The sequence below is a fragment of the Streptomyces sp. TRM68416 genome, from assembly GCF_014596915.1.
Taxonomy (GTDB): Bacteria; Actinomycetota; Actinomycetes; order Streptomycetales; family Streptomycetaceae; genus Streptomyces.
Window position 1 is genome coordinate 166,802 of sequence record NZ_JACVWU010000004.1, and the last position, 56,049, is coordinate 222,850.

A 56,049-nucleotide genomic window follows, 5' to 3' on the forward strand; every position below is an offset into this window, starting at 1 on the left:
TTCGGGATCGCACGGGCGTTGGAGACCGTGACCGACGGCGGACTCACCCACACCGGCGCGCTCGTCGGCTCGCCCGGCTTCATGGCACCCGAGCAGGTGCGCGGCGACCGCATCACGCCCGCCTGCGACGTCTTCTGCCTCGGCTCCGTCCTCGCCTACGCCGCGACCGGCCGCCTGCCCTTCGGTACCGAGAGCAGCGGCGTCCACGCCCTGATGTTCCGCATCGCCCAGGAGGAGCCCGACCTGACCGGGGTCCCCGAGGGCATCGCCGACCTGGTACGCGACTGCCTGCGCAAGGACCCGGCGGCCCGTCCCGGCCTCGACCGCATCCTCGCCCGCACCGGCGCCGACGACACCGTCTCCGGCGGCCGCTCCCGCGACCCGTGGCTCCCGAGCGCCCTGGTCGCCCAACTCGGGCGGCACGCGGTGCGGTTGCTGGACACGGAGGGGCCGGGTGGGACGGAGACGGGGGCGGGGGCGGGCAGGGCGACGGGGGGTCCGGCTGCCGCTTCGGCGGGGACGCCGGGTGCGGCTTCGGCGGGAGGCCCGGTCGGTGGGGCGGCTGCGAATCCGGCGGGAGGCGTGGTCGGGGGTCCGGCTGCGTCCCCGGCAGGGAGGCCGGAGGGGAGCCCGGCAGGAAGTCCGCCTGCGTCTCCGGCGGGAAGCCCGGCGGGGCGTTCGGCTGCCGGTTCGGTCGGGGGACCGGCTGTGGGTGCGGCGGGGCGTTCGGGTGCCGGTTCGGCAGAGAGTCCGGGTGCCGGTTCGGCCGGGCGTCCGGCCGGGACTCCGGAGCATGCGGCGGTCGGTGACGCGGTGCCGGGGGAGGGGCCGCCCGCGCCGGGGGAGCCAGGGGTGGGCGGGGGGTTGGACCATCTGCCGACGATGGTGACCGGGCAGGGGGCGCCCCCGCCGACGGCTCCGCCGGGCAGGGGGTTCGGCGCCGCGCCCACGCATCCGGCGTACGGCTATCCGCAGCCACCGCAGTCGCCACCGCCGCCGCAGTCGCCGTACGGGTCGACCCCGCCCTACGGTCCGCCCACGATGCCGTACTACGGCCCGGTCGCTCCGCCCGAGGAGCCGCACCGCCGCAGTGGTCGTTCGACGGCGCTGCTTGTCGTGGTCGCCCTGGTCGTGGCCCTCGGGGCCGGTGGATCGGTGTACGCCCTGATGAGCGGCGGTGAGCAGGAGGAGGCGGGCGGCGGAGCCACGGCGTCCCCGACGGTGAGCGCCCCCGTGGCCCCGGCCCCGGACCCGACCTCGGAGCCACCGGCTCCCACGGAATCCGCCTCAGCCTCCGCCGCGGACGTGGGAACCGTTCCGTCCGCCTTCCTGGGCACCTGGTTCACCACCATCGACAACGCCGCCGGTCACCACACCCGCGAACTCACCCTCCAACAGGGCGAGGTGGGCGACACCGTCCTCTCCCTCGTCGCCGACGGTCCGGCATACCACTGCGTGTTCACGGCGCGGCTGGACGACGTGCTCTCGGCAGGCGGCCCGTTGGAGATCGGCCCGTCCAGCGTCACCGTCGGCGAACCGGCCACCTCCTGCACACCGGGCGAGGCCACGCGGCTCACGCTCCTCGGAGACGGCACCCTGAAGCGAGTGAACATCAGCAGCGGAGAGAGCCTGACGTACACCAGAGGGTGAGTAACTCATCTGTGCCGCAAGCTAGTTGAACGCTGGGCGAACATCCGCGGACGCGACCGGAATATCCCGCCCGCCGACCGTAAGGTGACCGCACACTTGTCCGGCTGGGGAGTGGCGGGGGCACCCAGTGGAGTTGCTGAGCGCAGAGAACGTCATAGCCGTGGCCACGGCACTGGCCGGCATCGTGGCCTCGGCCGTCATGGTCTGGTACGAGCGCCGCGTGCCACGCCGCAAACGCATCGGATACCGCGTCCAGATGGACAACCCGATCGGCGACGGCGTCACCTCCGGCCGGGCCAACGTCCGCCTCGGCCTCTTCGACGAGGCCCCCGGCATGCACCAGGCCACCCTCGTACTCCTGCGCATCGAGAACGACGGCTCGCAGAGCATCGGCCACGACGACTACACGAGCCGTGAACTCCACGGCCTCACCGCGGAGTTCACCGACCGCAACATCCACGGCGTCTCGGTCACCCAGCCGACCGGCACCGACCACCTGATGAGCCACTTCACCCCGCACGCGGGCTTCGGCTACGACCCCGGCGGCAACACCCTGCGCATCCCCCGCGTCCCGCTCAACCGCGGTGAGCACTTCAAGCTGCTCGTGCTGCTGTCCGGCGGGGACGTGGGCTGCGACATCCGGATCGTGGGCGGTATCCGCGACGGCGAGGTGCACCCCAACCGCAGTGCGACCCCGGACGACACGCCGCCGCTGTTCAGCCGGGCGGCCCGGTGGATCACGCTCATGCTCACGGTGTCCGTGCTCACCCTCTCGACCATCGTCGTCGTACGGGACGACACGCCGCCGCCGCTCGGGTGCGAGCAGGGTTCGTTGACGATCACCGGCTCGACCGCGTTCGCGCCCGTCGTCGAGGAACTGGCGGAACAGTACGAGAAGGACTGCGAGGGCGCCGACATCGAGGTGGAGGCGCGGGGCAGTGCGGCGGGGGTGGGCGAACTCGCCGCGCTGGAGGGCGAGTCGAAGTCCGTACGGTCGTCGATGATCGCCTTCCACGACGGCCGCAGCAAACGCGTCAACGGCGATCTGCGCCCGCTGCCCGTCGCCCTGTCCGTCTTCACCCTCGTCGTCAACGACGGCCTCACCCTCCCGCGCGGCGGCCTGTCCCTGACCGACGTGCGGCGCGTCTACGCAGGTGAGGTCGCCTACTGGGACGAGCTGGACCCGTCCCTTCCGCACTGGCGGGTCGTGCTGGTCAGCCGTGACGCCGACTCCGGCACGCGGCAGGTCTTCCAGGACCGGGTGCTCGGCGGTGCGTGGGAGGGGGTGCCCAGCACCTCACTGGACTGCGCCACCGACACGGACCGCTCGGCGCCGGACCGCTGCGAACTGGACTCCACGGAGGACGTCCTGCGGACGGTCGCGGAGACGCGGGGTGCGATCGGGTACAGCGAGCTCAACCTCGCGACGGACCGGACCGGCGTCAAGCGCGTCGCGCTCGACGGCCACGAGGCCTCGCTGAACGCGATCGAACACGACGCGAGTCCCTACCCCTACCGCGGCGTGGAGTACGCCTACACCCACGGCACCCCACCCACCGGCTCCCTCGCCTCCAGCTTCCTCACCTACATCACCAACAACGGCGAACCCACCATCCGCAACCACACCCACGTCCCCTGCTCCACCCCAGAGGGCCAACCCCTCTGCCACGACTAGCCTCCGGCTCTACGGCTCAGCCTGCGGGCATGCGTGCCGCCTGGGGCGGCACGGGTGGGCGCAGGCGGCACCCCGATAGCGCCGGGATGCGCGACCCACCCCCCCGCACACACCCACGGCGCCGTGTTCACCTCGGCTCCGGCGGCCGCTGCCGGGGCATGTTGGGCCGGGCAGGCCCACCGCCCCCGGGCGGCATCGGAAAGCGGCCCTGGACGACGTTCCCGTCGGGACGCCCGCCCCCGACGACCGCCCCCTGAATCCCCATCGGCGCGGACCCGGTCCGGAACTCGACCATCCAGTCCGCCGTCTCCGTCCGCACCAACTCCGTCACGTCCTCCGAAAACCTCCGCAGCACACCGAGACACCGATCGGCCGCCTCACTCGCGGTCCCCTCCGTCGGCCCCAGAACCTCCCGCACACTCTCCGACGCCCAGTCGAACTGCAGCACCTGAAGCCGCCGCTGCACCGCCTGCGCCGTAGCCACGTCCCTTATCCACCCGGACGTCACCCCGAAGAACCGGTCGACCCCCACACACGCCACGGCGAGCAGCAGCGCCAGATACCCCCAAGGCGCCACCCCGCCGACCACCCCGGTCAGATCCAGCAACGGCAGTGCGGCCCCGCACACCGCCCCCACCGCCGCCCCGCCCCGCAGCACCCGCGCCCCCCGCCGCTTCCACACCCGGTCCGCGAGATACCAGGCCGCCGTGTCCAGCGCCCCGCGCTCCACCCACCGGTACAGCTCGTCCAGCCGTTCCGCGGGCTCGCCCCAGTCGCCGTTGGGGAACGCCCGCCCCGTCAGATCGCCCGGCCGCAGCCCGGCGGCGCCCTCACGGCCCTCGCCGCCCCGCCCGTCGTGAGGCGGCCCCTCGGGCTGCATCTCCGGCTGACCCACCCGGCACTCCCTACCTGCTGTCTGCTACCTGACCCGATACCGATACCGAAACCGAACCGACCGACCGACCACGTTGCGTGACGCATGGTGCTGATGCGCCGGACCCTTCCTACCGCCCAATGGGTGGCGAAGGGAGGCCTTTCGCCGCTTTTCCGCTCGGAAGTGGCCCTTGATCAGGTATAGGCCTGACATTCGACTCACTCGAAAGAGTGCCGGGGCGATGCCCGACCGGACCACGTAGGCTCGTGCCAGACGGAAAAAGATCCCCAGAGCACCCCCCAGAACACCCCCCGCAGACACAGGAGCTGATCGTGATCCCCGGTGGTGGCCAGCCCAACATGCAGCAGCTGCTCCAGCAGGCCCAGAAGATGCAGCAGGACCTGGCGAACGCCCAGGAAGAACTGGCGCGCACGGAGGTCGACGGCCAGGCCGGCGGCGGCCTGGTCAAGGCGACCGTCACCGGCGCCGGCGAGCTGCGCGCCCTCAAGATCGACCCGAAGGCGGTGGACCCCGAGGACACCGAGACCCTCGCCGACCTGATCGTCGCGGCCGTCCACGCGGCCAACGAGAACGCCCAGACGCTCCAGCAGCAGAAGCTGGGCCCGCTGGCCCAGGGCCTGGGCGGCGGCACCGGTATCCCCGGTCTGCCTTTCTAAGACAGGCGTCCGCCGTCTACCGTACGTAGTGAAGGAATCTCAGGAAGGACGGCAGTCCGTTGTACGAAGGCGTGGTCCAGGACCTGATCGACGAGCTGGGTCGGCTGCCCGGCGTCGGTCCCAAGAGCGCGCAGCGGATCGCCTTCCACATCCTCCAGGCGGAACCGACGGACGTACGGCGCCTCGCGCAGGCCCTCATGGAGGTCAAGGCGAAGGTCCGCTTCTGCGCGACCTGCGGAAACGTCGCGCAGGAGGAGCTGTGCAACATCTGCCGCGACACCCGCCGCGACCCCGCGGTCATCTGCGTGGTGGAGGAGCCCAAGGACGTGGTGGCGATCGAGCGCACCCGTGAGTTCCGCGGCCGCTACCACGTCCTGGGCGGAGCGATCAGCCCCATCGAGGGCGTCGGACCCGACGACCTGCGTATACGAGAACTTCTCGCGCGGTTGGCCGACGGGACCGTCACGGAACTGATCCTGGCCACGGACCCGAATCTGGAAGGCGAGGCCACGGCCACGTACCTCGCCCGCATGATCAAGCCCATGGGCCTCAAGGTCACCCGCCTGGCCAGCGGCCTCCCGGTGGGTGGCGACCTGGAATACGCGGACGAGGTGACCCTCGGCCGCGCCTTCGAGGGGAGACGACTCCTAGATGTCTGACGCCACGCTGCACGCGACCACGCAGGACCCGGACGACTTCGCGGTCCAGATCGCGGACCAGGTAGAGAGCTTTCTCGTAGCGGTCACCGAGGTGGCCAAGGGCGACGAGCCGGAATCGGCCATCCCCTTCCTCCTCCTGGAGGTCTCCCAGCTGCTGCTGGCCGGCGGCCGCCTGGGCGCCCACGAGGACATCGTCCCCGAGGAGCGCTACGAGCCCGATCTGGGCCCCGAGCCGGACGTGGACGAACTCCGCGAGAACCTGGCCCGCCTCCTGGAGCCGGTGGACGTCTACTCGGAGGTCTTCGACCCCTACGAGCCCCGCAAGGCCCCGGTCCCGGCCCGTATCTCCGACGACCTCGCCGACGTCATCACCGACCTGCGCCACGGCATGGCCCACTACCGCTCCGGGCGCACCACCGAAGCCCTGTGGTGGTGGCAGTTCTCCTACTTCTCCAACTGGGGCTCCACCGCCTCGGCCACCCTCCGCGCCCTCCAGTCCGTCCTCGCCCACGTCCGCCTCAACCAGCCCCTGGAGGAACTGGACGGCCTCGACACCGACCAGTCCATGGGCGACGAAACCCTGGAATTCGAGGCCGGCAAGGTCATGGCCGAGGAAATCGCGGGCCCACTGGGGCTGCGCCAGCTGAAGTAGCGGGTCTGCCACTGTACGGTCTCTCGGTCCTTCCCCCGACGCACGGCTTCCCGCCCGGCCACAACGCCGTGATGCTCGCAACCGACGACAGTCACCTGGCGACGGACGCACTCGTGGACCTGACGCCGATCCCCTCCGACCTGACCGCGCTCTACTGGGTGATCAGCGAGGCGTCGTCCAGGTTCACCTGGTAGGAGCCGCCGTAGCCGTCGGCCCCCTCGGGGCAGGAGCGGCGCAGCAGCGGGACCAGGCCCAGGGGCGTCCCGAGGCCTACTTCGAGGCTGAATCCCTGCCGCCGCATCCCGTCCTGGTCGGCGGGACACCGGCTCAGCGCTGGCCACTCGAACCGCGCATACGCATGCGGCCAGCGTGGCAGCGAAGGCCGTTGCCCAGCTGACGGGTACCAATCCCAGTGCCAACCAGCACTATCGGAGATGGTTCGGCTTCAACAGCGCTCTGTTCGACTTCATGGGAGGGCTGCCGCTGTACAACGCAGTCACGATGCACTCCGATGGGATCAGGACGACCCTGGCGGCCCCTTGTTTCATTCCTCTGCCATTGACCTACGACCTCACTGGGACGGGCTGCCGTCCGGGGTGGTTTGCATACACCTATCCCAACGCCCGGACGGTCTGGCTGTGCAGCAGGTTCTGGATTGCTCCGCTGTTTGCCGTGCCCGACCGGCACCGCTGCCTGCCTCACCCTGGCCATAAATGACCCCAGGAAAGCAGTCTTCAACGCCGACAGTCACGAATACTTCGCGGAACTCCTCGGTTGAGCGCCAGGACGTTGGTGATGGTCTGCCGGTTGACGCCGGAGCCGGCGGCGAGGCGGCTGTCGCTGAGGCCACGTCCGCGCATGGCGTCGGCGGGGCCTGGGCTACGCGGGCGGCCGTGTTTAGCCCGCAGGAGTGTGCTTGGTGTAGGGCGCCCGCCCCCGTGGCCCGGCGGAGGCTGACCAGCGGGCCACGGGGCGCAGGCACGGGTTACCCGCGCGGGAAACGTGTCAGCTCAGGAGTCAAGGAACTTGCCGCACTTGCTCTCCTCCACCCACCGGTGGGAGCTGATGCCGTTGCTCACGGACGCGCCGCTGGTGAAGGTGAACCCGTCCAGGTCGCTCATGTACTTCTCAGACTTCTTGATGCAGGTGTGGCCGCCGCCCCAGTCCTGCCCCGTCCCGTTGAACACCTGGACGGCCAGGCCGCTGGTCCCCTTGTGCAGGATCGACCGCGCGTCGTTGGTGTCACCGCCCTGGAAGGGGCCGGTGCTGTTGCCCCAGTCCGAGTCCCAGCTGGCCGTATGGCCGAGGATGTAGACGCAGTTGGCACCGTCGTAGGCGTAGAAGTGGCCCGACATGGCGCCGTGCCATTCAAGGTTGCAGTTCTCGGAGGCCTGGGCGCTGGTGGTCGGAACGAGTACTCCGAGACCCGCGAGGCCCAGAACGGCGGCTGTCGCCAAGGTTTTGCGCATGACGCATCACTCCTTGTTCGGTTCACTGAAGGGGGGAGGTTCCGCAGTGGGGACACCGCGGAAGTCGGGAATGCCCGGGGAGTCCGGCGATGCTGCTCCGCGGGGTCAGGCTGTCGGGCCGATGATGTCCTCGGCCCGGTCCAGCGCGGAGCGGCTCATACGCTGATAGGCGGCGATGTCCGCGCTGTACGGCTTGAGCTTCTCGGTGCGGTATTCGGTCTGCAGCGTGCGTGCTGTGTCGGCCAGCGGTGTTTCGGTGGCACAGGCGGCTTCGGCGGTCGCGAGTTCCACCTCGATGGCATACGCCTTCTCGGTGCTCAGGCCCTTCTTGAGTTTCGGAAGCTTCGCGCGGATCTTCGGCGGGTCGGCGTAGTCGTGACCCGCCTCGCGCATGCACGCCGACCATGCCGTGACCGCGCTTGCGAAGCGCTTGTCCTTGAGGAGGTCCGGCACGTACAAAGCGGTGAGGTTGGTGGCCACCTTTTCAACCTTGAACCAGGTCTCGAAGTCGCCGTAGAGCCGGCCCTTGGCCTCGGCCTGGCAACTGTCACGGGGGGTCTGCACGGCACCGCCGCCGGGCAGCTCGGCCGTCAGCATGCCGTGCGACGCGTCGCCTTCCAGCGCCTTGCTGTAGCGGATGCGGTCCTTGCGCGGCATCGCGTTGACGTAGGCGTGGTTCGGGTCGTCGCGCTGCGCGGTCAGCAACTTCCTCTCGAAGCGGCTGCCGTAACCGTGCTTCTTCGCCCAGTTGACGTCGGTCAGGACGTAACCGCCGCCCTTGAGGGCGTCCACGGTTGGAATGTGCCACACCCAGTACTTGAAGCCCTTTGACTCCATGCACTTCTTGACGAGCGTCTCCTCCGCGCGCCGGAGCAGGACCCGTTCGGCGTCGGTCGGCTCCCGTTCCTGACTCCGGCCGCGGGCATCACCCGTGGTGCCTGCCGTGCCCGCGGTGTCCGCAGTGCAGCCGACCGCAGTGAACACGGCGATCCCCGTGACCAGACCCGCAACAGCGCAGGCCAGTGCGCGCCTCATGGTGTGACAGCTCCCTCGATAGCCGCGCCGTCCCCCGTGGCAGCGCACTCAACACTCTGACGGGAAGAGGGCAGGAGCACTACCTAGAACGTTTCAGGGTTGCCCCCGTCGTGACCTCGGAGTCTCCCGGTGCGGCGAGCCCGCACCCCGCCCTCCGATGCAGGAGCGTGCGGCATCCTTCCGCGATGAATGCCGACTTCGAGCCCTGGTACAACACCACGCTCAATGTGTGGACCCTGGCGGGCGTGCTCGTCGCGACCCTCGGTCTGGCCAAATCGTCCCTGGAGGGGGGCGCCGCACCGTTGGCCGCCGGCGCTACGTCACCACTCGCCTTCGCAAGATCGCCCCCGGCGTCCGGCACGACTACGTCGCGTCCCTTCTTCGTGACCGGAGGTGGCAGTCGACGATGCACTGCACACGGGTCGCCCCGAGCGAGCCCGATGAGGCCCATGAGGCGGAGCGGAAGGTCGAGCCGAAGTGATACCTCGGCGTTGCCGTTCAGCGCCGTGACGCCCCGTACGGTGATCGGATCAGGACGACCGGAACCAGGGGACGACGTGCGGCACGGACGACGGGGAGCGGCGGCGACGCTGGCCGTGGGCGGCATGCTGCTGATGGGCTGCGGTCCGGAGGACACGGCAGCCAGGATCGAGGCATCACCCACGGCGACAGGGTCTACGGCGACGGCGTCCACCTCCGCTCCTGCGACACCGACCGAGGCCGCCTCGGAGAGCCCGTCGCCTACGGCGTCCCCGTCGCCGCCCGCTCCCCGCCGCACCTCGCCGACACCGTCCTCGCCGCCCCCGGCCCGGACGACCCGCCCCGTCACCCCGACCGCCCTCGGCATGTACGCCTCCACCCCGGGCGGCCGGATCACCCTCCAACGAGGCGGCGCGGCACAGGAGTTCACGGTCACCGTCCGCAACGGCAACACCCGGGCCTACGACCAGCTCCACATCGCCCTCCAGATGGAGATGCTGATCGGCGAAGGTGCCGGGGCGGACGCGGGCGGCCTCGTCCTGGAACGCCGCAACCCGGCCACCGGCGCCTGGCAACGAGCCGACCTCCGCGTCGCGAACGACGTCTACCCGCACTACCTCTACCCGGACGGCACCCCCTTGCCCGTCGATGCCGCCCGCACCGACCGCTACCGCCTGCGCGCCCTCCCCGAAGGCCCCCGCGGCTCGACCCCGCTCATGATCCGCCTCGTCGACACGACGGCTCCGCAGACCGCGCCCGACAGTGTGGCCGTACTCCGCCGTGCGTCGTTGACGGTTGACGTGACCTGACCACGCGCCGTCGCACCTCCGGCTACTCTGGGTAGTTAGCCGGAAGGGGTGCACGAAGGGGTGCGCCCGGTCGGAGGTGGCGATCGTGTCGGACACCCACAGCAACAACCAGCTGCCCGCCGCCTGGCGTTACAGCGGCGACCAGTTGAAGCGCTGGCGCGCGAAGGCGGACATCACCCGCGAGCAGCTCGCCGCGGCCTCCAACTACTCCCCGGACACCATCGCGTCCATGGAACGCGGAGCACGCCGGCCCATGCCACGCGTCCTCGACGTGGCCGACGAAATGTGCGGCGCGGAGGGGTTGCTGAGCGCGGGCAAGCCGTTCGTGAACCTGGAGCGGTTCCCCGCGCGAGCGCAGAATTTCATGGAACGGGAGAAGGAGGCGACCAGCCTCTGGACGTACGAAGTCTCCCTGATGCCGGGCCTCTTGCAGACCCGGGGGTACGCCCGTGCCCTCATCGACAATCGCACCCCGCCCCTGGACGAGGACGTGGTCGAGGAACGGATCGCCGCCCGCATCGAGCGGCAGTCCCTCCTCACCCAGCAGAAGCCGACCGTGGGGCTGAGCTTCGTCCTCTACGAGGCCGTCCTGCGTGCCCCGCAGGTAGACGCCGAACAGCTACGCCGACTGCTGGAGGTCGGCCGGATGCGCAACGTGGTCGTACAGGTGCTGCCCTTCGAACGGGCCATCCCCGCCGCGCTGGAGGGACCCATGGTGCTCCTGGAGACCAATGACAACGAGCGATTCGCTTTTGCGGAAGGCCCGTTGGTCAGCGAGATGTCGGCCGACCCGGGGGTTGTCAGCCGTGTGACCGAGCGGCTTAGCATGATCCGCACGCAGGCTCTCAGCCCGGACGAGTCGGCCCGTTTCATCGAGCGGATGGTGAACAGTGGTGAGTGATCAGCGGAACTGGTTCAGGTCCAGCTACAGCGACAGCGAGGGCGGCAACTGTGTCGAAGTCGCGTTCGCCACTCGCATCCACGTCCGCGACTCCAAGCTCCCCTCCGGCCCCGAACTCCACCTCACCGCCCCCGCCTGGGAGGCCTTCGTTTCCGCAGTTCAGCCCGGGGCTTGAGCCTCGGGCTTCGAGCCCTTCCATGGGTTTGTGGGAATGGGTGAAAGCAACCCAACCAACCAAGCCAGTAGGTGAGTTGAAGCCGCCTACCTCGAAAGGGTGACGTTCCGTGATTGACTTGCGCCGGAACGTGAGGCCGCTCTAGGTTCGCGGCAAACGACCAAATAGTTCGGCCCCGGTCGGTGCGCCAACACCGGCTCCGGGGCCTGACCTACAGATCGAGGAACCTTCGATCGTGGCTTCCCCACACCTTAGCCCCGCCCTGCCGTCCCCGTCCCACCCCGTGGCCAAAACGGGTTACGGCAAACGCCCCGCCGGTGACGAAGACCCGCACGCCGACGCGGACTTCGCACACCTGAGCCCCCGTGACCGCGAGATCGCCGTCTTCATCGACCATCTCGAAGAGGGCCACGCGATGGGCTACAAGGCGATCGCGGCCGTACACCCCCGTTACGGCCAGCAGGCCGTCCGCAGTTCGCTGAGCCGCATCACCTTCGCCGGCCACCTGCGCTGGATCAAGGAGCACATCACCGTCGAGGACAACTCGATGCGGTGGGTGACGCGCACGTACTGGTCGTGTACGTGCAGGTCGGCCGAGTGGTGGGCGGAGTTCGCGGAGGAGCGCCACGGCAAGGACGTGACCGCGGACTACATGCCGGGCCTGGCGAGGGTCGAGAACGCGGAGGAACCGCCTGCCGAGGCCGAGGAGTCGGAGCCGGACGAGCAGCCCAGCGAGAGCGCCGCCTACCGGACCCTCACCGAAGTCCGCACCGCCGACGCCCGTATGCCGCTGTCCGACCGCGACTGCCGCGCCCTCGAACCCCTCGCCGCCGAGTGGCTGTCCCGTGGTGCGACACCCCACGACATCACCAAGGCCCTGACCGACGGGCTGCCGCCCGCCGTCACCAACCCGGGCGGACTCGCCCGCAACCGACTGGAGAGCAAGATGCCCCCGAAGAAGGCGAAGATCCGGCAGAAAGCGGCACAGCGGGCCCGAGTCACCCGCGTGATCATGTGCTGTCCGGTGTGCGAGAGGGACGAGCGGACGACGGAGATCGTGAACGGCCTGTGCCGCGAATGCCTGGCGGAGGCCGAGGCGGAGGGGCCGGTGGTCATGTACGGGCACGTCCCCGACACGTTCCTGCCCGGCCAGCGCGACGGCGGTGGCGGCCTGCCCGGTGCGGACGAGGTCATCGACGTCACCGACCGCGTCAACGAACTCCGCCGCGCTGCGGGTCTGCGGTGAGCGTGCGGGAGGCACCGGTCGGGGCACCATGGTGTCGAGGAGGCGACACCATGACCCCCAGGACCGAAGACCGGCCGCAGATGACCGTCGAGGAGTTCGAGGAACTGGAACGCCATGCCCCGGAAACCGTGCGGTTGGAGTTCATCAGGGGGAAGGTCCAGGTCAAGGACGTGACCGACGGCAACCATGACCAGATCATCGCCTGGTTGCAGAGGCTGTGTATGCAGCACCGCCCCGAGCTGTGGCTCTACGCCGAGCGCGGGATGAAGGTCGAGAGCTATCGGAAGGGACGCGCCCGCCCGGACGGCGTGCTCGCGCCGTTCGGATTTCCCGAGGGGCATGGGGACTGGTCCGAAGCGGAGGGCGTGCTCATGGCCGTGGAAGTCACGTCGCACGACTCCGACACACACCAGCGTGACCGAGTCGACAAGCCCGATGCCTACGCAGCCGCAGGCATCCCCGTCTGCCTCCTCATCGACCGCGACGACCGTTCGATCGTCGTCTTCAACCAGCCCGAGGACGGCCGGTACCGCCACGAGGAGAAGCTCCCTCTCGGCGCCACTGTCCAGCTCCCCGAACCGGTAAGCATTACCTTCGACACCACCCCCCTCAAAAGGCTCGCTGACTAGTCCCACCCCCCCTACATCCGCCGCCAACTCCCCCGAAAACCTCGCCTCCGGGTCATCGGCGGCGGGATGATGACCGTATGGCGAGCGGGGCGAAGGCGTTGATGTGGGCGGGGATCGGGCTCTGTGCCGCGGGGGCGGCGGGGCTGGTCGTCGGGGCTGTGCTGGATGTCGAGGGGGCCGATCCCTGGGCGAGTGCGGCCGGGGGAGTGGCGGGGCTGCTCGGGCTGGCGGTGACGGTCTACGCCCTGCTCAGACCGGCGCCGAGCCCGGCACCGGTACCGGGGCCCGCTCCGACCTGCGGTGCTGTGAACGCGGGCGGTACGCGTTCGATCGCCGCGGGCGGGAACATCGGCAGCGCGTCGACCGGGGACGGGGCCATCGCCGGGCCGCCGCCCACCCTGCCCGCACCGCCGTCGCGGCCGGCGAACGGACCGGTCACCGCCTCCGGCGACCGCTCCATCGCCGCCGGGGGTGACATCGGCTCGGCGTCGACGGGCGACGCCTGATGGGCGCGTCGGCGGAGGCGTCGGGGGAACGGTCGATCGCCGCCGGGCAGTCGATCAGGCAGGCGGTCAGCGGGGACGCCTCGGTCGCGATGTACACCGAGAAGTCGCTGGCGTTGCCCGCGGAGGCCTTCGTGATGCCCGATCGGGCGCCGGACGCGCTGGTCAACCTGCCTGACAAAGCTGCCCTGTTCGTCGGGCGTGATCGCGAACTCGGGCTGCTGGACACGGCGTTCAGGGACGTGGGCGGAGTCGTCGTGCAGGCCGTGCACGGGCTGGGCGGCATCGGCAAGTCGACGCTCGCGGCGCGGTGGGCGGCGGGGCGGACGGGGTCGTACAACCCGGTGTGGTGGATCAACGCCGAGACCCCGACCGATCTCGACGCCGGTCTCGCGGACCTCGCGGTCGCGCTGCAGCCCGCACTGCGGGACGTCATGTCCCGGGAGCCGGGCGCCGGCTCGTCCGGCGAGTGCGAGCCCGACGCGCTCCAGGACATGGCCGAGTCGCGTGGTGAAGCGTGCATACGGGGCGGTCAGCTGCGTGAACGGCTCGGCGAACGTGCGGCGCGGACAGGTGGTCGTGCTGCAGATGAAGCGTCGGACCGTCAGATGGATCACGACGCTCTGCCCGGCGAGCGGCAAATCCTTCAGCCTGCGCTGGTAGGAGTCGTGCACCCGGGCCGAGAAGCCGCCGCAGTCCGGACATGCGGCACCGGCCCCCCTGCCTCTCGCCGTCACGTCGACCGTGCCGAAAGCGGCGGACACCGCCTCGACGTCCACGTCGTCGATCCCGTCGAACACGAGAGAGTCCCAGAACGATGCGTCGGCCCGCATGACCAGCACCGTCATTGGCCGCGGACGAGCGTGACAGAGATGAGCCTGTACCTGACGGAGCGTCACTCTCGGCTGTCTGGCAGGAGGCGTACGCGGTCTCACGCGAACCCAGGCCCTCACAATCGAACACGGTGTCCTATCTCACTGACGTTTGGTCACGTCTCATTGAGGTCTGAGCGCGTACTCCCCTGCATGTGAGTACGCGTACTCACGTGCTGGGGGTGGCTTGATCGGAGACTTGGCGCATGAGACGAACCTCTGCCCTGACCAGCATGGTTGCCAGCTCCCCGCGCCGCCCGCGGCTCACGCTCGCGATAGCAGCTCTCGCCGCTCTGGCGCTCGCCGCCTGCGGCACCGAGAAGACAAGCGCCGGACCGCAAAGCAAGCCTGCTGACACTGCTGAGGTCCGGCCCAGCGCGGCCTTCACGGCGATGCTGGACAAGGTCGCGCAGTCGTGTCCCCCCAGTGCACCGCCAGAGGCACCACCGACCGGTCCGGCGCAGACCCTGCCGACTGGTGCGGCCGAGATACCGCCGGACGTGGAACCCATCGCCCCCACGGCGGGTCCTGATGTGGAGTTGAACGCTCGCGACTGGTGTGCGAGCGCCCTCCATGAAGAGCGCATTGCCCAGGCACTCTGGGATCTGGTGGATCCCACACCAACCAAGGTCAGGACGATTCTGAACGACCTCGGCTACGTCGACGAACGCATACACGACCTCAAGCAGTCCGGTGCGGCCACGCGGTTCGTCCTCGATCTGCGCGACCAAGGCGGACGGCTCTGTTTGGAGGGCACGGCGGCCGGCGAGAACACCGTCGTCGACACATGCGTAGCCCCCACAACCGGACCGTTCACGACCGAAGAGCGGACGCAGTAAACGCCAGCTTGGCATGATCGGAATCCCGGCTCACGTGACCTTCCGCGACCGCTCCCCAAGATCTGTGCCAGAACCTCAAAATGAGCAACGGAGTGCGGGACATCGCCGCCGTGTTGCAGTGGCTGTCGCATTTCGACTCCCTGGCCTCGCACGTCCCCCCGGAGACCGACACCGAAGTCGAGATCTGGTTGTACAACTTGGCCGGGCTCAGATACGTCCATCTCGACCTCGCCCGCGCCCTCCAACTGCACGAGCGAGCCCTGGCGGCGGCGGAACGGGTGTGCGGGCCACGTCACGAACTCACACTGAACGTCCGTGACAGCCTGGCCGGGTCCTACGGCTACGCCGGTGAGCACGACCGTGCGATCAGGCTCTTCGAACAGAACCTCGCGGATCACGTGCACACATTCGGACGCCGACACCCGGAGACCTTTGCCGCGAGGGCGCAACTGGCCGGCGCGATGCGGCGGGCGGGACGACTGAAGGATGCCTTGAGGCTGGCGGGCAGGAACGCGAAGAACGCCGAACGGGTATGGGGCGCCGACGACGCGACGTCGGTGAAAGCCTGGTCGCTCCAGGCCGAGGTGCTGGCCGACCTGGCCCAGCAGGATCCCGGCCGCTATGCGGTGCAGGCGCGCGACGACATTGAGAAGCTGCTGGTCAGGGCGGTGGCAGCAACGGGCAGGGACAGCGACGTCAGTCTGGGCCTGCGACAGATGCTGGCACTCGTCAGGGATGGGGCAGGCGACCACGCGGGGGCCGTGGCCATGTACGAGGAGTATGTCGAGAGCCTGACAAGAGGAAGCGGCGCCACGGACAGGTTCACGCTGGGCGCTCGCGAGTCCTTCGCTGCCTTGCTCTGGAAGTCCGCGGACGACCCGGACCGTGCCCGCGAAGTCCTCCTCCCCCTCCTCGCCGACTGGGAGCACCTGCTCGGCCCCACCGCCCCCCAAGTCCAAAAGCTCCGCCAGGACTTCGCCCCCCTGCTGGAGCCGCCCCCCGAAGACGGAAAGTAGCCACCCAAGAACCCTGCGCAAGTTGGCCCCGTCTTGGATCACCCCTGTACATCGCCTGCACCACCCCTAACCACCCCCTCGCGACTCTGGAGTCACTGATTCCGGTAACCCCAGACCCGCAAGGGAGTTGCGATGACCCGTCGTTCCACAGGCAAGCGCATAGCCATCGGTGCTGCCGCAGTCATTGCTTGCGTCGGTACGTTCGCCGCCGGTGTCGGTGTGGCCGGGGCGGCGGACGAGAAGAAGGTGGGCAAGGACGAGATCGCCGCGCTCTTCGACGGGTGGAACGACGCCCTGCAGACCGGTGACCCCGAGAAGGTGGCCGACCGGTACGCCAAGGACGCCGTACTGCTGCCCACCGTGTCGAACAAGGTCCGTAGCGACCGTGCCGGGATCGTCGACTACTTCGAGCACTTCCTGGAGAACAAGCCGGTCGGGAAGAAGATCGAGACGCACGTCAACGTCCTGGACGGCAACTCCGCGATCGACGCGGGGGTGTACGAGTTCACGCTCACCGACCACGACACCGGTGAGAAGAGGACCGTCACCGCGCGCTACACCTACGAGTACGAGAAGCGGGGCGGCGAGTGGCTCATCGTCAACCACCACTCCTCTGCGATGCCCGAAGGCTGATCACGACCTGCAGCCCGCCGCCGGGCGCGTCCTGAAGGGTCACGGTCCCGCCGTCGTCGGTCACGAGCTGCTTGACGACGGCGAGGCCGAGTCCGGAGCCGGAGCGTCCGGTCAGGCCCTGGCCGCGCCAGAAGCGGTCGAAGGCGCGGGACTTCTCCGCGTCGGACATGCCCGGCCCCTGGTCGAGGACCGACAGCACCACCGTGTCCGCGCGGGACTCGGCGCGGACCGTGATCCGGCCGCCGTCCGGTGAGACCTCCAGGGCGTTGGAGAGCACGTTGTCCAGGACCTGGTCGAGATGGCCGGGGCCGGTCAGCACCAGCAGCCGGTCGTCGACGCTCCCTCCGAGCGCGATGGTCACACCGCGTTCGTCGGCGGCCGGCCGCCACGCCGCCAGCCGCTCGGCCACGATGTCCCGCAGGGACAGCGGCTCGGCGACCGTCACCTTCGCCTCCGCGCGGGCGAGCACCAGCAGGCCGTTGACCAGGCGGCTCATCCGGACCACCTCCGCGGTCGCCTGCTCCACGTCCTCCCTGACGAACTCGTCGTCCACGCCGTCCGCGATGTTGTCCAGGGACAGCCGCAGCGCGGTCAGCGGGGTACGGAGCTGGTGCGAGGCGTCCGCCACGAAGATCCGCTGCGACGCGATCAGCGTGTCCAGGCGTTCCGCGCCCTGGTTGAGGGTGCGGGCGAGGGTCTGCGTCTCGGACGGGCCGGTCACCGGGGAACGCGCGGTCAGGTCGCCGTCGCTGAACTTGCTCGCCATGGAGTTCAGTTCGCGCAGCGGGCGGGTGATACGGCGGGCGACGACCGCGCCGATCGCCGCGGCCGCCCCGAGGACCAGTACGGCAAGCCCGGCCCGGAAGCCCCAGATCTGCCAGAGCCGGTCGGTCATGCCGGAGGTCGAGTAGACGATCCGTACGGCCGAGGGCCCCTCGGCGGGGACGGTGACCGTCAGCTGCTTGCCCCAGATGAAGTCCGAGCCCCAGTCGGTCGTGGACGAGCCGCGCTCCAGGGCCCGGGTCAGCGCGGCGTCCGCCACCGGCTCGGGCAGGTCGGGGGTGCACGTGTCGGTCGGGGTGACCTGGACGTCGCCGTAGGCCTTGGCGACCTTGGTCAGGGCCTGGCACGAGGCGGTGTCGCCGTTGCTGAGGAGCAGGGCCATCGTCTTGGCCTCGCGCTGGATGGACGCCTCGGTGTCGTCCCGTAGCTGCTTGGTGAGGGTGAAGGCGACGGGGACGGTGAAGAGGAGGATGGCGACCGCGACGAGCAGGATGTAGCTGCGGATGAGTTGGCGGTTCATGAGGCCTCGTCGGCCACCTCAAGGCGGAACCCGACCCCCCGTACCGCCTCGATCGTCACCGCGCCCTTCAGCTTCCGCCGCAGCGCGGCCACGTGCACGTCGAGTGTCTTGGTCGGCCCGAACCAGTTGGCGTCCCAGACGGCCTCCATGATCTGCTCGCGCGACATCAGCGCGCCGGGCTCCTCGGTGAGGAAGGCCAGCAGGTCGTACTCCTTGGGGGCGAGGGAGATCTCCTCGCCGTCGAGGCGGACGCGGGCCGCCTTGCGGTCGACGGTCAGGCGGGGGCCGTAGCGGTCGGGTCCGGCCGCGGCGGCGGTACGGGGCTGGACGCGCCGCATCACCGCTCGTATCCGCGCGATGACCTCGCGCACCCCGAACGGCTTGGAGACGTAGTCGTCGGCGCCCAGCTCCAGGCCGACCACCCGGTCCGTCTCGTCGCTGCGCGCGCTGATCACGATGATCGGCACCTCGCCGCGCTCCCGCAGCGCCTTGCAGACGTCGAGGCCGTCGGTGTCGGGCAGGCCGAGATCGAGGAGGACGACGTCGTAGGGGCCCTCGTGGGCGAGTGCCGCCCCTCCGGTGGTGACCCACTCGACCTCGAAGCCGTAGCGGGACAGGCCCCGTCGGAGGGACTGGGCGACCGGCTCGTCGTCTTCCACCAGTAGTACGCGCACAGCCGCACTGTAGTACTTGAAACTTAATTCACAGTGATGCCAGGGGTGTGGGCTGTGATGCTTGGCACTTTTCGGAAGCAAGCGGCTGGGCAGGTGCTGACCTGGGCGACCGAATCTCAGGATGCGATACCGCGGAGGTGAAATTCGGGCGCTCGTTAAACTGAGCCGACACAACGGGACTGAGCGAGGAGCGCACGTGGGCCTTGTCGTGCAGAAGTACGGAGGCTCCTCCGTAGCCGATGCCGAAGGCATCAAGCGCGTCGCCAAGCGAATCGTCGAAGCGAAGAAGAACGGCCACCAGGTGGTCGTCGTCGTTTCCGCGATGGGCGACACGACGGACGAGCTGATCGATCTCGCCGAGCAGGTATCGCCGATGCCTGCCGGGCGTGAGTTCGACATGCTGCTGACCGCCGGAGAGCGGATCTCCATGGCACTGCTGGCCATGGCGATCAAAAACCTGGGCCACGAGGCCCAGTCCTTCACCGGCAGCCAGGCAGGTGTCATCACCGACTCGGTCCACAACAAAGCCCGGATCATCGATGTCACGCCGGGCCGGATCCGGGAGTCCATCGACCAGGGCAACATCGCCATCGTCGCCGGCTTCCAGGGCGTGAGCCAGGACAAGAAGGACATCACCACGCTGGGCCGCGGCGGTTCCGACACGACCGCGGTGGCGCTGGCGGCCGCGCTCGACGCCGAGGTCTGCGAGATCTACACCGACGTCGACGGCGTGTTCACCGCCGACCCGCGTGTGGTGAAGAAGGCGAAGAAGATCGACTGGATCTCCTTCGAGGACATGCTGGAGCTGGCTGCGTCCGGCTCGAAGGTGCTGCTTCACCGGTGTGTGGAGTACGCCCGCCGTTACAACATCCCGATCCACGTGCGGTCCAGCTTCAGCGGGCTCCAGGGCACGTGGGTCAGCAGCCAGCCGATTCAGCGAGGGGACAAGAAGGTGGAGCAGGCCATCATCTCCGGTGTCGCGCACGACACCTCCGAGGCCAAGGTCACGGTCGTCGGTGTGCCGGACAAGCCGGGCGAGGCCGCCGCGATCTTCCGCACGATCTCGGACGCCGAGATCAACATCGACATGATCGTGCAGAACGTCTCCGCCGCCTCCACCGGTCTGACGGACATCTCCTTCACCCTCCCCAAGGCCGAGGGCCGCAAGGCCATCGACGCCCTGGAGAAGAACAAGGCCGGAATCGGCTTCGACTCCCTGCGCTACGACGACCAGATCGGCAAGATCTCCCTGGTCGGCGCGGGCATGAAGACCAACCCCGGCGTCACGGCCGACTTCTTCACCGCCCTGTCCGACGCCGGTGTGAACATCGAGCTGATCTCGACCTCCGAGATCCGCATCTCGGTCGTCACCCGCGCCGACGACGTCCAGGAAGCCGTCCGCGCCGTCCACACGGCCTTCGGCCTCGACTCCGACAGCGACGAGGCCGTGGTCTACGGGGGCACCGGGCGATGACCCGACGACCGACGCTCGCGGTCGTGGGAGCGACCGGGGCCGTCGGCACGGTCATGCTCCAGATCCTGTCCCATCACGCGGACGTCTGGGGCGAGATCCGTCTGGTCGCCTCGCCGCGCTCGGCCGGCCGCAAGCTGGCCGTGCGCGGTGAGGAGGTCGAGGTGGTGGCCCTGTCGGAGGAGGCCTTCGACGGGGTCGACGTCGCCATGTTCGACGTACCCGACGAGGTCTCCGCGCAGTGGGCGCCGATCGCCGCCGCACGCGGTGCGGTGGTCGTCGACAACTCCGGCACCTTCCGGATGGACCCGGACGTGCCGCTGGTCGTCCCCGAGGTCAACGCGCACGCGGCCCGGATGCGGCCGCGCGGCATCATCGCCAACCCCAACTGCACGACGCTCTCCATGATCGTGGCGCTGGGCGCGCTGCACGCCGAGTTCGGCCTGCGCGAACTGGTCGTCTCCAGCTACCAGGCGGTGAGCGGGGCCGGACGGGACGGGGTGGAGACGCTGCGGCGGCAGCTGTCCCTGGTCGCGGGGACGGATCTGGGGACCAGTCCCGGTGACGTACGGCGGGCGGTCGGGGACGACACCGGGCCGTTCCCGGAGCCGGTCGCCCTGAACGTGGTGCCCTGGGCCGGATCGCTGCGCGAGGACGGCTGGTCGTCGGAGGAGATGAAGGTGCGGGACGAGTCCCGCAAGATCCTCGGGCTGCCCCAGCTGCCGGTGGCGGTCACCTGCGTCCGCGTTCCGGTGGTCACCACCCACTCGCTGACCGTGCACGCCCGCTTCGAGGACGAGGTCACGGTCGCCCGCGCGCGCGAGATCCTCGCCACGGCCCCCGGGGTGGTGCTGTTCGACAACCCGGAGGCGGGCGAGTTCCCGACACCGGCCGACGTGGTGGGCACCGATCCGACCTGGGTCGGGCGGGTGCGCCGGGCGCTGGACGACCCGACGGCGCTCGAACTCTTCGTGTGCGGGGACAATCTGCGCAAGGGGGCCGCGCTGAACACCGCGCAGATCGCCGAGCTGGTGGCGGCGGAGTTCTCGTGACGGCCGTCGGCCGCAGGAAAAGCCGAGGCCGTGCCGGGAAACGTTTGTAGGATCTGCGTGAGAGATGTGAGCGGGGCAATGGTCCGGACCACTTGAACCGGACCTGCCCGGCATTCGAAGATTTCCTCCCCGCTCTCCGCAACCGCGCGGAGGGCGGGGAGCGTCTTTGCGGTCGCCCTGCGGCGGGTGCGGGGGCGCGCTTTTCTGGCGTGGGGACGCCATGAGCAGGGCGTGGGGACGCCCGTTCATATGGGATATAGGGGAAGAGCGGGACGCATGAGTGCATGTGAGGCACCGTCGGCCGTGCTGCCTGACGCAAAAGTGACGTCCGGCACGTACAACCCTCACGGGGGGAAGCGTGTCCAACTGGCGTGGCAGAGGTACTCGACTTCCGTGCGGCGACGCGCGGTGCGACCGCACTACGGCCGTACCGCCCGGTTCGCCCCTCCCGTATGCCCGGGGCGCCCGGCGGCATGCCGGTGATCGCGCCCATGCCCGCAGCGCGGCCCACCCGCATACCCAGTCAGCGTGACGGCGCCGAGTACGCCGAGGACATCGCGGCGGCCGGCACGACGGTCGACCACCTCACCGAGACCTACCGCACCCACTACCGCTCGCTGCTGGGGCTTGCCGCGCTCCTCCTCGACGACACCGCCTCCTGCGAGGACGTCGTCCAGGAGGCGTTCATCCGGGTCCACTCGGCACGCAAACGCGTCCGCGACCCGGAGAAGACGCTCGCCTACCTGCGCCAGACGGTCGTCAACCTGTCCCGCTCCGCACTGCGCCGCCGCATCCTCGGCCTGAAGCTCCTGTCGAAGCCGATGCCCGACATGGCGAGCGCGGAGGAGGGCGCCTACGACCAGTTGGAGCGGGACTCGCTGATCAAGGCGATGAAGGGCCTGCAGCGCCGCCAGCGCGAGGTCCTCGTCCTCCGCTACTTTGCGGACATGACGGAGGCCCAGGTCGCCGAGACGCTCGGCATATCCCTGGGCTCGGTCAAGGCATACGGCTCGCGCGGCATCGCGGCGCTGCGGGTCGCCATGGAGGCTCCGGCATGAGCGGGGAGCGCGACGGCTCCGGCATGAGCGGGGACCACGACGAACGGCGGCGTCACCTGAGCGTCCCCGAGGACGACCAGACGCCGAAGCACACGCACGCTGGGAACGGAACTGTGAACGACGGCCCCGACGGCAAGGGCCCCGAGGGTCTCGACGGTCTCGACGCGGACGAGCTGGACCTGCGGAGGCTGCTGCACGACGCGGTGCAGGAGATCGAGCCGCGCGACGGCACCCTGGAGCATCTGCGCCGGGCGGTACCCGCACGGCGGGCCCGCAAGCGGCAGGCCCTGGTCGGCATGGCCGCCGCGGCGCTCTTCGTGGGCACCGCCGTCCCGGCCCTCGTGCACGTCTCCAACTCCACCGGCTCCAGCGCGAATCCCTCCGTCGCCGGCCACGGCACCCAGGCGCAGGGCGGCGCCAGCCAGGGCGCCGACCCCGAGAAGGACAAGGGCTCGTCCAACGGCTCCTCCGACAAGTCCGAGGACAAGGGCGAGAAGGGGGAGAAGGGGGACGAGAAGGACAAGGAGACCGGCAGCGGCACCGGCGGCTCCGGCTCCGCCGACCCCAAGGAGACCGCCGCCGCGGGCGCCTCGGTGTGCACGGCCGGGCAACTCGTCGTCGCCTCGGCCGGTGTCGGCACCCCCGACTCCGTCGGAGCCTCCTACGGCACCTTCCGCTTCACCAACTCCTCCGGCACCGCCTGTACGGTGACCAGCCCCGGCTCGGTCGGCGCGGCGCCGCAGGGAGCGGCGGACGCCACCAAGATCACCACGGCTCGGCACATGTCCGGTGACCCGGCGACGGGCCTGCCCGATCCGTCCCTGGAGCTGACCTCGCTGCTGCTCCAGCCGGGCGCCTCGTACGAGGTGAAGTTCGCCTGGGTGCCCTCCGAGACCTGCCCCACCGTCCCCGACCCCGACCCCACCCCCACGCCCGACCCCACCCCCACCGGTGGCGACACCACCGCGGGCGGCGGCACCGGCGCGACCTCCACCGGCACGGACGGCACCTCCACGCAGCTCTTCGCCACCGAGGGCACGGCCGACGGCAGCGTCGCGGTCTCCAACACGGCGGAATCGGGCGGGCCGACGGCATCGACGGTCGTTACCAACGCGTGCGCGGGCACGGTGTACTGGACGGGAGTCCTGGCGGGCTAGCGGGCGCCTATCCTCCGGCCGTCTTTCGCCTGCGGCCCGGCGGGGGCAGATCGCGCAGTTCCCCGCGCCCCTATCGGGGCGCTCAGCCTGCGGGCAGTCGTGCCGCTGGGGCGGCACGGGTGGGCGCAGGCGGCACCCCGACAGCGCCGGGCAGCGCGACCCACCCCGCCGGCCAGTGCAACCGGCGGCACCCCGCAAACGCCGGGCCGCGTGCCCCACCCGCCGGTCACCCCCCCAGGTGCCGCTCCGCGAAGTCCAGCTCCAGCCGAACCTGCTTGATGCGCTCGTCGACCACCAGAGACCCATGCCCCGCGTCGTACCGGTACACCTCGTGGACAGCCCCCCGAGCCTCCAGCCGCTTGACGTAGTTGTCGATCTGCCGAATGGGACAGCGCGGATCATTGACGCCCGCCGAGATGTAGACCGGAGCCGTCACCCGGTCGACATACGTGAGCGGCGACGAGGCCTCGTACCGCTCGGGAACCTCCTCCGGCGTACCCCCCAGCAGCGTGCGGTCCATCGCCTTCAGGGCCTCCATCTCGTCGTGATAGGCCGTGACGTAGTCGGCGACCGGCACCGCCGCGATCCCCAGGGCCCACGCATCGGGCTGCGTACCGAGCCCGAGAAGCGTCAGATAACCACCCCAGGAACCACCGGTGAGGATCAGCCGGGAGGGATCGGCCAGACCGGAGCCGACCGCCCACTCCCGCACGGCTGCGATGTCCTCCAGCTCGATCAGCCCGACCCGGTGCTTCAGCGCATCCGTCCAGGCCCGCCCGTACCCCGTAGAACCGCGGTAGTTGACCCGCACCACCGCGTACCCGTGATCGACCCAGGCCGCCGGACCCGCCGCGAAGGAGTCGCTGTCGTGCCAGGTCGGACCCCCGTGAATGTCGAAGACCGTGGGCAGCGGCCCGCTCGCACCCGCGGGCTTCTGCACCAGCGCGTGGATACGCCCTCCGGGCCCCTCCACCCACACGTCCTCCACCGGCACCGACCCCGGCGACTTCATACCGGGCGGATCCAGCACGACCCGGCCCGTCGTCGAGCGCACCGCCGACGGCTCGGCGGCCGAGGACCACAGGTACTCCACCGTGCCGTCGGGCCGGGCCGTCGCCCCCGACACCGTGCCCGGCGGGGTCGCGACCTTCGTCAGCTCCCCGGCCGTCAGGTCGTAGCGGAACAGCTCGCTGCGCGCCTCGTGGCTGTGCGCGATGAGCAGACCGGTGCCGTCCGGATACCACTCGGCGCTCACGTCGCCGGGCAGGTCCAGCGCCAGGTCCGTCTGCTCGCCCGTCGCCACGTCCCACACCAGCGGCTCCCAGCGGCCGCGGCGCTGGTGGCCGACGAGCAGCCGGGTGTCCCCGTCGACCGGAGCGAAGCCCAGCACCTCGAGGCCCAGCTCGACCGTGCCGCCCTCGGTGTCGTCCAGCTCGGCCACCGCGGAGCCGTCGGGGCGCAGGACGCGCAGCGCGGAGTGCATCGCGTCGCCGTGCTCGGTGTGCTCCACGGCGATCAGCGAACCGTCGTGGGAGAGATCGCCGACGCCCGCCGACTCGCGGTGCCGGTAGATCTCCGCCGGGGGCTCGCCGATGCGCGCGAGGTGGATCGTCGTACCCTCCTCGTCCGTCGAGCGGCCCACGACCGCCGTGCGGCCGTCCCGTCCGAGGGCCAGGCCCGCCGGATAGGAGGGGTCCAGACCCGGAGCCGCGAGCTCGTCCTCGCCGCCGGTGAACGGCTGGCGGCGCCACACCCCGAACTCGTCGCCGTCCTTGTCGTCGAACCACCAGATCCACGCGCCGTCCGGGGAGAGCACGCCGTCCGTCGTGCCGTTCGGCCGGTGCGTCACCTGGCGCTGCTCGCCGGTCGAACGGTCCCAGGCGTACAGCTCGTACGTCCCCGTCGCGTTCGACACGAACAGGGCGTGGTCCGGGGCGTCCTCCGCCCAGTCCGGCAGTGACACCCGTGGCGCCCGGAAGCGCTTCTCCCAGTCCGGCATCTCCCGGCCCGGCGCGTTGCTCTCAGTCATGACCCCATAGTGCCTGCCAGGACCGACAATTCGCTGGCGAGGCCCCCAGCCTGTGGATAACTTCGGGATCATGTACGACAGCACCCCCGCCGACTGGCTGGACGCCAACTGCGCCCACTGGGACGAAAGGGTCCCCCTGCACGCCGCCGGCGCCTACTACGACCTCGACGGCTTCCGCGCCGGAGCAGACCCCCTGCGCGACTTCGAGCTCGCGGAAATCGGGGACGTGACCGGCCGGACGCTGCTGCACCTCCAGTGCCACATGGGCCTCGACACCCTGTCCTGGGCCCGGCGCGGCGCCGCCCGCGTCGTCGGCCTCGACTTCTCCGCACCGGCCGTCGACACCGCCCGCGCCCTCGCCGCCGACCTCGGACTCGGCCAGGACCGGGCGGCCTTCGTCACGGCCGACGTCCACGACGCGGCCGAGGCCGTGCCCGATGCCTCGTACGACATCGTCTACACCGGCACCGGGGCGCTGTGCTGGCTGCCGGACATCCGGCGCTGGGCGGAGACCGCCGCCTCGCTCGTGGCCCCCGGCGGCTTCCTCTACCTCGCCGAGTTCCATCCGTTCACCGACATCCTGGACGACGAGACCGGCTCCCGTGTCGTGCACGACTACTTCGCCCGCGAGGCCTGGATCGACGAGACGCCCGGCACGTACGCCGACATGGCTGCCGAGACCGTCCACAACCGCAGCGTCGAGTGGCAGCATCCGATCGGGGAGGTGGTCACCGCGCTGGCCGCCGCCGGGCTGCGCATCGAGTTCCTGCACGAGCACGACGTGTCGCTGTTCCCGCGCTTCAAGTCCTTCGAGGTACGGGACGGCTACCACCGCTTCCCGGCCGACCGGCCGCGGATCCCGCTGATGTACTCGCTGAAGGCGAGCAAGGCGAGTAAGGCGAGCAAGGGCTGACGGTCCGGTGCGGGCCGGGTGTCAGTGGCGGGGTGCAGACTCGTGGCATGACCGATCTGCGCAAGACCGTCGAGAGCTTCTGGGCCGCCGCCGAGGCCCGTGACTGGACCGCGTTCGCGGACACGCTGACCGAGGACGTGCTCTACACCCTGCCGCAGACCCGCGAGCGCATCCGCGGACGGGAGCGGTACGTGCGGTTCAACCGGGAGTACCCGGGCGACTGGCACCTGCGCATCGAGCGGATCGTGGCCGAGGCGGGCCAGGTGGTCACCTGGGTGCACTTCACGGTGGGGCTGGAGGAGATGTACGGCATCTCCTTCTTCACCGGGGACGACAGCGGCCGCATATCCGCCGTCGTGGACTTCTGGCCGGAGCCGTACGAGCCCCCGGCGGGCCGGGAGCACCTCGTCGAGCGGTACTGACCCCGCGGGCGGGCCCCTTGCGTCGGCCCCGTACCTTTGAAGGCGTGTACCGGTTTCTGCTGACGCCCCGGTGGTGGGGGATCAACGTCTTCGTACTGCTCGCCATCCCCTTCTGCGTGTTCATGGGGTCATGGCAGCTGGGCCGGTTCGAGGACCGGATGCAGGACCACGACCGGGCGAACGCGCAGGCGACGTCGGCGAAGCAGGAGGCGGCCCGCCCGCTGACGGAGCTTCTCCCCGTGGACAAGGCCACGTCCGGCAGGCAGGTGACGGCCGGCGGCCGGTACGGCGAGCAGCTCCTCGTGCCCGACCGGAAGCTCGACGGCAAGCGCGGCTACTACGTCCTGACCCTGCTGCGCACCGACGAGGGCAAGGCGCTGCCGGTCGTACGCGGCTGGCTCCCCGGGGACGCGGACCCGGCCGCGGCCCCCGCCGCGCCACGCGGCGAGGTCACCGTCACGGGGGCCCTGCAGGCGTCCGAGCAGCCGGGCGAGAACGGCGTACCCGGACAGGGCGGCCTGCCGGCCGGCCAGACCGGCGCCATCAGCGCCGCGTCGCTGATCAACCTCGTGCCGTACCAGGTCTACGACGCCTGGATCACCCTCAACACGGCCGACTCCGGCATGAAGCCCGTCCCCGCCACGGCCCCCCAGAACACCGGCCTCGACCTCAAGGCCTTCCAGAACCTCGGCTACACCGGCGAGTGGTTCGTCTTCGCCGGCTTCGTCGTCTTCATGTGGTTCCGCCTCCTGCGCCGTGAGGTCGAACTGGCCCGCGACGCGGAACTGGGCCTGGCCGACCAGGAGACCGAGCGGGTCGCGGTGTGACGGGGGCCGCTCGTCCCGCGGGTGCGCGGGCGATTCCTCCAGTCGGCGCCTGAACGAAGGGGACCTGCTCGCCGTATGCAGGGGGAGGCGCACAGGAAGGACGAACCATCCGTGGCGAGCACGACCAAGGCACCCTCGCGCGAGCCCGAGCCCGAGCCCGAGCGGGAGCCCAAGCCCGAGCGGGAGCCCGAGCGCGAGCCCGAGCGGGAGGGCGGCCGCCACCTCGACTCCCCCCTCGCCCTCACCATGCTGCTGCTCCTGGCGGTCCTGCTGCAGAACCCCCTGCGCGGCGCCCTGTCCTCCCCGGTCATGCAGAACTGGACGACGGTGTTCGTCGCGGTGATGGTCCAGGCGCTGCCCTTCCTCGTGCTCGGCGTCCTGCTCTCCGCGGCCATCGCGGTGTTCGTCCCGCCGTCGTTCTTCGCCCGCGCCCTGCCCGCCCGCCCCGCCCTCGCGGTCCCGGTGGCCGGCGCGGCGGGCGTGGTACTGCCGGGCTGCGAGTGCGCGTCGGTGCCCGTCGCGGGCGCGCTGGTGCGCCGCGGGGTCACCCCGGCCGCGGCGCTGACCTTCCTGCTGTCGGCCCCGGCGGTCAACCCGATCGTCCTGACGGCGACGGCGGTCGCCTTCCCCGGCAACCCGGAGATGGTCCTCGCCCGCCTGGTGGCGAGCCTGCTGGTGGCGTGCGCGATGGGCTGGCTGTGGCTGCGCCTGGGCCGCGCCGACTGGCTGCGCCCACCGGCCCGCTCGTCCTACGACGGCCAGGGCCGCGGCGCCGCCTTCTGGGGCTCGGTCCGGCACGACGTGATGCACGCCGGCGGCTTCCTGGTGGTCGGCGCGATGGCGGCGGCGACACTGAAGGCGGTGGCGCCGGAGAGCTGGCTGCGCGAGCTGGCGGGCAATCCGGTGCTGGCCGTGCTCGCCCTGGCCGTACTCGCCGTACTGCTGTCGCTCTGCTCGGAGGCGGACGCGTTCGTGGCCGCTTCGCTGACGCACTTCTCCCTCACGGCCCGGCTCACCTTCCTGGTGGTCGGACCGATGATCGACCTGAAGCTGTTCGCGATGCAGGCGGGCACGTTCGGCCGTTCCTTCGCCCTGCGCTTCGCGCCGGTCACCTTCGTGGTCGCCGTCGCGGTCTCGGCCGCCACCGGGGCGGTGCTGCTGTGAACCGCCACGCCCAGGCCGCGATCCTCTTCCTCCTCGGCGCGTCCCTGCTGCACGCGGGCACGACCGACCTGTACCTGCGCTACGTCAAGTCCGGCCTGCGCCCGCTGCTGCTGGCCTCGGCGGCGGTGCTGGTCGTGGCGGCGCTGGCGACGCTCTGGTACGAACGCCGGCGCCCCGACCCCGCCCACTCCCACCCCGAGCCCCGCGTCAGCTGGCTCCTGGTGCTGCCCCTCCTCGCCCTGATCCTGGTGGCCCCGCCGGCCCTCGGCTCCTACAGCGCCCTGCGCGCCGGAACGGCCCTGCAACAGCCGTACGCCTACGAGGACCTGCCCTCCGGCGACCCGGTCCGGATCGGCCTCGTCGACTACGCGGGCCGCGCGGTCTACGACCGGGGCCGTTCCCTGGAGGGCCGCCGGGTCGAGATCACCGGGTTCGTGGCGGTGGACCGCGCGGGCACCCCGTACCTGGTCCGGATGACCCTCAACTGCTGTGCCGCGGACGCCCAGCCGGTCAAGGTCGCCCTGACCGGCGAGGTCCCGCCGGTCCTCCGCCCCGACACCTGGCTGCGCGTCACCGGCACCTACACCCCCCGCCGCGTCAAGGACCCGGTCAACGGCGCCCCCATCCCGTTCCTGAAGGTCACGGAGGCCGCCCCGGCACCGGCGCCGCAGGATCCGTACGAGGAGAACTGACGTTCTTCCGGGCGGACTTATCTGCCGGCGGACTTATTTGTCGGCGGCCTCGGCGAGGGTGTGCGCGACGAGCGCGTTCGCGTGGCCGTGCCCCAGTCCGTGCTCGGTCTTGAGCCAGGTGACGAGCTCCATGTGCTTGGTCAGCGGTGAGGAGCGGATGAGGTCCTTCCATTCGGCGATCGGACGGCCGTACTTCTTCTCGATCGACGGGAAGTAGCTCGCGGGGCCCTTCACGGTGGCGCTCATGCCAATGATCTCCTGCCTGCGTCGGCGACGGTGTCGTACTCGCTACTCGTAACTCGTAACTCGTAACTCGTAGAAGAGACCGACGGGCCGCGCGGAAATCATCGGCCGACGGCCCGGGAATCGCGCGAACGCGGAACCCGGGCCGCCCACCGACTGCCGTCAGCCCTTGCCGAGGAGCTTGTTCATCTCCTCGATCTCGGCGTTCTGCACGGTGATGATGTCGCCCGCCAGCTTCTTGGCGGGCCCGTACTGGCCCTTCTCCTGCTCGGTCGTGGCCATCTCCACGGCGCCTTCGTGGTGCTCGACCATCATGGTCAGGAACATGGTGTCGAAGCCCTTGCCGGACGCCGCCATGAGCTTGTCCATGTCCTTGGCGTCCATCATCCCGGGCATGCCGGAGGAGTCGCCGCCGTGCCCGCCGGAGTGGTCCATGCCGGGCATGCCGGACGGCACGTCCTCACCCCAGGACTCCAGCCACCCGGACATGGTCTCGATCTCCGGGTCCTGGGCCTTCTCGATCCGCGAGGCGAGGTCCTCGACCTCCGCGGAGGACGCCCGGCCCTTGGCCATCTTCGCCATCTGAACGGCCTGCTGGTGGTGCGGGATCATGTCCTGCGCGAAGGACACGTCCTGATCGTTGTGGGCACCGGCGGTTGCTTCGCTGTCGGCCTTGTCGGCCTTGTCGGTCGCCGAGGCCGACGTACCGGAGCCGGTGCCGGAGCCGCCGTCCTCACTGCCGCACGCGGCGAGGAGGAAGGCGGCGGCGAGCGCCGTCGCGCCGAGCGCGGCACGGCGGACGAGGGAACGGGTGCTGGTCATGCTGGTACTCCTGCGGTGTACGAGGGATGTGCTGAGACATGACTGAGGGCCGTACGACGACGGCTCGGCCTTGTCCTAGATCCGCAGGAGTTGCAGTTCGGCGAGGGTGGGCGGCGCGCGCCCCTCCCCGGAGGCGCCGCGGGCAGCGAGCCCGCGCTCGGCACGCGAGACCGGGCCGACCGGGTCGGCCACCAGCGCGGGAAGCACCGGCCCCGCGCCCACGGCACCGGAGACGCAGGTCGCGTCGGCGTGCTGGGTGTGGCCGCCGGTGCCGGTGTCGCTGTGACAGACGTACTCGTCGTGCGCGGCGGGGGCACCGTGGTCGCCGTGCCCGCTGCCGTCGGCGTGTGCCATCGGCGCGGCCGTGTGCGCCGAAGCGGCGGAGTGGTGACCGCCGGCCGCCACGGCGTTCCCCGGCGCGAGCGCGTGCATGCCGAAAAGCCCGGCGAGCAGCCCGAGCACCAGCAACGCACGCCACCACCCGAGGGGCGAGGGCGCACGGCGGAGCTGTGCGGGGGCTGTCACGGTCCTCATGCTACGGAAGACACGCGGCGGGGGTGGCGCGGACCCGCACTTCGGGTGGACACGGGGGCGGGGGGGCCGGGGCCGGGGGGACGTACGTCGGGGTGGGACGTATGTCGGGGTGCGCTGTCCCCTCCGGGGGCCGCTGCGGCCGGGTGCGTTCCGGCCGGGACTCCGTCACGCCCGGCTGGCCAGGACTCAGTCGCGCCCGCCTGGCCAGGACTCCGTCCCCCCGGCGCCGCCGCCCGCTTTGTCGAGCGCGGCCTGGAACCACTGGCGCCGGAGGCCGGTCCCGCCGCCACGGCCCTACGCGCCTGGTCGCACGTCCGCCTGTTCTCCCCCTGGGCCGAGCACTACCTCCAGTTTCCGCCGACGCCGACCGCGAGGAAGCGCCGAGCGGTGACCGGTTGCCCATGTCGCTGAGGTGAGTCCGGCGGCTTCGGTACGCGAGCACCGGTGACCGTCAGGAGACGGCGGCAGGTCGTCCGGGCGACTTCACTACGATGGCACCTCCGGAGGACGGGGGGACTCGTGGAGGACGAGCGCGTTGGTGAGCTGGCCGCTCGGGTGGCGGAGTTCAGCAACGGCGGGGACCCGCGGAGTGTGCTTGAGGACGACGCCGCGGCCGTCGCGGCAGACCTCTTCGCAACAGTGGGCGGGCGGGGCCCGGAAGCGGCCGACCCCGACGTGCTGCACACCGTCGCGGCGTTCTACTGGGCCCGCTCCCTGGCGCGGCGGAGCGAGGACCTCGGCGCTCGGGACCTGGAGACGGCGATCGGTGTGTTCGGCCTGCTCTACCTGGTCGACCACCGACGAGTGCCGCGTGCGCTGTGGCCCCGGCTCACGGCCGAGACCGGGTACGACCCGTGGAGCGATCCGCTGGACCATGCCGCGGATCTGCTCGTCGACTACGAGGAGAAGGGCGACTCTGCCGCCCTCGGCCGGGCCCTCGGCCTGATCGGTACCGTCACCGACAGCGCCGACAGCGCCGACAACGCGTACCGGGACACACTGCACGGGCTGGCGCTCACCCACCGCGCGGCGGTACCCGATCGACCCGCGGTGGAACGAAGAGCCGACGCGGACGCCGCGGTGGAGCTGCTGGGCCACGTCGCCGCTCTCCAGGAGCCGTCCGCCGAACGGCGTGCGAGCCGTCTGTCGTCCCTCGGCGACGCGCTCGTACGGCGCTTCGAGATCGGGGGGAACGCCGAGGACCTCACCCTTGCCGAGGGCGCCTACCGGAACGCGGTCGCCGACGCCGCCGTAGGCACTGCCGCGTATGCGCGAGCGGCGGCCGGTCTCGGTGCGACGCTCGGCCGTCGCGCCGCATCGGCGTCGTCGTCGACGGCGGGCGACGACGGCAGTGTCGTAGCGGTGCTGCGGGAGGCGGTCGAGTGGCTGCGCTGCGCGGTCGACCTGGCGCGGGGTGCGGGGCGCCGGGCGCGCCTGGCCGATCTGAGCAGGGTCATGGGACTCCTCCTTGAGCGGATGCCCCGCGCCGACAGGACCGATGGGCTTCCGTCGGCCGGTCAGCCGCCCTCCGTGGCCGACGGAGACGGGGCGTGCCGTCCGGACGCGGCCGCGGTGAGGCGCCAGGCCGCCGCTTTGACCGATCTCGCGCGGCAGGTGTCGTCGCGGATCGTGACCGAGAGCGAGGCCGTACGCAGAGTGAGGGAGCGGTCCTTCGAACTTTCGGAGGCCGCCGTGGACTCTGTGGTGTTCGGAGCACTGCGCCTGGTGCGCGAGGGCATGCCGGGCGACGCGGTGCCGGCGCTCACCCTCGCGCTGGAGGCCGCGAGGTCCCGATGGGGTACGGGACAGGGGACGCCGTGGTGGTGGGCGGCCGACGCCTATGTCGAAGCGGGGCGGCTTGCGTTGATCGAGGCGGCCGACGGCCGACTCTTTCGCCGTGCCTGTGCCGTGGCCGACGAGCAGATCTCCGTTCTGCGCCACCATGACCGGGCCGAAGACGTGGCCGAACTCGCGGAGACGCTGTTCGCGGCGGGACTGCTGCGTCTCAGCCCCTACGTGGGGCAGATGTCGGGCCTCACCTTCGAGTCGGCCCACGACCTGTGGCGTGACCGCCAGGCCCGCCACCGCTCGGTCCACCCCGACGACTCCCTTCCCTCCGATCCCCCCGACACCGCCGAGATGCCTTCCCCGCAGGCCGCGGCCGAGGAGGCGCTGACCTATCTGCGCGAGGCCGCTGACCTGTCGCGCGGTCACAACCGGGGGCGGGTCCTCAAAGCGCTCGCCGAGACGCTGTCCCTGGCCGCCGGCCTCGCGCAGGAGTCGCGCGACGAGGAGATCCGGATTGTCGTCCGTGAGGCGTTCGACCTGTTGGACCCGACCCGCGATCCCCTCGCTCACTTGTACCTGCTGAGAGTCCTGCGGTTCCTGGGCGAGCTCTCGTTGCCCGACGACCTTCGGGACGTGTTGCCCCTGCCACTGAGTGCCGTCCGGGAACAACTGGGGGCACAGGAGGCCGCGAGCGTCTTCGCCGAGGCGCTCACGCTCGCCGAGGAGGCCCGGCGACCCGATCTGGAGTTCCGGCTGATCGAGGCGGCCGACCGCGCACTGCCGGAGCTGCCCGGGGACACCTACCGCCGACGCCGATGGGCCAGTGAGGTGCACTGCCTGGCAGAGAACCGGCTGCGGTGTACGGCGGGGCCGATCCGGGTGGCGGAGGCCGCCGACCGGCTTCGTACCCGCGCCGAAGACGAGGACTGGCCTCCCCAGGCGCTTGCGGCGACGCTCATCCACCTCGCCGCGCACGCCCGGGGCAACGCAGAGGAGCACATCGGCCGAGCGCTGCTGGCGCAGGCCTGGGAACTGGCTCCGGAACTGGGCCGTCGATGCGGCCCCGCGCTGCGCTACCTGGACGGTGTGCTCTCCTACGACCTGGCGCTGCGCGCTTCGGAGGCGGGACAAGAGGCCCCGGCTGTACGCCACTTCGTCGACGCGCTCGCCGCGTACGCCTCGTGCGGTCAGATCGACCTGGCATTGAACAGCCTCGACGCCGCCTTGCGCAGCGCACTGGCGGCCGACGGCACCGACGCCGACATGGCTGTGGCGGCGTTGGTCCCGGCCTCCGTGTGGCTGAGGGGTGGCGTCGACGAGGTCATCGGCTGGAAGCTGCGGGATCTCTACCAGCAGCTGGTCCTCAAACTGAGCGGCCCCACCCTCTCTCACGGCCTGATGCTGGCCATTCACCAGGCCGCCAAGGGCATCGACTTCACGGCCGTCGCAGAGCGGCCCGGCCCGTTCACACCGTCCGCGAGACTGTCGCAGTTCCTCACCCGCACCAGCGCGCAGGAGCGCCGGCTGTCCGCGCCGCTGAGCGAACCGGAGTTGCCGAGCGCCGAGGACGCCATGCTGTTCTACGCGGGCACCGGCGAGTCCGAAATCGACGGTGGTGCCGAAGCGGAACACCGCAATACGCAGCGCGTCGCGGAACGTTGGATCAGCCAGGAACTCCTCGCCACCGGCTCGCTGGACCGCATACCGGTGATGTTCCCCGACGAGGTGCAGACGCTGCTGCCCGAGGACACGGTGCTGCTGTCGCTGTATCTCGGTCATGCCCGTCGGGACGGCTCCGCGACTCCGGTGACTTCTCTTTCCGGCCTGGCGGTCACCCGCGAAGACACGGAGCACCACACCGTGCTCCTGCCGAACTTCGAAGCCGGGCTGATTCGCTTCACGCGCGCGACACACAGGGTTTCCGCCCACCCGGTGGCATTTCACGTCGCGGACCTGCGCCACGCCGTCGTCGCGGACCCGTTGCACAGGCTCGTCAGCCGTGAGGCACACAGACAGCTCCGGGAGGACAGCGACCCGTATCTGGCGGGCTTCGCCGCTTCCATGGACCGCTGGCGCTCCCTGGGCAAGCGGCATGTCTGCGTCTGGCCCAACGGCCCCCTCCACTACGTCCCTTACCACCTGCTGGAGGTCAACGGCCGTCCCCTCGCCGAGGACTGGACCGTCACACAAGTACCGAGCCTGGGCCTTCTCCGTGCGCCCGCGACCGGCGGCCCCCACCGCTCACGCAGGCGTGGGCTCGTCGCCTTCGCCTCCGCGGGCGGGGGCGTCGCGCACGGCCTGCTCGCGCAGGACGACCTGGAAGTACACGCGGCACAGGTCGCCGCGGCGATGGGCGGTCAGGCGGTGCTGGGGGACAAGGCGACACCTCGGCGACTGCTCGACGAACTCGCCGACGCCCGGTACGTCCACATCGCCGCCCATGGGGCGCACAACGAGTGGGCGTCGTGGTACCAGTGCCTGTTCCTCTCACCGGATTCGGACAACGACGGCCGCCTTTTCGCCCATGATGTTCTCCGCACCGACCTGAGAGGCGTCGAACTCGTGACGATGAGCTCCTGCGAGTCCGCCCTGGGGCGCTTCGACGCCAACGACAACCTGCGTGGTCTGCCCGCCGCGTTCCTGTCCGCCGGGGCCTCGGCCGTCATCGGGTGCCTGTGGCCGGTCCACCCCCAAGTGGCCACGGAGTTCTTCGGCTCGCTGTACGAGCACCTCGCGCGTACAGCGGACCGGCGAGCCGCCTTTCGCGCCGCGCAGTTGGCTGTGCGCGCCCGCCATCCGGCGTTCCGTGACTGGGGCTCGTTCTGCTTCATCGGCGACTGGCGCGACCGGCGCGACCGGCGCCCTTCGGACGCGAACAACGGAGTTCCCTCGTGACCCGACTCGAACTGCCTCCGACGCAGCTCCACGAGATCGACCTGGTGGAGGTCCCCAGGCTGCAGTCACCCGCCCCTCAGCACCGCGTCGAAGGGCGGGTGTCGCTCAGCACCGCCGTCGTCCACCCCCTGACGCCGGAAGAGGCAGCCGCGGGCGACGCGGAGTGGCTCGGCTTCCTGACGGCCGAGGCATCGCACAGCGACTACCTCCTTCTCAGCCTGACGTGCGCCTTCCGCCCGCCCGCAAACGGCGCACCCTTCGCCGACGCCGCCCTCGGCGTCCTCCTGGAATCCCCCGACGAGCCGGCCGATCGACAGCCCATCGCCTGGTCGATCTCCCCCAAGAAGCGCTCCCACCCCGTGGAACGGGCGACCACCGTCACACTCAGCGCCAAGCTCGCGATCGTCGAGTCCAGCCTGGAACTCACCCCCGGACAAGGCCGGGAGGACCTCTTCGTCATCGGCATGGGCGAAAGAGACAGCGACCCCGAATGGCGCATGCAGGCGACCCGCCGGCACCCCTTGATCGGCGACGAGACCTTCACCCTGATCGTAAAGGCCGCCGCCGGAGCCCCGGTCCACGCCCGCGTAACACTCGCAGCCACCATCAAACACCGCCGCTTCGGCCTGATCCCCTACCGCGCAGACCTCCCCACAGCCCTACGCACCATCAACCTGCGCCACCACCCCACCCGTCAGAACGATGCCTGACCGGCCTGCGGCACCCACCACCACCCGCCAACACGCCCCCAACAACCGCCCTCCCCAGCCCCCACCCCCGGGACCCCGCCCAAGCCCCTCTCAGGGCCTCCCCCCTCCACGATCACCAAAGAACACGACAAGGGCCTGATCCGCTTCCGGATCAGGCCCTTGACCTGCTATTTCCCTGTCGGGGTGGCGGGATTTGAACCCACGACCTCTTCGTCCCGAACGAAGCGCGCTGCCAAGCTGCGCTACACCCCGATCGTCGCTGCTGTCGCGGCGACGTCGTTTACTTTAGCCCACCGGTGGCTGGAGACGAAATCCGGTTTTGGCGCGGTGGCGGACGGGGTTCGGGCGGGTGTGGTCGAGGGCTACGAGGAGGACGGCCAGGGCGTAGAGGGAGAGGCCGAGGAGGAGGGCGTTGCCGAGGACGCTCTTGTAGCCGTGCAGGCCGACGTCGAGGAACGGGTAGAGGTAGCGGCCGTCGGTGCCGGGGAGCAGGAGTTCGCCTCTGGCCAGGGAGAACGCGAGGTAGGCCAGGGGGTAGAGGAGCCAGGTCGCGGTGTGGCGGAGGCGTAGGCCGCCGGGGGCCGTCAGGAGGAGCCAGTCGAGGAGGGCGGCGATCGGTGTGACCGTGTGGAGGGTGTGGTGGGCCACGGCGTGCCAGCCTGTGGGGGGTGCCGTCTCGCCGGTCAGAGGGAAGGGGCTCGTCGCGTTGGCCAGGAGCAGGTGGTGGACGAGGCCGGTGACCGTGACGTAGAGCAGGGCCGCGCCCGTCAGGGCCGGGGGGAGGGGGCGGCGGGCCGTCCAGGCGCGGCGGGCCGCGAGGAGCATGACCAGGGCCAGCAGGATGTTGCTCTGGACGGAGAAGTGGCTCAGGGTGCGCAGGGGGCTGTCGGAGAGGAGTTCGACGGTCACCGCGCCGGCCGCGGCCGCGGCGATGAGCAGGCGGTAGACGGCGGTCGGGCGGCGGCGTACGGGGGTCACCACCGCCGTGGCGGGGACGGGCGAGGGCAGGAGTCCGGGCATGCCCGGAACGGCGGGCAGATCCGGGATGTCCCTGGGTATGGGGGCGGTCATGCCCTCACGCTAAGCAGGGGGGATGAAACGGGCGATACGGGCGGGCCGTGCGGGTTACCCCCTCGGGGGAGGTGCTTAGTCCCGGCCCACCAGCGTCAGCAGCGTTGCCTCCGGGGGGCAGGCGAAGCGGAACGGGGTGTAGCGGTTGGCTCCGCAGCCCGCCGAGACGTGGAGGTAGGAGGTGCGGCCCTGCGCCGTGTGCGTGGACAGGCCCTTCACGCGGTCCGTGTCCAGGTCGCAGTTGGTGACCAGGGCGCCGTAGAACGGGATGCAGAGCTGGCCGCCGTGCGTGTGGCCCGCCAGGATCAGGGGGTAGTCGTCCGCCGTGAAGGAGTCCAGGACGCGGAGGTACGGGGCGTGCACCACGCCCATCGAGAAGTCCGCCGTACCGGACGGGCCGCCCGCCACCTCGGCGTAGCGGTCGCGCTTGATGTGCGGGTCGTCCAGGCCCGTCAGCTCCACGGACATGCCGTCGATCTTCAGCGTGCCGCGCGTGTTGGTGAGGTTCAGCCAGCCGGCCGTGTCGAAGGTGTCCCGCAGGTCCTCCCACGGGTTGTGGATCGCTCCTACGACGGGGGGGTTGCCGTTCAGGCCGTGGCGGCCCTGGGCCTTCTCGATCAGGTAGCGGGCGGGGTTGCGCAGCTTGGGGCCGTAGTAGTCGTTGGAGCCGAAGACGTACGCGCCCGGGAACTCCATCAGCGGGCCGAGCGCGTCCAGGACCTCCGGCACGCCCTCGGGGTCGGAGAGGTTGTCGCCCGTGTTGATCACGAAGTCGGGGCGCAGGCCGGCCAGCGAGCGCAGCCAGCGCTGCTTCTTGCGCTGCCCGCTCACCATGTGGATGTCGGAGACCTGCAGTACGCGCAGGGGGCGCATCCCGGCGGGCAGGACGGGCACCGTCACCCGTCGGAGCCGGAAGGAGCGGGCCTCGAACCCGGCCGAGTAGAGCAGTCCGGCGGCGCCAGCCGCCGCGATCCCCAGAGGTACTCCGTATCGCGCGCGCATACCTCCATCGTGTCAGACCGCGCCCAACTCCCGTGCCCGGCCGCCCCTTGCGCGCCCCGCCGCGGAAATCGACGGGCGCCCTGCCCGCCGTACCTGCGACAATCGACCCCATGACCACGCTCAAGTCGAAGCTGCAGGACGACCTCAACGCCGCGATCAAGGAGCGCGACGAGCTCCGCTCCTCGACGCTCCGGCTGACGCTCGCCGCGATCACCAAGGAGGAGGTCGCGGGCAAGGAGAAGCGCGAGCTCTCCGATGACGAGGTGCAGAAGGTGATCGCCAAGGAGGCGAAGAAGCGGCGCGAGGCCGCGGACGCCTTCGCGCAGGGTGGCCGTGCCGAGTCGGCCGAGCGGGAGAAGGCGGAGGGCGAGGTCCTCGCCGCGTACCTGCCCAAGCAGCTCAGCGACGAGGAGCTGGAGCAGATCGTCGCCCAGGCCGTCGTGGAGGCCAAGGCGGCCGGTGCCGAGGGGCCGCGGGCCATGGGCGCCGTCATGAAGATCGTCAACCCGAAGGTGGCCGGCCAGGCCGAGGGCGGCCGCGTGGCCGCCGCCGTGAAGAAGCTGCTCGCCGGCTGACCGACACCGGTCGCCGCAGAGGCCTACGGCCCCTTTCCTTCTACGGCCCAGGCCTACAGCCCCTTTCCCTCTACGGCAGAGACTTACGGCCCCTTTCCCTCTACGGAGGGGAAGGGGCCGTAGCCGTGGCGGGGAGACGTCAGTCCCGGCCGCCGTTGCCGTTGCCGCTGTTCGTCTGGCCGCGGAAGAAGTCCTCCGGGATCGAGAACGTCGGTTCCGGGGCCGTGGTGCCGCCGTCGGTGCCGGTGGTGGTGCCGCCGTCGATCAGACCGCCGATGAAACCGGCGTTGCCGTTGCCGTTCCCATTGCCGTTGTCGTCGCCGTTGCCGTTGTCGTCGTCATCGCCGTCCCGGTCCCTGTCCCTGTCCCGGTCGCCCTTGTCGCTCGGGGGGATGTAGACGCGGTTGAACTCGGGCGCCTCCCTGCCCTCCAGCGCGCCGGACATCATGGCGTTCCAGATCGGGCCGGGGACCTGGCCACCGAAGACCTTGGCGTGCCAGACGCCACCGATGGTGATGTCCTGCATCTTCCGCTTGTGCGCGGGGTCGCCGACCCAGACCGCGCCGGCCATGTTCGGGGTGTAGCCCACGAACCAGGCGGCGTAGCGCTCGTCCGTCGTACCGGTCTTGCCCGCGCTGTCGCGGCCGCTGAGGCCGGCCTGCCGGCCCGTACCGTCCTCGACCACGCCCCGCAGCAGGGTGTTGATGGTGTCGGCGGTCTTCTCGGACATCGCGCGCGAGCAGGTCGACTTGGGGACTTCGAGGGACTTGCTCTGGTCGCCCACGCGCTGAGTGATCGACTCGATGGCGATCGGCGTGCAGTACATGCCGCGGGCGGCGAAGGTGGCGTAGCCGTTCGCCATGGTCAGCGGGGACATCTCCTGGGTGCCGAGGGCGATGGAGGGGCCCTGGCCCATCTTGGCGCCGTCCGCGCGCTCGACGCCCATCTTCGCGGCCATCTCCGTGACCGGGCAGATGCCGATCTCGCTGATCATTTCGATGTAGTAGGTGTTGACCGACAGGGCGGTCGCTTCCTTCATGTCGTACGGGCCGACCTCGGACTCGTTCTCGTTGGCGACCGGGACGCCCTTCTCGTTCCACGTCCCGCCGTTGCACTGCGAGACCGGGCTCGGGTAGTCCATCTCGTACGGCGACCGGTACACCTTGTTCGCCGGCATGCCCCCCTCCAGCGCCGCCGCCGCCACGATCGGCTTGAACGTCGAACCGGGCTGGTAGCCCGCGCCGCCGCCCATGGCCGCGTCGACGGAGAGGTTGATCTGCGTCTCGTTCTTGCCGAAGCCGTACGGGCGGGACTGGCCCATGGCGAGGATCTTGCCGGTGCCGGGCTCGACGATCGTCGCGGCGGTCGCCACGTCGTCGCTCTGGTAGACGTGGTCCTTGACCGACTGCTGGACCGACTCCTGGGACTGCGGGTCGAGGGTCGTACGGATCCGCAGGCCGCCCTGGTTCCAGATCTTGGCCCGGTCCTCCTTGGTCTTGCCGAAGACCGGGTCCTGCAGGAACACCGCGCGGACGTAGTCGCAGAAGAAGCCCGCGCCCTTGACCGCGGTGATGCAGCCGTTCTTGGGCTTGCTGACCTTCAGGCCCAGCGGCAGCTCCTTGGCCGCGTCGGCCTCCGCCTGGGAGATGTTGCCGACCTCGGCCATGCGCTGGAGCACGGTGTTGCGCCGCTTGGTGGCCTCGGCCTCGTCGTTGACCGGGTCGTAGCGCGAGGGCGACTGGACGATGCCGGCGAGCAGCGCCGCTTCCTGGAGCTTGAGGTTCTTGGCCGACTTGGAGAAGTAGCGGCGGGAGGCGGCCTCCACGCCGTAGGCCTGCTGGCCGAAGAACGTGATGTTCAGGTAGTTCTCGAGGATCTTCTTCTTGCCCAGCTCCTGCTCGACCTGGATCGCGAACTTCAGCTCGCGGATCTTGCGGCCGAGCGTCTGCTGGGTGGCCTCGGCGACCTTCGTCGGGTCGTCGCCGGCCTCCTCGACGAAGACGTTCTTGACGTACTGCTGGGTGAGCGTGGAGGCGCCCTCGGAGACCCCGCCGGTCTGCGCGTTGCGGTTCAGGGCGCGCAGGACGCCCTTCATGTCGATCGCGCCGTGCTTGTAGAAGCGGGCGTCCTCGATGGCGACGATCGCCTTCTGCATGTAGGGCGAGATGTCGTCGAGTTCGACCACCGTGCGGTCGCGCGAGTAGACCGTGGCGATCGTGCCGCCCTTGGCGTCGAGGATCGTGGTGCGCTGGCTCAGCGGCGGCGTCTTGAGGTTGGCCGGTAGCTCGTCGAAGCTCTCCACCGAGCCCTTGGCGGCCAGCCCGAGCGCGCCGACCGCGGGCAGGGCGATGCCTGCCAGGACGGCTCCTGCGAGCACGCTGACACCGAGGAACTTGGCGGCCTGCTGCGTTGGCGACAGACCACCACCCGAGCGCTTGTTTGGCATAGGGGCAGCCTACGTTCTCATTCGCCGGACACGCGTATATGCCTTGGCCTAAGCTGCTCTCAACTGTCACAGCAGTAGGGCTACGTATCAATACGTCCGGGGACCCCGAATCGTTCCGGTCGCCCATCACTTTTTTGATGGGCACGTGTCCGAATCCGCCTTGTGTGTCACCCGGCGCCCGTTGTGACTCAACTGAACTGTCCCGCTTTGCCGGGATGATCACGCATGTCACCAGCTCACTCCCCCGGGTGATCTGCCGCTTACGCATAGTCCGTTCGGACCATTCAAGATTGGGCCCGCTGGGGGTGTTGCGCTGTGCCCACCTTCCGTAACGTCCTCAACTGGCGGCGGTGAATATGCCGCTGCCGCCGTGGGGGAGCCTCGATTCGGGAGAGGACGGCGCCGGTATGGGCTGGGTAACCGACTGGAGTGCGCAGGCGGCCTGCCGCACTACCGATCCGGATGAACTGTTCGTTCAAGGAGCAGCGCAGAACAGGGCCAAGGCGGTGTGCACCGGATGTCCGGTACGCACGGAATGTCTGGCCGATGCGCTCGACAACCGCGTCGAGTTCGGCGTGTGGGGAGGCATGACGGAACGGGAGCGTCGCGCACTGCTGCGCAGGCGTCCCACCGTCACCTCGTGGCGTCGGCTGCTGGAGACGGCTCGTACGGAGTACGAGCGCGGAGTGGGCATCGTGCCCCTCGACGACGACGAGGTGTACGAGAACTACGCGGCGGTGGGCTGAGGCCCACCGGGCGGCTCGGGCCTGTTGCTCAGGCCCCGCTGACTCGGGCCGATTCGGGCCCCGTTGGCTCAGGCCCCGGAGTTGGGCAGCTCCGGTCGGCCGGCGGCCAGCCGGTTTCCGATGTCCCGCAGCCCCGCGAGGTCGTGCACATCGCCGGGCAGCGCGGCCACCTCGGCCACCGCCACCTCGGGGTGGAGCGCGGTGAAGCGGTCACGTGTGCGCTGCTCGCGGGAGAGCAGGTGCATACGGTCGGCGTGCAGCCTCAGCAGGCCCGCGGTGAGTTGGTCGACGGGGGGCGCCGAAGGGTGAGCCGGGGCCGTGTCCATGGCGGCGGGGGAGCCTTCCTCGACGACCTCGGGTGCGGGCTCGGATGCGGGCGCGGGCTCGATTACGGCCTCGGGTACGGGCGCGGGTGTGGGCTCGATTACGGCCTCGGATACGGGCTTGGTTGCGGCCTCGGGTGCGGACTCGGGTGCGGGAGATTCTGAACTGCCGTACGTGTCGGGAGAGTTACGAAGTCCAGCTTTCCCGCCGTCCTGATCCACAATGCGGGACTCCTCAAGATTTTCCGCGGCGGCGAGCGCCCGCTCGGCCGACAGCCGGTCGGCGCCGCTGCCGTGGACCCGGTTGAGCACCAGACCCGCGAGCGGCATGTCCTCGGCGGCCAGCCGCTCCACGAAGTACGCGGCCTCGCGCAGCGCGTCCCGCTCCGGCGCCGCGACCACCAGGAACGCCGTTCCGGGCGCCTGGAGCAGCTTGTACGTCGCGTCCGCGCGCGTACGGAATCCCCCGAACATCGAGTCCATCGCGGCCACGAACGTCTGCACGTCCTTCAGCAGCTGTCCGCCGAGCAGCTTGCCCAGGGCGCCGGTCATCATCGACATGCCGACGTTCAGGAACTTCATCCCGGCCCGGCCGCCGACCTTGGCGGGGGCCAGCAGGACGCGGATCAGCTTGCCGTCGAGGAACGAACCGAGCCGCTTGGGCGCGTCCAGGAAGTCCAGCGCGGACCGCGACGGAGGCGTGTCCACGACGATCAGGTCCCACTCGTCCTTCGCCCGCAGCTGGCCCAGCTTCTCCATCGCCATGTACTCCTGCGTGCCCGCGAAGCCCGCAGAGAGCGACTGGTAGAAGGGGTTGCCCAGGATCGCGGCCGCCCGCTCGGGGTCCGCGTGCGCCTCGACGATCTCGTCGAAGGTGCGCTTCATGTCGAGCATCATCGCGTGCAGTTCGCCCTCGCCGTCGACGCCCTTCACACGGCGTGGGGTGTTGTCGAGCGAGTCGATGCCCATGGACTGCGCGAGCCGGCGGGCCGGGTCGATGGTGAGGACCACTACCTTCCGGCCGCGCTCGGCCGCGCGCAGACCGAGCGCCGCCGCGGTCGTCGTCTTGCCCACGCCGCCCGCACCGCAGCACACGATGATCCGGGTCTCCGGGTCGTCCAGCAGGGGATCGACGTCCAGCCCGCGCACGGGGGAGAGGTGATGGTGGGCCGGGTGGGCCTGGGGCTGGGACCTGTCGGCGTCCGGGGCCGGGCTCATTTCATCCCCTGCTCTCGCAGCTCGGTGGCCAGTTCGTACAGTCCCGCCAGGTCCATTCCCTCGGCGAGCAGCGGCAGTTCGTGCAACGGCAGGCCCAGCTCGGCGAGGACGGCACGCTGCTCGTGCTCCAGCGTGTACCGCTCGGCGTACTCCTCGGCCTGCGCCAGCAGCGGGTCCACCAGCCGCTCCGCGTGCCCGCCGCGCCGCGCCCCGCCGAGACCGGCCGCCGACAGGGACTGCGCGAGGGCCGCACGGGGGGTGCTGCGTACGAGTTCCAGGTCGGCCGCGTCCAACACCTGCGGCCGCACCATGTTCACGATGACCCGGCCCACCGGCAGCCGGGCCGCCCGCAGCTCGGCGATGCCGTCCACGGTCTCCTGGACCGGCATCTCCTCCAGCAGCGTCACCAGGTGCACCGCCGTCTCCGACGACTTCAGCACCCGCATCACGGCCTGCGCCTGATTGTGTATCGGGCCGATCCTGGCGAGGCCGGCGACCTCGTCGTTGACGTTCAGGAAGCGGGTGATACGCCCGGTGGGCGGGGCGTCCATCACGACGTAGTCGTAGACGAACCGGCCCTGCTTGTCCTTGCGCCGGACCGCCTCGCACGCCTTGCCGGTCAGCAGGACGTCCCGGAGACCCGGGGCGATGGTGGTGGCGAAGTCGATGGCGCCGAGCTTCTTCAGCGCGCGGCCCGCGCCGCCCATCTTGTAGAACATCTGGAGGTAGTCCAGAAGGGCCAGTTCGGGATCGATGGCGAGGGCGTACACCTCCCCGCCGCCCGGCGCCACGGCGATCTTCCGTTCCTCATAGGGCAGCGCCTCCGTCTCGAAGAGCTGTGCGATGCCCTGTCTGCCCTCGACCTCGACGAGAAGCGTCCGCTTCCCCTCGGTCGCGAGGGCGAGCGCGAGTGCTGCGGCGACCGTGGTCTTTCCGGTCCCGCCCTTGCCGCTGACGACCTGGAACCTGCTCACACCTTCGAGCCTAACCAGTCGCCCGCCGGATCACGCCGGAGGCTGTGGACAACGTGGGCGCGAGGGGCGGAAGAGCAGGCGTTAAAGTCGGCCACATGACCAAGTGGGAATACGCAACCGTGCCGCTGCTCGTCCATGCCACGAAGCAGATTCTGGACACCTGGGGCGAGGACGGCTGGGAGCTCGTCCAGGTCGTGCCCGGGCCGAACAACCCCGAACAGCTCGTGGCCTACCTGAAGCGGGAGAAGCAGGCGTGAGCGCGGTCGAGGCCCGGCTGGCCGAGCTGGGCCTGACGCTGCCGGAGGTCGTGCCGCCGCTGGCCGCCTACCAGCCGGCCGTGCAGTCGGGCGTCTACGTGTACACCTCCGGTCAGCTGCCCATGGTGGAGGGCAAGCTTCCGGTCACCGGGAAGGTGGGCGCGGAGGTCACGGCCGAGGAGGCGAAGGACCTCGCCCGTACGTGCGCGCTCAACGCCCTCGCCGCGGTCAAGTCCGTCGCCGGCGACCTGGACCGGATCGCGCGCGTGGTGAAGGTCGTCGGCTTCGTCGCCTCCGCCTCTGACTTCACCGGCCAGCCGGGTGTCATCAACGGCGCCAGCGAACTCCTCGGCGAGGTCCTCGGCGACAAGGGCGTCCACGCGCGCAGCGCGGTGGGCGTCGCGGTGCTCCCGCTGGACGCGCCGGTCGAGGTCGAGGTGCAGGTGGAACTCACCGGGGAGTAACGAGTATCGCCTGACGGCGGTCGCCGGCACGTCGCCTGTTCGGTGCGGCTGCGGCTGCGGCTGCGGCTGCGGGTGTGCGGGGGCTGGTCGCGCAGTTCCCCGCGCCCCTTCGGGGCGCTGCCCGACCGGAAGCGGCTGCTGCGGGCGCTCGTGCCGCCGGGGCGGCGCCCGCGCCCGAAGAGAGCGGCACCCCGCGGGCACCCCGCGGGCGTACCGCACCCCGCCCCACCTCCCACTCCAGGCACCTCTCGAACATCCGCGCACCCCGAGATAGCCTCCGCACATGGCGAACGGTCAGTGGTACCCCCCGGAGTGGCCCGCCCGTATCCGCGCGCTCGCGGAGGGCACCCTCACCCCGGTGACCCCGAAGCGCGCGGCCACCGTCATGCTCCTGAAGGACACCGCCACCGGCCCCGCCGTCCACATGCTGCGCAGACGCGCCTCGATGGCCTTCGCCGGCGGCGCCTACGCCTACCCGGGCGGCGGCGTGGACCCCCGCGACGACGAGCACCACGTCCGCTGGGCGGGCCCCACGCGCGCGTGGTGGGCGGACCGGCTCGGCACGGACGAGGCGGGCGCGCAGGCGATCGTCTGCGCGGCCGTCCGGGAGACGTACGAGGAGGCGGGCGTCCTGCTCGCCGGCCCCGCCGCCGATTCCGTCGTGGGCGACACCACGGGGGAGGACTGGGAGGCGGACCGCGCGGCCCTGGTCGCCCGCGACCTGTCGTTCGCGGAGTTCCTGGACCGCCGCGGCCTGGTCCTGCGCTCCGACCTGCTGGGCGCCTGGACACGCTGGATCACCCCGGAGTTCGAACCCAAGCGGTACGACACGTGGTTCTTCGTGGCCGCCCTCCCGGAGGGCCAGCGCACCCGCAACGCCTCCACGGAGGCCGACCGCACGGTGTGGATCGGGCCTACGGGCGCGGCGGCCTCGTACGACAGGGGCGAGCTGCTGATGATGCCGCCCACGATCGCCACCCTGCGCCAGCTCGCGCCGTACGCCACGGCCGCCGAGGCCCTCGCGGCCGCCCCCGCCCGGGACATGACCCCCGTCCTGGCCCGGGCGGACCTGGAGGACGGCGAGATCGTGCTCTCCTGGCCGGGGCACGAGGAGTTCACCAAGCACATCCCGACCGCGCCGAACGGTGGAGCCCCCGCATGACGGACGCCAGCACTCTTCCCGGCCGGCCGCGGGGCGGGGTCCTCTCCGGCCCGGCCACCCCGCGCGCGGTGAACGTCCTCGCGCCCAATCCCTCCGCGATGACCCTGGACGGCACGAACACCTGGATCCTGTCCGAGCCCGGCTCGGACCTGGCCGTCGTGGTCGACCCGGGCCCGCTGGACGAGGGCCACCTGCGGGCCGTGATCGACACCGCCGAGCAGGCCGGCAAGCGCATCGCCCTCACCCTGCTGACGCACGGACACCCCGACCACGCCGAGGGCGCCGTACGGTTCGCCGGGCTGACCGGCACCAAGGTGCGCGCACTGGACCCGGCGCTGCGGCTCGGGGACGAAGGCCTGGCCGCCGGGAACGTGGTGCGAGTCGGTGGCCTCGAGCTGAGGGTCGTACCGACGCCCGGGCACACCGCGGACTCCCTGTGCTTCCACCTCCCGGCCGACCGCGCGGTCCTGACCGGCGACACCGTCCTCGGGCGGGGCACGACGGTCGTGGCGCACCCCGACGGCCGTCTCGGCGACTACCTGGACTCCCTGCGTCGGCTGCGCTCGCTCACGGTCGACGACGGCGTCCACACGGTGCTGCCCGGCCACGGGCCGGTCCTGGAGGACGCCCAGGGGGCCGTGGAGTTCTACCTCGCCCACCGCGCCCACCGCCTCGCCCAGGTCGAGACGGCCGTCGAGGACGGCTACCGGACCGCCGAGCAGGTCGTCCGCCATGTGTACGCGGACGTGGACCGCTCCCTGTGGCCGGCCGCCGAGCTGTCGGTGCGGGCGCAACTGGAGTACCTGTCGGAGCACGGGCTCATCTAGGCCCTTCCGGAGCCCCGCCCGGCCTCAGTCGGGGCGCGGTGCCTTCACGCCGTGCACGCGCGCGTACTCCGCGGCCAGCCACGGGCCGAGATCGTCGACGTAGGAGCGCAGTACGGCCGGGTCGCCGGTCGGGTCGTGGCCGAGGGCGGCCGCCGCCCGCAGTTGCTCCGCCCGCCTCGGGTAGTACGAGGCGAACGCCTCCGCCATCTCCCCCAGGTCGCTGGTCCAGCCGTTCCAGCGGGGCATGACGAGCGTGAAGCCGGTGCGGACCAGGTGGCGGGACATGTACCGGACGAGCGGTCTGCGCGCCTCCTCGGAGTCCTCGGCGGCGGCGATACGGTCCCGCCAGCGGGGGAGGAGGACGGCGAGGTCCCCGTTGGTCTCCCGGGCGAGCACGGAGTCGGGCCGGTAGCGCGGCAGGTACTCGGCGAGGTCCTCGCCGAGCAGCGGGGTGCACAGGCACGCCACGAACCACCCCAGGTCGTACGTCTCCAGGTCGCTCAGCAGCCGCGCCCGGCTGTACAGGAGCGTGCCTACGCCGTCGATCTGCGCGAACTCCTTGTCGAGCGCCTCGCCGAGCGCCCGGGCGTCCTCCCGGTCGGCGTCGGCCGGCTCCGCGCGCAGCGCGACCAGCAGATCGAGGTCGCTGCGCCCCACGCGCGCGGTGCCGCGCGGAATCGACCCGTAGAGGTACGCGCTGTCCACACGTGCGCCGAACACGTCGAGCAGCCGGTCGCGCGCGGTGGCGACGACCGGGCGGAAGTCCGGGGCGATGCGCGCGAGCGATCCCTCGCGCTCGATGTACCCCCGGGGGTCGAGTCCGGGTCGCTGAACGGTTTCGGCCATGGAACAACTGTGCCCCGGCGGGGCGGCCGGGGCGGGGCATTTTCGGCGTGGGCGGGCTTGCCCGTACCCCGTCCGGCGCTCGGGGACGAGGCCGAGGCCGGTCCAGGGCCGAAAAGGGGGTCTGGGAGGAGGGGGGCTGGGAGGGGGGTCCGGGACGGGCTCCGGGACGGTGACGCGAACAGGCCCGCCTCATGACGCGAACAGGCCCGCCTCATGACGCGAACAGGGCCGTCCCATGACGCGAACAGGGCCCGCCCCATGAGGAGACGGACCCCGAACAGCCGTACGGCAGGACCGAGTGTCAGCGGGACCGCTTGGCGAGGCGCTCCACGTCCAGCAGGATCACCGCGCGGGCCTCCAGGCGCAGCCAGCCGCGCTGGGCGAAGTCGGCGAGCGCCTTGTTCACGGTCTCGCGGGACGCGCCGACCAGCTGGGCCAGCTCCTCCTGCGTGAGGTCGTGGACGACGTGGATGCCCTCCTCGGACTGCACGCCGAAGCGGCGGGAGAGGTCCAGCAGGGCGCGCGCGACGCGACCGGGGACGTCCGAGAAGACGAGGTCGGACATCGCGTCGTTGGTGCGGCGCAGTCGGCGGGCGACGGCGCGCAGCAGCGCGGTGGCCACCTCGGGGCGGGCGTTCAGCCAGGGCTGGAGGTCGCCGTGGCCGAGGCCGAGCAGCTTGACCTCGGTCAGCGCGGTGGCGGTCGCCGTACGCGGGCCCGGGTCGAAGAGCGACAGCTCGCCGATGAGTTCGCCGGGGCCGACGACGGCGAGCATGTTCTCGCGGCCGTCGGGGGAGGTGCGGTGGAGCTTGACCTTGCCTTCGGTGACGACGTAGAGCCGGTCACCGGGGTCGCCCTCGTGGAACAGGGAGTCGCCCCGTGCGAGGGTCACCTCACTCATGGAGGCGCGCAGTTCGGCGGACTGCTCGTCGTCGAGTGCCGCGAAGAGCGGGTTGCGCCGCAGAACGTCGTCCACGAGTTCTCTCCTTGTCGACCTGCTCAGGGGATCTTCCTCCCCCTTGGTACCAGGGGACCGTGCTCCCCATTTTGCCGGACCGTCCAAACAGTGTGATCTGTCACAAGGATGCCGCACAGGTGTCCCGGGGTAAGCGGCAGGGGGCCAATTGGGGGCTGATCTCCAGGGGCCGGGGCGGATGTCGGTGCCGGGCTTTAGGCTGGCCGGGTGTCCAAATCGCCGGTGAGAGCACAGGCCAAGGGGGCTGGGCGGGTGGTTGTACGTCGAGATTCCGCTGTGGGCGAACAGGACCCCGGTGGCGGAAAGAAAACGGCAAAAGCGGCAAAGAAGGCGGTGTCGGTGTCGGCCGGGAAAGCGCCCGTCAAGCAGGTCAAGCCGGTCAGGAAGCCGGCCGGGGGCGGGGCGCCGAAGGAGGAGTCGCGCACCGCGCTGGTCCGCCGGGCCCGCCGTATCAACCGCGAGCTCGCCGAGGTCTATCCGTACGCCCATCCCGAACTCGACTTCGAGAACCCCTTCCAACTCGTGGTCGCCACCGTGCTGTCCGCCCAGACGACCGATCTGCGCGTGAACCAGACGACCCCCGCGCTCTTCGCCAAGTACCCGACCCCGGAGGACCTGGCCGCCGCCAACCCGGAGGAGGTCGAGGAGATCCTGCGCCCGTGCGGCTTCTTCCGGGCCAAGACCAGGTCGGTCATAGGGCTGTCCAAGGCGCTGGCGGAGGACTTCGGCGGTGAGGTGCCGGGCCGTCTGGAGGACCTCGTCAAGCTGCCCGGCGTCGGCCGCAAGACCGCCTTCGTCGTCCTGGGCAACGCGTTCGGGCGGCCCGGCATCACCGTCGACACGCACTTCCAGCGGCTGGTACGGCGCTGGCGGTGGACCGAGCAGACGGACCCCGACAAGATCGAGGCCGAGGTCGGGGCGCTGTTCCCCAAGAGCGACTGGACAGACCTCTCCCACCACGTGATCTGGCACGGCCGCCGCATCTGCCACGCCCGCAAGCCGGCCTGCGGCGCCTGCCCCATCGCCCCGCTCTGCCCGGCATACGGCGAGGGCGAAACGGACCCCGAGAAGGCGAAGAAACTCCTCAAGTACGAAAAGGGCGGCTTCCCCGGCCAACGCCTCAACCCCCCACAGTCCTACCTCGACGCAGGCGGCAAACCGGCCCCGCCCCTGGGGGCCGGATGACAGACCACGCAACGGTCCACCCCCGCGAACCCCACCCACCACACCCCGAACCGACTGACGACCGGCCGGTTGGCCAGGCGGTGGCGGGCCCTGTTCCGAGGGCGCATCGACGGGCGGCTGCGGGTCTCGGCCCGAGGGCGCCCCGAAAGCCGGCCGCGGCTCTCGCCCTGCGACGGCTCCGGCGGCTCCGGCAGCAGTTCGCGGTGCCTGCCGTGGCGCCGCTTCGGCCGGGGTGCGCGGGGCTCGTTCCGGGGCAGCTCCGGAAGTCGGCCGCGGGCCTGGTCCTGACGTGGCTCTGGCAAGGGCCTGTGGATCCCGTCCTCTCCCGGCTCCGGAAAGGGCTCCAGGGTCCCGCCCGGCTCCGCCGACGATCCGCGGGCCCCGCCCCCGCCCGGCTCCGGCAGCCCGCCCTGGACCCCGCCCCCGTGCGGCTTCGCGTGGGGTACGGCCGGGAGGCGGGCCGGTGTCGGACCGGGTGGCCCGGGCAGGGGGCGGCCGGGGTTCCGTTCGGGCGGAGCCCTGCCCGCGGGCGAGGCAGAGGGCCGGTCTCGGGGTGGAATCCGGGACGATCTCAGGGGGCGGGGCTGGAACGATCTCGGCGTGGACCGGCGTTGGACACGGCAGGACGACGGGGGTGGCGATGACGCGTGCGAGCGATACGCAGGGCGGGCCGGTGGTGCTCAGCAAGGACGGGCTGCCCGCCTGGCTGGACCCGGTGGTGCACGCCGTGGAGACGGTCCAGCCGGTGCAGCTGAGCCGCTTCCTGCCGCCGGAGAGCGGCGCGGGACGCCAGTCCGCCGTCCTGATCCTGTTCGGCGAGGGGGACGGCGAGCGCGGGCCCGAGCTGCTGCTCATGGAGCGGGCCAGCTCCCTGCGCTCGCACGCCGGCCAGCCCTCCTTCCCCGGCGGCGCCCTCGACCCCGAGGACGGCGACCCGAAGGCCGACGGGCCCCTGCGGGCCGCCCTTCGCGAGGCCGAGGAGGAGACCGGGCTCGACCCGTCCGGCGTGCAGCTCTTCGGCGTGCTGCCCCGCCTGTACATCCCGGTCAGCGGCTTCGTCGTCACCCCGGTACTGGGCTGGTGGCGCGAGCCCACCCCGGTCGGCGTCGTCGATCCGAACGAGACCGCCCGGGTCTTCACCGTCCCCGTGGCGGATCTCACGGACCCCGCCAACCGCGCCACGGCCATTCACCCCAGCGGCCACCGAGGCCCGGCATTCCTGGTCGAATCGGCCCTGGTCTGGGGTTTCACCGCCGGGATCATCGACCGCCTGATCCACTTCTCGGGCTGGGAGCGGCCCTGGGACCGGGACAGGCAGGTCCCGCTGGACTGGCGGTCATGACAGGGTGGGCGCCGTGCTGTGTATTCCGGGGGAGCGTGAAGTGACGAGGCGAGGCTTGAAGCGGTGAACGTGCTGGACATCCTGCTGCTGGTCGCCGCCGTGTGGTTCGCGATCGTGGGCTACCGCCAGGGCTTCGTCGTCGGCATCCTGTCGGTGATCGGCTTCCTCGGCGGCGGCCTTGTCGCCGTCTACCTGCTTCCGGTCATCTGGGACGCGCTGACGGACAACGCCGAGGTCAGCACGACCGCCGCGGTGGTCGCCGTGGTCGTCGTCATCGTCTGCGCCTCCGTCGGCCAGGCCCTGACCACCCACCTGGGCAACAAGCTCCGCCGGTACATCACCTGGTCCCCGGCGCGCGCCCTGGACGCGACCGGCGGCGCCCTGGTCAACGTCGTCGCGATGCTCCTGGTCGCCTGGCTGATCGGCTCGGCCCTGGCCGGCACCACCCTGCCGACGCTCGGCAAGGAGGTCCGTAGCTCCAAGGTGCTGCTCGGCGTGTCCCGGGCGCTGCCCTCACAGGCCGACACCTGGTTCGCCGACTTCTCCTCGATCCTCGCGCAGAACGGCTTCCCGCAGGTCTTCAGCCCGTTCGCCAACGAGCCCATCAACGAGGTCCAGCCTCCCGACCCGGCCCTGGCGAACAGCGCCGTCGCCACCACCGCGAAGAAATCCATCGTCAAGGTCGTGGGCACCGCGGAGAGTTGCGGCAAGGTGCTGGAGGGCACCGGCTTCGTCTTCTCCGGCCGCCGCGTGATGACCAACGCCCATGTCGTGGGCGGCGTCGACGAACCCACCGTCCAGATAGGCGGCGAGGGCCGCAAGTACGACGCGACGGTCGTCCTGTACGACTGGAAGCGCGACATCGCCGTGCTCGACGTACCCGACCTCGACGCGCCTGCACTCCAGTTCACGACCACGGACGCCGACAGCGGCGACGACGCGATCATCGCGGGCTTCCCGGAGAACGGCGCCTACGACGTCCGCGCCGCGCGCGTCCGCGGGCGCATCCCGGCCAACGGTCCGGACATCTACCACCGCGGCACCGTGCGCCGTGACGTGTACTCGCTGTACGCGACCGTCCGTCAGGGCAACTCCGGCGGCCCGCTGCTCACACCCGAGGGCAAGGTGTACGGCGTGGTCTTCGCGAAGTCCCTGGACGACGCCGACACCGGCTACGCGCTGACGGTGGACGAGATCCAGGAGGACATCACCGCCGGGCGTACCGCCAACGAGCAGGTCGACAGCGACAGCTGCGCGCTGTAGATCGGAGGACCGGTCCGGTCCGGGCGCTCAGCCGCGCGGGTGACGCAGCCGTACCGAGACCCAGCGGGCCCGGCGGCGCAGGATGCGCGGGATCCCCACCCGGGGGTCGCTGCCCGCCATCTGCGGGGCGGGCCCCCGTTGGTGGGAGCTCAGGCCGTTGCCCGAGCGGCGGTTGCGTGCTGCGTCACTGTAGTCGTGCGTCCAGCCCATACCCCGACGTGTGCCCCTGCCCCATGGTCGATAACCGCCCCCAGGGCCCCCAATTGGCCTATGCGCCGGGCATTTGGCTGTTCGTAGTACAGGCGTTCAGAGCCGGATACCGGGCGCACCGACACGGTCACCGACCGGGTTCGTCCACCGCTACCGGTCGGGCTCCGGATCCTTCAGCCAGTTGACCAGTTCGGCGGAGAAGGCCACCGGATCCTCTTCGTGGGGAAAGTGGCCGAGACCGTCGAACAGCCGCCAGCGGTACGGCGCTTCTACGTACTCGCCGGACCCCGCCGCGCTGCGGGTGCGCATCACGGGGTCCAGGGAACCGTGCAGATGCAGCGTGGGCACCCGCACCGGCCGTTTCATGCGCCGGTTGAACTGGATGCCGTCGGGACGCGCCATGGACCGCACCATCCAGCGGTACGGCTCGATCGCGCAGTGCGCCGTGGAGGGGATGGACATGGCGCGCCGGTACGTCTCCACCGCCTCGTCGTCCGGCAGCCGAGGCCCGGACCAGTCGCGCACGAGCCGCCCCACCAGCGCCCCGTCGTCGGCGGTGAGCTGCCGCTCCGGGATCCAGGGACGCTGAAACCCCCAGATGTAGGAACCGGCGGTCGTCTGCTTGACGTCGGAGAGCATCGCCGAGCGCCACCGACGGGGGTGCGGCATGGACGCGACCGCGAGTCGCCGTACCAGCTTCGGGCGCATCACGGCGGCCGTCCACGCCAGGTATCCGCCCAGGTCATGGCCGACCAGCGCGGCGTCCGGCTCGCCGAGGGAGCGGATCACGCCGGTGATGTCGAGGGCGAGGTTGGCGGGGTCGTAGCCGCGGGGGGTGCGGTCGCTGCCGCCGACTCCGCGCAGGTCCATCGCGACGGCCCGGAAGCCGGCGTCGGCGAGCGCCGGCAGCTGGTGCCGCCAGGTCCACCAGAACTGCGGGAAGCCGTGCAGCAGCAGCACCAGCGGCCCGTCGCCCATCTCGGCGATGTGGAAGCGCGCGCCGTTGGCCGCGACGTCGCGATGGGTCCAGGGACCGTCGGGCCGTACGACCGTGGGCGGGGCGGCTTCCGTCATGACGACGAGCGTGCCACAGCCTCGATGGCCGCGGGCGAGCGGTCCTCGAGGGCCGGCGCGGTACGCGGGTGGGGCTTGGCGTTCTGCAGGACGCCCGCCGTCTCCTTCATGGACGCGGCCACCTTCTGCGGGCCCTTGCTCTTCTTGGCCTTCTTCGCGAACACGACGCCGATCAGCGCCAGGCCGCCCGCGATGAGCACGTTCGCCGCGAAGGACAGCAGGAAGCAGACCGCCATGTTCCAGTCGCTCCAGGTCCGGATGCCGTACGCCAGGGCGAAGTTGAGCATCGGCAGGGAGAACACCAGCACCGCGCCGGCCACCATGAACGCCCCGCCACTGGTGGCCCCGCGCTTCACGTCCTGCCTGAGCTGCGCCTTCGCCAGCGCGATCTCGTCGTGCACCAGCGCCGACATCTCGGTGGTCGCCGAGGCGAACAGCTGGCCGATGCTGCGTTCGGTGCCGACCGGGCTGCCGTCGGGTGCGCTCATCGCGTTCTCCCTCTGTCGAGCGGGTTTTGTACCGTCCCGTCAGATCATGCCCGACGGCCGTTGCCCTCGCTCGCCCCGCCCGCCACTTCCGCGAGTGCGTGGCGCTCGGCGGCCTTGGCCTCGGCGATGCGACGGTGCTCGGCGGCCTTGCGCTCGTGGATGACGGCCATCCGCAGGTGGTACTCCGGGTTGTCCTCCTCGTAGATGTCCGGAATGCCGTCGGCGTCCTCGTCGCGCTCCTCCGCCTCGCACATCCGGCGGTACTTGCCGTTCCGGATCTTCAGCAGCACCGCCGCCAGGGTCGCCGCGATGAGGGAGCCCAGCAGGACGGCGGCCTTGACCTCGTCCGTCATCGCCGCGTCGCCCTGGAAGGCGAGCTCGCCGATGAGCAGTGAGACGGTGAAGCCGATACCGGCGAGGGCGGCCACCGCGAACACGTCGGCCCAGGCGAGGTCGTCGCTGAGCGAGGCCCGGGTGAAACGCGCCGTCAGCCAGGTGCCGCCGAAGATGCCGAGTGTCTTGCCGACCACGAGACCGAGCACCACGCCGAGCGTCTCCGGCTGGGTGAACACATCGCCGACCGCGCCGCCGGAGACCGAGACCCCCGCGCTGAACAGCGCGAACAACGGCACGGCCAGACCGGCCGAGACGGGCCGTACGAGGTGCTCGATGTGCTCGCCCAGGGAGTGCTCCTCGCCCTCGCGCCGGGTGCAGCGCAGCATAAGGCCCATGGCGACGCCGGCGATGGTGGCGTGAATGCCGCTGTTGTACATCAGCGCCCAGATCACGAGCGCGAGCGGGACGTAGACGTACCAGCCGCGTACGCCCTTCCGCAGCAGCAGCCAGAAGACGGCGAGGCCGACCACCGCGCCGCCGAGGGCGGCGAAGTTGAGGGTGTCGGTGAAGAAGACCGCGATGATCATGATCGCGAAGAGGTCGTCGACCACGGCGAGGGTGAGCAGGAAGGCCCGCAGGGCGCTCGGCAGGGAGGTGCCGATGACGGCGAGGACGGCCAGCGCGAAGGCGATGTCGGTGGCGGTGGGGACCGCCCA

At 70.9% G+C, this 56,049-nt stretch carries 56 protein-coding genes, 1 tRNA gene and 2 pseudogenes (2 of these 59 only partly in view); 36 read left to right on the plus strand and 23 right to left on the minus strand.

Going from position 1 to position 56,049, the window contains the following annotated elements; genetic code table 11:
* Positions 1–1,650: the 3' portion of a serine/threonine-protein kinase gene (locus ICC28_RS08330; RefSeq protein ID WP_188287789.1), read on the plus strand. Its footprint begins 465 nt before the window's first position; the window shows 1,650 of its 2,115 coding nt (coding positions 466–2,115); its start codon lies beyond the left edge, outside the window; it ends in the stop codon at positions 1,648–1,650.
* A gap of 127 nt (positions 1,651–1,777) precedes the next feature.
* Complete coding sequence (locus tag ICC28_RS08335) at positions 1,778–3,325, plus strand: PstS family phosphate ABC transporter substrate-binding protein (protein WP_188287790.1); 1,548 nt, start codon at positions 1,778–1,780, stop codon at positions 3,323–3,325.
* A 127-nt stretch (positions 3,326–3,452) separates the two neighbouring features.
* Here the strand turns inward: ICC28_RS08335 and ICC28_RS08340 are convergent, their stop codons facing one another.
* The gene (locus ICC28_RS08340) at positions 3,453–4,220 is read right to left on the minus strand and encodes an SLATT domain-containing protein (protein ID WP_188287791.1); all 768 of its coding nucleotides are present in this window, start codon (positions 4,218–4,220) and stop codon (positions 3,453–3,455) included.
* Positions 4,221–4,531: 311 nt separating this feature from the next.
* On the opposite strand from ICC28_RS08340, the gene ICC28_RS08345 reads away from it, so the two are divergent.
* From ICC28_RS08345 to ICC28_RS08355, 3 genes are read left to right on the plus strand one after another with little or no spacing between them, the layout of a single operon-like run.
* On the plus strand, positions 4,532–4,876 hold the full coding sequence (locus ICC28_RS08345) for a YbaB/EbfC family nucleoid-associated protein (RefSeq protein WP_188287792.1): 345 nt from the start codon (positions 4,532–4,534) through the stop codon (positions 4,874–4,876).
* Positions 4,877–4,935: 59 nt separating this feature from the next.
* A complete protein-coding gene (gene recR / locus ICC28_RS08350; protein WP_030053254.1) occupies positions 4,936–5,535 on the plus strand; it encodes a recombination mediator RecR in 600 nt (199 codons plus the stop codon).
* Positions 5,528–6,187, plus strand: coding sequence for a DUF5063 domain-containing protein (locus tag ICC28_RS08355; protein ID WP_188287793.1), 660 nt, complete (start codon positions 5,528–5,530; stop codon positions 6,185–6,187). Before recR ends, ICC28_RS08355 begins: the two co-directional genes overlap by 8 nt.
* 151 nt (positions 6,188–6,338) lie before the next feature.
* Here ICC28_RS08355 and ICC28_RS08360 read toward each other — a convergent pair whose 3' ends face one another.
* Entirely contained in the window at positions 6,339–6,488 is a 150-nt protein-coding gene (locus ICC28_RS08360; RefSeq protein WP_188287794.1) for a hypothetical protein, read from the minus strand.
* A 68-nt stretch (positions 6,489–6,556) separates the two neighbouring features.
* Between ICC28_RS08360 and ICC28_RS41450 the strand changes: the two genes are divergently transcribed.
* Complete coding sequence (locus ICC28_RS41450) at positions 6,557–6,904, plus strand: M35 family metallo-endopeptidase (RefSeq protein ID WP_411158577.1); 348 nt, start codon at positions 6,557–6,559, stop codon at positions 6,902–6,904.
* Positions 6,905–7,197: 293 nt separating this feature from the next.
* Here the strand turns inward: ICC28_RS41450 and ICC28_RS08365 are convergent, their stop codons facing one another.
* Together ICC28_RS08365 and ICC28_RS08370 are read right to left on the minus strand one after the other, a co-directional pair.
* A complete protein-coding gene (locus ICC28_RS08365) occupies positions 7,198–7,656 on the minus strand; it encodes a hypothetical protein (RefSeq protein ID WP_188287795.1) in 459 nt (152 codons plus the stop codon).
* Positions 7,657–7,761: 105 nt separating this feature from the next.
* Positions 7,762–8,691, minus strand: a complete 930-nt coding sequence (locus tag ICC28_RS08370) for a hypothetical protein (protein WP_188287796.1) — start codon at positions 8,689–8,691, stop codon at positions 7,762–7,764.
* Positions 8,692–9,248: 557 nt separating this feature from the next.
* Between ICC28_RS08370 and ICC28_RS08375 the strand changes: the two genes are divergently transcribed.
* The 6 genes from ICC28_RS08375 to ICC28_RS08400 all read left to right on the plus strand — a co-directional run bounded on the left by ICC28_RS08375 (position 9,249) and on the right by ICC28_RS08400 (position 13,437).
* Complete coding sequence (locus tag ICC28_RS08375; RefSeq protein WP_188287797.1) at positions 9,249–9,980, plus strand: hypothetical protein; 732 nt, start codon at positions 9,249–9,251, stop codon at positions 9,978–9,980.
* Positions 9,981–10,065: 85 nt separating this feature from the next.
* Positions 10,066–10,881 (plus strand): helix-turn-helix transcriptional regulator, encoded by an 816-nt coding sequence (locus tag ICC28_RS08380; protein WP_317453980.1) that lies wholly within the window; start codon positions 10,066–10,068, stop codon positions 10,879–10,881.
* The gene (locus ICC28_RS08385; protein ID WP_188287798.1) at positions 10,874–11,056 is read left to right on the plus strand and encodes a DUF397 domain-containing protein; all 183 of its coding nucleotides are present in this window, start codon (positions 10,874–10,876) and stop codon (positions 11,054–11,056) included. The genes ICC28_RS08380 and ICC28_RS08385 overlap by 8 nt, the downstream gene beginning before the upstream one ends.
* Before the next feature lie 283 nt (positions 11,057–11,339).
* The gene (locus tag ICC28_RS08390; protein WP_188287799.1) at positions 11,340–12,302 is read left to right on the plus strand and encodes a hypothetical protein; all 963 of its coding nucleotides are present in this window, start codon (positions 11,340–11,342) and stop codon (positions 12,300–12,302) included.
* Positions 12,303–12,352: 50 nt separating this feature from the next.
* Positions 12,353–12,931, plus strand: coding sequence for a Uma2 family endonuclease (locus ICC28_RS08395; RefSeq protein WP_188287800.1), 579 nt, complete (start codon positions 12,353–12,355; stop codon positions 12,929–12,931).
* Between the two features lie 77 nt (positions 12,932–13,008).
* Entirely contained in the window at positions 13,009–13,437 is a 429-nt protein-coding gene (locus ICC28_RS08400) for a hypothetical protein (protein ID WP_223188542.1), read from the plus strand.
* Between the two features lie 635 nt (positions 13,438–14,072).
* Here ICC28_RS08400 and ICC28_RS40390 read toward each other — a convergent pair.
* A pseudogene (locus ICC28_RS40390) lies at positions 14,073–14,282 on the minus strand (ISL3 family transposase); the annotation flags it as partial.
* Positions 14,283–14,512: 230 nt separating this feature from the next.
* Between ICC28_RS40390 and ICC28_RS40395 the strand changes: the two are divergent.
* The 3 genes from ICC28_RS40395 (at position 14,513) to ICC28_RS08420 (ending at position 16,794) form a co-directional block, all read left to right on the plus strand.
* Positions 14,513–15,145, plus strand: a complete 633-nt coding sequence (locus ICC28_RS40395) for a hypothetical protein (protein ID WP_223188543.1) — start codon at positions 14,513–14,515, stop codon at positions 15,143–15,145.
* Positions 15,146–15,225: 80 nt separating this feature from the next.
* Positions 15,226–16,161, plus strand: a complete 936-nt coding sequence (locus ICC28_RS08415) for a tetratricopeptide repeat protein (RefSeq protein WP_188287801.1) — start codon at positions 15,226–15,228, stop codon at positions 16,159–16,161.
* 132 nt (positions 16,162–16,293) lie between these two features.
* Entirely contained in the window at positions 16,294–16,794 is a 501-nt protein-coding gene (locus tag ICC28_RS08420) for an SgcJ/EcaC family oxidoreductase (protein WP_188287802.1), read from the plus strand.
* Here ICC28_RS08420 and ICC28_RS08425 read toward each other — a convergent pair.
* Positions 16,760–18,097 (minus strand): sensor histidine kinase, encoded by a 1,338-nt coding sequence (locus ICC28_RS08425; protein ID WP_188287803.1) that lies wholly within the window; start codon positions 18,095–18,097, stop codon positions 16,760–16,762. The two genes, ICC28_RS08420 and ICC28_RS08425, sit on opposite strands and share 35 nt — an antisense overlap.
* Positions 18,094–18,771 carry a response regulator transcription factor gene (locus ICC28_RS08430; RefSeq protein WP_188287804.1) on the minus strand — a complete coding sequence of 226 codons (678 nt, stop codon included), beginning with the start codon at positions 18,769–18,771 and terminating at the stop codon, positions 18,094–18,096. Before ICC28_RS08430 ends, ICC28_RS08425 begins: the two co-directional genes overlap by 4 nt.
* A gap of 196 nt (positions 18,772–18,967) precedes the next feature.
* On the opposite strand from ICC28_RS08430, the gene ICC28_RS08435 reads away from it, so the two are divergent.
* The 4 genes from ICC28_RS08435 (at position 18,968) to ICC28_RS08450 (ending at position 23,509) form a co-directional block, all read left to right on the plus strand.
* On the plus strand, positions 18,968–20,245 hold the full coding sequence (locus tag ICC28_RS08435) for an aspartate kinase (RefSeq protein WP_188287805.1): 1,278 nt from the start codon (positions 18,968–18,970) through the stop codon (positions 20,243–20,245).
* A complete protein-coding gene (locus tag ICC28_RS08440) occupies positions 20,242–21,294 on the plus strand; it encodes an aspartate-semialdehyde dehydrogenase (protein WP_188287806.1) in 1,053 nt (350 codons plus the stop codon). Before ICC28_RS08435 ends, ICC28_RS08440 begins: the two co-directional genes overlap by 4 nt.
* Before the next feature lie 452 nt (positions 21,295–21,746).
* Positions 21,747–22,352: a SigE family RNA polymerase sigma factor gene (locus ICC28_RS08445; RefSeq protein ID WP_188288052.1), complete on the plus strand. Its 606-nt coding sequence runs from the start codon at positions 21,747–21,749 to the stop codon at positions 22,350–22,352.
* Positions 22,349–23,509 (plus strand): hypothetical protein, encoded by a 1,161-nt coding sequence (locus ICC28_RS08450; RefSeq protein WP_223188544.1) that lies wholly within the window; start codon positions 22,349–22,351, stop codon positions 23,507–23,509. The genes ICC28_RS08445 and ICC28_RS08450 overlap by 4 nt, the downstream gene beginning before the upstream one ends.
* 226 nt (positions 23,510–23,735) lie before the next feature.
* Here ICC28_RS08450 and ICC28_RS08455 read toward each other — a convergent pair whose 3' ends face one another.
* On the minus strand, positions 23,736–25,538 hold the full coding sequence (locus tag ICC28_RS08455; RefSeq protein ID WP_188287807.1) for a prolyl oligopeptidase family serine peptidase: 1,803 nt from the start codon (positions 25,536–25,538) through the stop codon (positions 23,736–23,738).
* A 70-nt stretch (positions 25,539–25,608) separates the two neighbouring features.
* On the opposite strand from ICC28_RS08455, the gene ICC28_RS08460 reads away from it, so the two are divergent.
* The 5 genes from ICC28_RS08460 (at position 25,609) to ICC28_RS08480 (ending at position 29,556) form a co-directional block, all read left to right on the plus strand.
* Positions 25,609–26,451, plus strand: a complete 843-nt coding sequence (locus tag ICC28_RS08460) for a class I SAM-dependent methyltransferase (protein WP_188287808.1) — start codon at positions 25,609–25,611, stop codon at positions 26,449–26,451.
* 47 nt (positions 26,452–26,498) lie between these two features.
* Entirely contained in the window at positions 26,499–26,873 is a 375-nt protein-coding gene (locus ICC28_RS08465) for a nuclear transport factor 2 family protein (RefSeq protein ID WP_188287809.1), read from the plus strand.
* A 44-nt stretch (positions 26,874–26,917) separates the two neighbouring features.
* Positions 26,918–27,700 carry an SURF1 family protein gene (locus ICC28_RS08470; protein WP_188287810.1) on the plus strand — a complete coding sequence of 261 codons (783 nt, stop codon included), beginning with the start codon at positions 26,918–26,920 and terminating at the stop codon, positions 27,698–27,700.
* A gap of 111 nt (positions 27,701–27,811) precedes the next feature.
* Positions 27,812–28,864, plus strand: coding sequence for a permease (locus tag ICC28_RS08475; protein ID WP_317453981.1), 1,053 nt, complete (start codon positions 27,812–27,814; stop codon positions 28,862–28,864).
* Positions 28,861–29,556 carry a TIGR03943 family putative permease subunit gene (locus tag ICC28_RS08480; protein WP_188287812.1) on the plus strand — a complete coding sequence of 232 codons (696 nt, stop codon included), beginning with the start codon at positions 28,861–28,863 and terminating at the stop codon, positions 29,554–29,556. Before ICC28_RS08475 ends, ICC28_RS08480 begins: the two co-directional genes overlap by 4 nt.
* Positions 29,557–29,589: 33 nt before the next feature.
* On the opposite strand, the gene ICC28_RS08485 is transcribed toward ICC28_RS08480, so the two are convergent.
* The 3 genes from ICC28_RS08485 to ICC28_RS08495 form a co-directional block, all read right to left on the minus strand.
* Positions 29,590–29,802, minus strand: a complete 213-nt coding sequence (locus tag ICC28_RS08485; RefSeq protein ID WP_188287813.1) for a DUF4287 domain-containing protein — start codon at positions 29,800–29,802, stop codon at positions 29,590–29,592.
* Positions 29,803–29,961: 159 nt separating this feature from the next.
* Positions 29,962–30,621, minus strand: coding sequence for a DUF305 domain-containing protein (locus tag ICC28_RS08490; protein ID WP_188287814.1), 660 nt, complete (start codon positions 30,619–30,621; stop codon positions 29,962–29,964).
* 75 nt (positions 30,622–30,696) lie between these two features.
* Positions 30,697–31,146, minus strand: coding sequence for a DUF6153 family protein (locus ICC28_RS08495; RefSeq protein ID WP_411158578.1), 450 nt, complete (start codon positions 31,144–31,146; stop codon positions 30,697–30,699).
* 234 nt (positions 31,147–31,380) lie between these two features.
* Here ICC28_RS08495 and ICC28_RS41455 point away from each other — a divergent pair.
* The 3 genes and pseudogenes from ICC28_RS41455 to ICC28_RS08505 all read left to right on the plus strand — a co-directional run.
* A pseudogene (locus ICC28_RS41455) lies at positions 31,381–31,551 on the plus strand (flavoprotein); the annotation flags it as partial.
* Between the two features lie 123 nt (positions 31,552–31,674).
* Positions 31,675–35,838 carry a CHAT domain-containing protein gene (locus ICC28_RS41245; RefSeq protein WP_188287816.1) on the plus strand — a complete coding sequence of 1,388 codons (4,164 nt, stop codon included), beginning with the start codon at positions 31,675–31,677 and terminating at the stop codon, positions 35,836–35,838.
* Positions 35,835–36,548, plus strand: a complete 714-nt coding sequence (locus ICC28_RS08505; protein ID WP_188287817.1) for a hypothetical protein — start codon at positions 35,835–35,837, stop codon at positions 36,546–36,548. The genes ICC28_RS41245 and ICC28_RS08505 overlap by 4 nt, the downstream gene beginning before the upstream one ends.
* Before the next feature lie 178 nt (positions 36,549–36,726).
* On the opposite strand, the gene ICC28_RS08510 is transcribed toward ICC28_RS08505, so the two are convergent.
* The 3 genes from ICC28_RS08510 to ICC28_RS08520 all read right to left on the minus strand — a co-directional run bounded on the left by ICC28_RS08510 (position 36,727) and on the right by ICC28_RS08520 (position 38,621).
* Positions 36,727–36,800, minus strand: a tRNA-Pro gene (locus tag ICC28_RS08510).
* Positions 36,801–36,833: 33 nt separating this feature from the next.
* The gene (locus ICC28_RS08515) at positions 36,834–37,619 is read right to left on the minus strand and encodes a Pr6Pr family membrane protein (protein ID WP_188287818.1); all 786 of its coding nucleotides are present in this window, start codon (positions 37,617–37,619) and stop codon (positions 36,834–36,836) included.
* Positions 37,620–37,694: 75 nt separating this feature from the next.
* Positions 37,695–38,621, minus strand: coding sequence for a metallophosphoesterase (locus ICC28_RS08520; RefSeq protein ID WP_188287819.1), 927 nt, complete (start codon positions 38,619–38,621; stop codon positions 37,695–37,697).
* Positions 38,622–38,731: 110 nt separating this feature from the next.
* Here ICC28_RS08520 and ICC28_RS08525 point away from each other — a divergent pair, with 110 nt between their 5' ends.
* Positions 38,732–39,196, plus strand: a complete 465-nt coding sequence (locus ICC28_RS08525; RefSeq protein ID WP_188287820.1) for a GatB/YqeY domain-containing protein — start codon at positions 38,732–38,734, stop codon at positions 39,194–39,196.
* Between the two features lie 139 nt (positions 39,197–39,335).
* Here the strand turns inward: ICC28_RS08525 and ICC28_RS08530 are convergent, their stop codons facing one another.
* Positions 39,336–41,642, minus strand: a complete 2,307-nt coding sequence (locus ICC28_RS08530) for a transglycosylase domain-containing protein (RefSeq protein ID WP_188287821.1) — start codon at positions 41,640–41,642, stop codon at positions 39,336–39,338.
* Between the two features lie 407 nt (positions 41,643–42,049).
* Between ICC28_RS08530 and wblA the strand changes: the two genes are divergently transcribed.
* Positions 42,050–42,388 (plus strand): transcriptional regulator WblA, encoded by a 339-nt coding sequence (wblA, locus tag ICC28_RS08535; protein ID WP_011029097.1) that lies wholly within the window; start codon positions 42,050–42,052, stop codon positions 42,386–42,388.
* Between the two features lie 68 nt (positions 42,389–42,456).
* On the opposite strand, the gene ICC28_RS08540 is transcribed toward wblA, so the two are convergent.
* Both ICC28_RS08540 and ICC28_RS08545 read right to left on the minus strand, forming a co-directional pair.
* On the minus strand, positions 42,457–43,929 hold the full coding sequence (locus tag ICC28_RS08540) for an ArsA family ATPase (protein ID WP_188287822.1): 1,473 nt from the start codon (positions 43,927–43,929) through the stop codon (positions 42,457–42,459).
* Entirely contained in the window at positions 43,926–44,903 is a 978-nt protein-coding gene (locus ICC28_RS08545) for an ArsA family ATPase (protein ID WP_188287823.1), read from the minus strand. The genes ICC28_RS08540 and ICC28_RS08545 overlap by 4 nt, the downstream gene beginning before the upstream one ends.
* A gap of 95 nt (positions 44,904–44,998) precedes the next feature.
* On the opposite strand from ICC28_RS08545, the gene ICC28_RS08550 reads away from it, so the two are divergent.
* The 4 genes from ICC28_RS08550 (at position 44,999) to ICC28_RS08565 (ending at position 47,613) form a co-directional block, all read left to right on the plus strand.
* A complete protein-coding gene (locus tag ICC28_RS08550; RefSeq protein WP_003975360.1) occupies positions 44,999–45,160 on the plus strand; it encodes a DUF4177 domain-containing protein in 162 nt (53 codons plus the stop codon).
* Positions 45,157–45,624 carry a RidA family protein gene (locus ICC28_RS08555; RefSeq protein ID WP_188287824.1) on the plus strand — a complete coding sequence of 156 codons (468 nt, stop codon included), beginning with the start codon at positions 45,157–45,159 and terminating at the stop codon, positions 45,622–45,624. Before ICC28_RS08550 ends, ICC28_RS08555 begins: the two co-directional genes overlap by 4 nt.
* A 283-nt stretch (positions 45,625–45,907) precedes the next feature.
* Positions 45,908–46,786, plus strand: coding sequence for an NUDIX hydrolase (locus tag ICC28_RS08560; RefSeq protein ID WP_188287825.1), 879 nt, complete (start codon positions 45,908–45,910; stop codon positions 46,784–46,786).
* Positions 46,783–47,613: an MBL fold metallo-hydrolase gene (locus ICC28_RS08565; RefSeq protein ID WP_188287826.1), complete on the plus strand. Its 831-nt coding sequence runs from the start codon at positions 46,783–46,785 to the stop codon at positions 47,611–47,613. The genes ICC28_RS08560 and ICC28_RS08565 overlap by 4 nt, the downstream gene beginning before the upstream one ends.
* 24 nt (positions 47,614–47,637) lie before the next feature.
* Here the strand turns inward: ICC28_RS08565 and ICC28_RS08570 are convergent, their stop codons facing one another.
* Entirely contained in the window at positions 47,638–48,459 is an 822-nt protein-coding gene (locus ICC28_RS08570; protein WP_188287827.1) for a nucleotidyltransferase domain-containing protein, read from the minus strand.
* Between the two features lie 301 nt (positions 48,460–48,760).
* Positions 48,761–49,435: a Crp/Fnr family transcriptional regulator gene (locus ICC28_RS08575; RefSeq protein ID WP_015658871.1), complete on the minus strand. Its 675-nt coding sequence runs from the start codon at positions 49,433–49,435 to the stop codon at positions 48,761–48,763.
* Positions 49,436–49,687: 252 nt separating this feature from the next.
* Between ICC28_RS08575 and nth the strand changes: the two genes are divergently transcribed.
* From nth to ICC28_RS08590, 3 genes are all read left to right on the plus strand, one after another.
* A complete protein-coding gene (gene nth, locus ICC28_RS08580; RefSeq protein ID WP_188287828.1) occupies positions 49,688–50,620 on the plus strand; it encodes an endonuclease III in 933 nt (310 codons plus the stop codon).
* Positions 50,621–51,260: 640 nt separating this feature from the next.
* Positions 51,261–51,962: an NUDIX hydrolase gene (locus ICC28_RS08585; RefSeq protein ID WP_188287829.1), complete on the plus strand. Its 702-nt coding sequence runs from the start codon at positions 51,261–51,263 to the stop codon at positions 51,960–51,962.
* Between the two features lie 63 nt (positions 51,963–52,025).
* Positions 52,026–53,225, plus strand: a complete 1,200-nt coding sequence (locus tag ICC28_RS08590) for a MarP family serine protease (protein WP_188287830.1) — start codon at positions 52,026–52,028, stop codon at positions 53,223–53,225.
* Between the two features lie 27 nt (positions 53,226–53,252).
* On the opposite strand, the gene ICC28_RS40405 is transcribed toward ICC28_RS08590, so the two are convergent.
* From ICC28_RS40405 to nhaA, 4 genes are all read right to left on the minus strand, one after another.
* Complete coding sequence (locus tag ICC28_RS40405) at positions 53,253–53,435, minus strand: hypothetical protein (RefSeq protein ID WP_223188546.1); 183 nt, start codon at positions 53,433–53,435, stop codon at positions 53,253–53,255.
* Positions 53,436–53,585: 150 nt separating this feature from the next.
* The gene (locus ICC28_RS08595; protein WP_188287831.1) at positions 53,586–54,509 is read right to left on the minus strand and encodes an alpha/beta fold hydrolase; all 924 of its coding nucleotides are present in this window, start codon (positions 54,507–54,509) and stop codon (positions 53,586–53,588) included.
* On the minus strand, positions 54,506–54,997 hold the full coding sequence (locus ICC28_RS08600) for a phage holin family protein (protein WP_188287832.1): 492 nt from the start codon (positions 54,995–54,997) through the stop codon (positions 54,506–54,508). Before ICC28_RS08600 ends, ICC28_RS08595 begins: the two co-directional genes overlap by 4 nt.
* A 44-nt stretch (positions 54,998–55,041) precedes the next feature.
* Positions 55,042–56,049 carry the 3' portion of a Na+/H+ antiporter NhaA gene (gene nhaA / locus ICC28_RS08605; protein WP_188287833.1) on the minus strand. Its footprint extends 429 nt past the window's final position, so 1,008 of the gene's 1,437 nt are visible here — the last part of the coding sequence; the start codon falls outside the window, past its right edge; the stop codon is at positions 55,042–55,044.

Bases quoted from the DNA above. Each gene is read 5' to 3' on its own strand.
- ICC28_RS08560 (WP_188287825.1), top strand. From the start codon at position 45,908: ATGGCGAACGGTCAGTGGTACCCCCCGGAGTGGCCCGCCCGTATCCGC.
- ICC28_RS08445 (WP_188288052.1), top strand. From the start codon at position 21,747: ATGCCCGGGGCGCCCGGCGGCATGCCGGTGATCGCGCCCATGCCCGCA.
- ICC28_RS08485 (WP_188287813.1), bottom strand. From the start codon at position 29,802: ATGAGCGCCACCGTGAAGGGCCCCGCGAGCTACTTCCCGTCGATCGAG.
- ICC28_RS08465 (WP_188287809.1), top strand. From the start codon at position 26,499: ATGACCGATCTGCGCAAGACCGTCGAGAGCTTCTGGGCCGCCGCCGAG.
- ICC28_RS08360 (WP_188287794.1), bottom strand. From the start codon at position 6,488: ATGCGGCGGCAGGGATTCAGCCTCGAAGTAGGCCTCGGGACGCCCCTG.
- ICC28_RS08415 (WP_188287801.1), top strand. From the start codon at position 15,226: ATGAGCAACGGAGTGCGGGACATCGCCGCCGTGTTGCAGTGGCTGTCG.
- wblA (WP_011029097.1), top strand. From the start codon at position 42,050: ATGGGCTGGGTAACCGACTGGAGTGCGCAGGCGGCCTGCCGCACTACC.
- ICC28_RS08400 (WP_223188542.1), top strand. From the start codon at position 13,009: ATGGCGAGCGGGGCGAAGGCGTTGATGTGGGCGGGGATCGGGCTCTGT.
- ICC28_RS08440 (WP_188287806.1), top strand. From the start codon at position 20,242: ATGACCCGACGACCGACGCTCGCGGTCGTGGGAGCGACCGGGGCCGTC.
- ICC28_RS08530 (WP_188287821.1), bottom strand. From the start codon at position 41,642: ATGCCAAACAAGCGCTCGGGTGGTGGTCTGTCGCCAACGCAGCAGGCC.
- ICC28_RS08355 (WP_188287793.1), top strand. From the start codon at position 5,528: ATGTCTGACGCCACGCTGCACGCGACCACGCAGGACCCGGACGACTTC.
- ICC28_RS08395 (WP_188287800.1), top strand. From the start codon at position 12,353: ATGACCCCCAGGACCGAAGACCGGCCGCAGATGACCGTCGAGGAGTTC.
- ICC28_RS08540 (WP_188287822.1), bottom strand. From the start codon at position 43,929: ATGAGCCCGGCCCCGGACGCCGACAGGTCCCAGCCCCAGGCCCACCCG.
- ICC28_RS08365 (WP_188287795.1), bottom strand. From the start codon at position 7,656: ATGCGCAAAACCTTGGCGACAGCCGCCGTTCTGGGCCTCGCGGGTCTC.
- ICC28_RS08455 (WP_188287807.1), bottom strand. From the start codon at position 25,538: ATGACTGAGAGCAACGCGCCGGGCCGGGAGATGCCGGACTGGGAGAAG.
- ICC28_RS08370 (WP_188287796.1), bottom strand. From the start codon at position 8,691: ATGAGGCGCGCACTGGCCTGCGCTGTTGCGGGTCTGGTCACGGGGATC.
- ICC28_RS08525 (WP_188287820.1), top strand. From the start codon at position 38,732: ATGACCACGCTCAAGTCGAAGCTGCAGGACGACCTCAACGCCGCGATC.
- ICC28_RS08595 (WP_188287831.1), bottom strand. From the start codon at position 54,509: ATGACGGAAGCCGCCCCGCCCACGGTCGTACGGCCCGACGGTCCCTGG.
- ICC28_RS08420 (WP_188287802.1), top strand. From the start codon at position 16,294: ATGACCCGTCGTTCCACAGGCAAGCGCATAGCCATCGGTGCTGCCGCA.
- ICC28_RS08585 (WP_188287829.1), top strand. From the start codon at position 51,261: ATGACGCGTGCGAGCGATACGCAGGGCGGGCCGGTGGTGCTCAGCAAG.
- ICC28_RS08570 (WP_188287827.1), bottom strand. From the start codon at position 48,459: ATGGCCGAAACCGTTCAGCGACCCGGACTCGACCCCCGGGGGTACATC.
- ICC28_RS08520 (WP_188287819.1), bottom strand. From the start codon at position 38,621: ATGCGCGCGCGATACGGAGTACCTCTGGGGATCGCGGCGGCTGGCGCC.
- ICC28_RS08425 (WP_188287803.1), bottom strand. From the start codon at position 18,097: ATGAACCGCCAACTCATCCGCAGCTACATCCTGCTCGTCGCGGTCGCC.
- ICC28_RS08460 (WP_188287808.1), top strand. From the start codon at position 25,609: ATGTACGACAGCACCCCCGCCGACTGGCTGGACGCCAACTGCGCCCAC.
- ICC28_RS08550 (WP_003975360.1), top strand. From the start codon at position 44,999: ATGACCAAGTGGGAATACGCAACCGTGCCGCTGCTCGTCCATGCCACG.
- ICC28_RS08450 (WP_223188544.1), top strand. From the start codon at position 22,349: ATGAGCGGGGAGCGCGACGGCTCCGGCATGAGCGGGGACCACGACGAA.
- ICC28_RS08565 (WP_188287826.1), top strand. From the start codon at position 46,783: ATGACGGACGCCAGCACTCTTCCCGGCCGGCCGCGGGGCGGGGTCCTC.
- ICC28_RS08490 (WP_188287814.1), bottom strand. From the start codon at position 30,621: ATGACCAGCACCCGTTCCCTCGTCCGCCGTGCCGCGCTCGGCGCGACG.
- ICC28_RS40405 (WP_223188546.1), bottom strand. From the start codon at position 53,435: ATGGGCTGGACGCACGACTACAGTGACGCAGCACGCAACCGCCGCTCG.
- ICC28_RS08515 (WP_188287818.1), bottom strand. From the start codon at position 37,619: ATGACCGCCCCCATACCCAGGGACATCCCGGATCTGCCCGCCGTTCCG.
- ICC28_RS40395 (WP_223188543.1), top strand. From the start codon at position 14,513: ATGAGACGAACCTCTGCCCTGACCAGCATGGTTGCCAGCTCCCCGCGC.
- ICC28_RS08600 (WP_188287832.1), bottom strand. From the start codon at position 54,997: ATGAGCGCACCCGACGGCAGCCCGGTCGGCACCGAACGCAGCATCGGC.